This window comes from Streptomyces sp. NPDC031379 (assembly GCF_055569615.1).
Genome location: NZ_JBVIIT010000018.1, coordinates 150,482 through 206,787, shown reverse-complemented (window position 1 = coordinate 206,787; position 56,306 = coordinate 150,482). Strand labels below are relative to the sequence as shown.

The following is a 56,306-nucleotide window of genomic DNA, read 5'->3' as shown; positions in this document are numbered from 1 at the left end:
TCCCCAGGGCCGCGAGCGCGCGCGGAGAGAGGGCGTCCAGGGCGGACAGACCGTGCAGCAAGGCCGCGTTCACCGTGTCACCGGCACCGATGGTGTCCACGACGTCGACCTTCTCACCCGGCACGGAGTGCTCCCCGCCGTCCCGGGTGAACACGGTCAGTCCGTCGCCGCCCCGGGTGACCACGACGGCCGACGGACCCGCGGCCAGCCACTCGCCGGGGGTACCGCCCAGCCAAGCGGCGTCCTCGGCGGAGAGCTTCAGCAGCGTCACCGAGGGCAGCCAGCTCTTGAAACGCGCCCTGTAGGCGTCCGCGTCCGGGATCAGTCCCGCCCGGACATTGGGGTCCAGCGCGGTGAACAGCCCCTGCCCGGCCGCCGTCCGCATCAGCTCCTCGTAGGCGCTCGCCCCCGGTTCCAGGACGAGCGAGCAGGTGCCGAAGGACACCGCGCGCGTGCCGGCGGGAAGAGCGGCCGGGGCGGTGAACAGACGGTCGGCGGTGCCGTCGACGTAGAAGGAGTACGCGGCCGAGCCACCGCCATCGATCGTGGCCACCGCGAGGGTCGTGGGCTCCGGTCCGCGTGCCACTCCCGACACGTCGACTCCGGCCTCCCGCAGTCCGTCGAGCAGGGCCTCGCCGAAGGCGTCGGACGACGTCCGGGAGCAGAAGGCGGTGGGGGAGCCGAGCCGGCCGAGGGCCACCGCGGTGTTGTACGGGCCGCCGCCGAGCGCCGGCTTCAGATCCGCGAGGGCACCGGGGCCCTGCGGTACCAAGTCGATCAGTGCCTCTCCGGCGACGACGATCACGAGGTGGTTCCCTTCTCGGACGGTGAGGATGATGCGGTCGGCCCGCCCTCTTCGAACCCGGCCGGATCCTCCGGGCACCCGCACGAGGTGCGGTGCACGAACGCGCTCGGCAATCGCACCGTCCGGGCCGGGCGGCCCGGGTCGGCCAGGCGGTCCAGGAGGACCCGGACGGCCGTGGCGCCGAGTTCCGTGCTGGGCTGGGCGACGGCGGTGAGCCGGGGCGAGAACAGGTCAGCCCAGGCGAAGTCGTCGAAACAGCACAGGGCGATGTCGTCCGGCACGGACAGGCCCTGTCGGCGCAGGGCGCGCAGGGCGCCGATGGTCATCGCGTTGTTGGCGGTGACGAGTGCCGTGGGCGGATCGGGCAGGGCGAGCAGCGCGGCCGTGGCCTGCTCGGCACCGGCGGATTCGGAATGGCCGGACACGACGAGCCGTTCGTCGTACCCGAGGCCCGCGCAGGCCAGACCGGCCCGGTAACCGGTGACGCGCTCACTGGTCGTACTGAGCCCCGGCTGGCCCGCCACCAGGCCGATCCGGCGGTGCCCCAGCCCGGCCAGATGGGTCACCAGCCGGGCCGTCGGTTCGGCGCTCTCGGCACAGACCTGATCAAAGCCCGGCGTGCCCGCGGCAGGGCCGGCCTCCTCTCCGGCCCCGCCCCTCCCGCCGGCTCCGGCGGCCACTTCCCCGACGGTGTCCGTGCCACCGTCGGCGCCCGCCTCGCCGTCCGCCGCGGCCGCGTTCAGCACGCGCGCGTCGATCACCCGGTCCAGGAACACGGCCGGTACGGCGTGGCGGCGCAGATAGCCGACGAGGTCGTGCGGGTGCGCGGACGGGGCGACGATCATGCCGTCCACCCGGCGCTCGTGGAGGAGCTGTACGACCTTGCGTTCGTGCCGGGGATCGTCGTGGGGATCGGCGATGAGCAGGCTGTACCCCGCTTCCAGCGCGGCGGCCTCGACGCCCTGGAGGATCTCCGTGAAATACGGGTTGCTGATCGCCGACACCGCGAGGCCGATGGAGCGGGTGCGGGAGGTCACCAGGGAGCGGGCCAGTGTGTTGGGCGTGTAGCCGAGCGCGTCGACGGCATCCAGTACGGCTTGGCGGGTGTGCGGCAGCACCGGGCGCGTGCCGTTGAGCACATGAGAGACGGTCGCCACGGAGACTCCGGCGCACCGGGCGACGTCCGCCATGGTCGGCATGCTGTCCCCTCCCTGGGGTGTCTGGGCCGCACTGCTCGGCCGACGGGCTGACCGGGCCGCCCTCGGGTCCGCCTCACCGGCTGAGCCGTGCGCCGGTTCCCTACGCGCCTCCCGGCCGGGAAGGTATCCCATGCACCGCCCCCGCGTAAACGCTTACGCAAGCGTTTACGCGACCTCGCTCGGACTCCGCGCCGCACTCCGCCGGACCTCGGCCTCGCCCGCCCGGGCCGGCCCCGCCCTCGCCGCCCCGCGCCACGACCCGCCCACCCGCCCGGGTATCGTCGCCCCGCACGCCCCTTGACCTGTGGAGTTCCAGATGCCCGCCCGCCCGTCCACCAGCCGCCGCACCGTCCTTCGAGGGGCCGCCGTGGCCCCGGTCGCCGGGCTCGGCCTGGCAGCGTGCTCGGCTCCGGGCGGCGGCGACTCCGCTGCGGCCACGCCGACCGCGCCGGTCGACCTCGGCGCCGAGCACGAGGTCGCGAAGGGCGGCGCCAAGCTCTACCGGGACCACAACGTGGTGGTCAGCCGTGACGGAGACGGCGCCCTGAAGGCGTACAGCACCATCTGCACGCACGCGGGGTGCCCGATCAACAAGCTGCAGGGGACGACCCTGGTCTGCCCCTGCCACGGCAGCCAGTTCGACGCCGTCACGGGCGAAGTGGTCCAGGCGCCGGCCACAGTGCCCTTGACCGAACTGTCGGTGAAGGCCGCGAACGGCAGGATCGTCGCCGGTCCCGCCGCCTGACCGGCGGCATCAGGGGCCGTTCACTCCCAGTCCCAGGCGATGCCCACGATGCCCGGCCGTATCCGCGGCTCGACCACGTGGACGCAGTGGTGGGGCCAGGTGACGGACAGTTCCTGCCGGCCGCTGCGCGGGGCGGCCGGCGAGTGCTGGGTGAAGCGGTGACAGCGCGCCGGCAGCGCGGCCGCGTCGAATCGCACCTGGAGGGCGTACTGCCCGCCGGGGAAGCCGAAACGGTGGAGGTACTCGCCGCAGGCCCCGGCCGTGCCGTCGTCGATGCCGTACCGGAAGAGGAAGGTGTCGCCGGAGCGGAGGCGGGTGCCGAAGAGCAGCTCGGCCACCAGCACGCCCGTGTCCTGGTCCCAGCGGACACGCCCCGTGCGGCAGTTCTCCAGGGCCCGTACCCGCATGTCGCGCGGGCTGCTGCCGGGTTCGCCGTGGTGCACGGCGACGAAACGGTCGACGCCGTCGCGGTGGGCCCGCACGATGTGGTGGGCCTCGCGTCCCGCCAGCTCGCGTCGGGCGCCCACCCGGACGCGTTCGTGGTGGCCCAGGGTGTGCAGTCCGCCGTCGAGGGACCAGCCCAGCTCGGTCCGGAGCCGGTCCACGACGTCCGAGGCCTCGATCAGGGAGCGGTACGTGCGGCCTGCCGGGCGGCCGGCCACCGCGTGCCCGTCGGACTCGGCGAGCAGCCGGATCAGTGACTCGTCCGGCAGCTGGAGGATCTCCTCCAGCGCCCGCACGGCCCGCAGCGACTCCGGGCGCTGCGGGCGGCGTGCGCCCTGCTGCCAGTAACTCAGGCTGGTCACGCCGACCTTGACCCCGTGCCGCGACAGATGGTGCTGGACGCGCTGGAGCGGCAGCCCGCGTGCGGCGATCGCGGCGCGCAGTGCGACGTGGAAGGGGCCGCCCCGCAGGGCCGTGTCCAGTTCCGCGGTGGGGACGTCCGCGTGCTCTGTGGCATGCCGCATGCCGAGAGGCCTTTCTATGAGGTGTCACTACGGCTGGTCAGACCGTCTGTGCGGGTGTGCGGGGCCACCCCCGTGGGCGTCGTGGACGCCCGTAGCCGCGCATGCCGCGCCCGTTCACGTGCGGGCGCGGCCCCGAGTTCCCGTGCATTGAAGCGTGTTGACCAGACCCCGACAACACCTCTGACCCGGCCGCGGCACACTCCTGGCCGGACCATGCCCTCATGCGGGCGGGCGACGTGGGCGGTGCGGGCTTCCCGGGGCCGTGTCCAGGGGGTCGTACCGAGGACGGGGCGGACGGCGGCCGGGGCCCGGCATGGCTGGAAACGTGCCGGTCGGAAGCGGAGCGTGCCCGTCAGCCCGTCGAGCCGGGTCGGGGGACCGGGCGGCGGACCGGATGCCGCCCCGGACGGCGGACGGTAAGGGTCCGGGCGTGTCCACAGGCCCGTCGCGCTGTCGGTGCTCGCCAGTAGGGTGTGAGACATGGCCGATCCCTCCAGCTACCGCCCCAGGCCGGGTGAGATCCCGGATTCTCCCGGGGTGTACAGGTTCCGTGACGAGCACCGCCGGGTGATCTACGTCGGAAAGGCGAAGAGCCTGCGCCAGCGCCTGGCGAACTACTTCCAGGACCTGGCGAACCTGCACCCGCGCACCCGGACGATGGTGACCACCGCCGCGTCCGTGGAGTGGACCGTGGTGTCCACCGAGGTAGAGGCGCTGCAGCTGGAGTATTCCTGGATCAAGGAGTACGACCCCCGGTTCAACGTCAAGTACCGCGACGACAAGAGCTACCCGTACCTCGCGGTGACGATGAACGAGGAGTTCCCGCGGGTGCAGGTGATGCGCGGTCACAAGAAGAAGGGCGTCCGCTACTTCGGGCCGTACGGGCACGCGTGGGCCATCCGGGACACCGTCGACCTGCTGCTGCGCGTCTTCCCGGTGCGCACCTGCTCGGCCGGCGTCTTCAAGAACGCCGCCCGCACCGGCCGGCCCTGTCTGCTCGGCTACATCGGCAAGTGCTCCGCCCCCTGCGTCGGCCGGATCGAGCCCGAGGACCACTGGGAGCTGGCCGACGAGTTCTGCGACTTCATGGCGGGCCGCACCGGTACCTACCTCCGCCGTCTGGAGAAGCAGATGATGGAGGCGGCCGAGGAGATGGAGTACGAGCGGGCCGCCCGCCTGCGCGACGACATCGAGGCCCTGAAGAAGGCCATGGAGAAGAACGCGGTCGTGCTCGCCGACGCGACCGACGCCGACCTCATCGCCGTCGCCGAGGACGAGCTGGAGGCGGCCGTCCAGATCTTCCACGTGCGCGGCGGCCGGGTGCGCGGCCAGCGCGGCTGGGTGACCGACAAGGTGGAGGAGGTCACCACCGGCGCCCTGGTCGAGCACGCCCTGCAGCAGCTGTACGGCGAGGAGACCGGGGACGCGGTCCCCAAGGAGGTCCTGGTCCCGGCGCTGCCCGAGCCGGTCGAGCCGGTCCAGGAGTGGCTGACCGGCCGCCGCGGGTCGAACGTCTCGCTGCGCATCCCGCAGCGGGGCGACAAGAAGGCGCTCATGGAGACCGTGCAGCGCAACGCCCAGCAGGCCCTCGTCCTGCACAAGACCAAGCGTGCCTCCGACCTGACCACGCGCTCACGCGCGCTGGAGGAGATCGCCGAGGCCCTCGACCTGGACAGCGCCCCGCTCCGGATCGAGTGCTACGACATCTCGCACCTCCAGGGTGACGACGTGGTCGCCTCCATGGTCGTCTTCGAGGACGGCCTGCAGCGCAAGAGCGAGTACCGGCGCTTCCAGATCAAGGGCTTCGCCGGACAGGACGACGTCCGCTCCATGCACGAGGTGATCACCCGCCGCTTCCGGCGCTACCTCGCCGAGAAGGAGAAGACGGGGGAGTGGGCCGACGGGGCCGACCCGGGGGACGCCCCCACCGACGGCGACGGTGCTCCCACCGACGGTGCCGGCGCTCTCGCCGGTCCGGACGCGATGACCGGCGGCTTCCAGGACGACGGGGTCACCGGCACCCTCAAGGACGAGGACGGTCGCCCCAAGAAGTTCGCCTACCCGCCCCAGCTCGTCGTCGTCGACGGCGGTCAGCCGCAGGTGGCGGCGGCCCGGCGCGCCCTGGACGAGCTGGGCATCGACGACATCGCCGTCTGCGGGCTGGCCAAGCGCCTGGAGGAGGTCTGGGTGCCCGGCGAGGACGACCCGGTGGTCCTGCCGCGCACCAGCGAGGGTCTCTACCTGCTCCAGCGCGTCCGTGACGAGGCCCACCGCTTCGCGATCACCTACCAGCGCGTCAAGCGTGCCAAGCGCTTCCGGTCCAGCCCGCTGGACGACGTCCCCGGCCTCGGCGAGACCCGCAAACAGGCGCTCATCAAGCATTTCGGCTCGGTGAAGAAGCTTCGGTCCGCCACAATCGAGCAGATCCAGGAAGTGCCCGGGATAGGCCGGAAGACGGCCGAGACCATCGCCGCGGCCCTCGCCCGGGCGACTCCGGCCGCACCTGCCGTGAACACGGCGACCGGAGAGATCATTGAGGACGAGGAACCCGATACGACGGGGGGTTCCTCGGGAAAGCCCGTGACTGCGGGCGTCCCGGACGAACGACGGGGGCAGGAGACATGACCGAGCACGACGCACAGCCCACAGCGCGACGAGATCAGACGCACAGCGACACGGGCGACGATGTCGTCCGGCACGACGCCGGCCAGGACACGGGCCGGGACAGCGGCCAGGACACGGGCCAGGACAACGGAGCACAGGTGAGTACGGGCAGCGAGACAGCCGGGGTCCCCGAGGCGGCCATCCCCGAGCTGGTGATCATCTCCGGCATGTCCGGAGCGGGCCGGTCGACGGCCGCGAAGTGTCTGGAGGACCTCGGCTGGTTCGTCGTGGACAACCTCCCGCCCGCGCTCATCCCCACCATGGTGGAGCTGGGCGCCCGCTCCCAGGGCAACGTGGCGCGGATCGCCGTCGTCGTGGACGTACGGGGCCGCCGCTTCTTCGACAATCTGCGGGAGTCCCTAGCGGACCTGGAGGCGAAGAACGTCACGCGGCGGATCGTCTTCCTGGAGTCCTCCGACGAGGCCCTGGTGCGCCGCTTCGAGTCGGTGCGCCGGCCGCACCCCCTGCAGGGCGACGGCCGCATCGTGGACGGCATCGCCGCCGAGCGGGAGCTGCTGCGCGAGCTGCGCGGGGACGCCGACCTGGTGATCGACACCTCCAGCCTCAACGTGCACGAGCTGCGCGCCAAGATGGACGCCCAGTTCGCCGGCGAGGAGGAGCCCGAGCTGCGGGCCACCGTCATGTCGTTCGGCTTCAAGTACGGCCTCCCGGTCGACGCCGACCTCGTGGCGGACATGCGGTTCCTGCCCAACCCGCACTGGGTCCCGGAGCTGCGCCCGTACACCGGCCTCAACGAGGAGGTCGCGGCCTACGTCTTCAACCAGCCCGGGGCGAAGGAGTTCCTCGACCGGTACGCCGAGCTGCTGCGGCTCATCGCGGCCGGCTACCGGCGTGAGGGCAAGCGGTATGTGACCATCGCCATCGGCTGTACCGGGGGCAAGCACCGCTCGGTCGCGATGTCGGAGAAGCTCGCCGCGCGCCTCGCGGCCGAGGGCGTGGAGACGGTGGTCGTGCACCGGGACATGGGACGGGAATGACGGGACGTACACCGCGGCTGAGCAGGCTGCGCCGGGTGGTGCCGGAGGGCCGCGCGAGCCGTGCCGGGGCCGAGGCCCGGGCGGCCCGGCCCGCCGAGGCCCGAGGCGGCCGCGCCCGCCGCCGGGGCGCCCAGCCCAAGGTCGTCGCCCTCGGCGGCGGCATGGGGCTGTCCGCCTCGCTCGCCGCGCTGCGCCGGATCACCGGCGACCTCACCGCCGTCGTCACCGTGGCCGACGACGGCGGTTCCAGCGGTCGGCTGCGTGACGAGCTGGGGGTGCTGCCGCCCGGCGACCTGCGCAAGGCGCTGGCCGCGCTGTGCGGCGACGACGACTGGGGCCAGACCTGGGCCCGGGTCATCCAGCACCGCTTCCAGTCCCAGGGCGACCTGCACGACCACGCGGTCGGCAATCTGCTCATCGTCGCCCTGTGGGAGCAGCTCGGCGACCACGTCCAGGCCCTGGACCTGGTCGGCAAGCTGCTCGGCGCGCACGGGCGCGTGCTGCCCATGTCCGCCGTACCGCTGGAGCTGCAGGCCCTGGTCAAGGGGCACGACCCGGAGCGCCCGGACGACGTGGACACCGTGTGCGGACAGGCGACCGTCGCCCTCACGCCCGGTGAGGTGCAGTCGGTGCATCTCGTGCCGCACGACCCGCCCGCCGTCCCGGAGGCCGTCGCCGCCGTCCTGGACGCGGACTGGGTGGTGCTCGGCCCCGGCTCCTGGTTCTCCTCGGTCATCCCGCATCTGCTCGTCCCCGAGCTGCTGGACGCCCTCACCGAGACCAAGGCGCGCAAGGTGCTGTCCCTGAACCTCGCTCCGCAGCCGGGAGAAACCGAGGGCTTCTCCCCGCAGCGTCATTTGGAGGTTTTGGGGCGACACGCCCCTAAACTCGCCCTGGACGTGGTGCTGGCCGACGAGGCCGCCGTGCCCGACCGCGATTCGCTCACCGAGGCCGCCAAGCGGCTGGGAGCCGCGGTCGAGCTGGCGCCGGTGGCCCGGACCGACGGAAGCCCCCGGCACGACCCGGAGCTGTTGGCCGCCGCGTACGACCGTATTTTTCGGATGCATGGAAGGATCGGCCCATGGCGATGACGGCAGCGGTGAAGGACGAGATCTCTCGGCTCCCCGTCACCCGGACCTGCTGCAGGAAGGCGGAGGTCTCCGCCATTCTGCGGTTCGCCGGCGGCCTCCACCTGGTGAGCGGGCGCATCGTGATCGAGGCGGAGCTGGACACCGCGATGGCGGCCCGCCGTCTCAAGCGGGACATCCTGGAGATCTTCGGCCACAGCTCGGAGCTGATCGTGATGGCACCCGGCGGGCTGCGTCGCGGCTCGCGGTACGTCGTGCGGGTCGTCGCGGGCGGTGACCAGCTGGCCCGGCAGACGGGCCTGGTGGACGGCCGGGGCCGGCCGATCCGCGGGCTGCCCCCGCAGGTCGTCTCCGGGGCCACGTGCGACGCGGAGGCGGCCTGGCGCGGGGCCTTCCTGGCGCACGGCTCGCTGACCGAGCCGGGCCGTTCCTCCTCCCTGGAAGTGACCTGCCCGGGCCCCGAGGCAGCGCTCGCGCTGGTCGGGGCCGCCCGCCGGCTGTCGATCGCCGCGAAGGCCCGTGAGGTGCGCGGTGTGGACCGGGTGGTCGTCCGGGACGGTGACGCCATCGGCGCGCTGCTGACCCGGCTCGGCGCCCATGAGTCCGTGCTGGCCTGGGAGGAGCGCCGGATGCGCCGCGAGGTGCGGGCCACGGCCAACCGGCTCGCCAACTTCGACGACGCCAACCTGCGCCGCTCCGCCCGCGCCGCCGTGGCCGCCGGGGCCCGGGTGCAGCGCGCCCTGGAGATCCTCGGCGAGGAGGTCCCCGAGCACCTCGCGGCCGCCGGGCGTCTGCGCATGGAGCACAAGCAGGCCTCCCTGGAGGAGTTGGGCGCGCTCGCCGACCCGCCCCTGACGAAGGACGCCGTCGCGGGCCGGATCCGCCGTCTGCTGGCGATGGCCGACAAGCGCGCCTCCGACCTGGGCATCCCGAGCACGGAGGCCAACCTCAGCGAGGAGCTGGCGGACAACCTGGCCGGCTGACCGGACGGCGCGTCAACTGGCCGGTGCCGACGCCCATTCGGGTGATCGGCACCGGCTTTTGCGTGTCTGTGAGGCGCCCTTGACTCGATCATGAAGTGACATGAGCCTGGCAACCTGTTCGTCGCTGTGGCGAACCACCGGTAGGGGGGTTCATGAGACACAGAGCGAGATCGATCCTCGCTGTCGGCGCGCTTCTCCTCGGGGGAGCGAGCCTTGCACCCATCGCCCAGGCACGGAGCGGAACGTCGGCCGCGTCCGACCCCGACGAGGTCAAGGTCTTCCGCGCCGAGGTCACTCCGAAACAGATTCCCCTGCTCCTCAAGGCCGGGCAGGACGGCCACGAACTGGGCGAGCAGGCGACCGGGAAGGGGAAGACCGAGGTCGAGGTCTACCTCACCGGCAAGCAGGCCCGGAAGCTGCGGAAGCAGGGCGTCCACCTCACCGAGCACACCCTGTCGGCCAAGGCCGCGGCCCGTGTCGAGGACGCCTCCCAGGGCGTGTTCCGGCCCTACAGCGGCAGCGGCGGCCTGGAGGAGGAGATCCTCCGCACCGCGCAGGCCAACCCCGGCCTGACCAAGGTCGAGTCCATCGGCAGGACCATCGAGGGCCAGAACATCCTCGCGGTCAAAGTGACCAAGAACGCGAAGAGGTCGAAGGACGGATCCAAGCCGTCCGTGCTGTACATGTCCAATCAGCACGCACGCGAGTGGATCACGCCGGAGATGACCCGGCGGCTGCTGCACCACTACCTGGACCACTACAAGACCGACAAGCGCATCAAGAAGATCGTCGACTCGACCGAGCTGTGGTTCGTGCTCTCGGCCAACCCCGACGGCTACGACTACACGTTCCAGAACTCCGACACCCGCCTGTGGCGCAAGAACCTGCGGGACGTCAACGGCGACGGCGCCGTCAGCACGGGCGACGGGGTCGACCTCAACCGCAACTTCGCCTACAAGTGGGGCTACGACGACGAGGGGTCGTCCCCCAACCCCACCAGCCAGACCTACCGCGGCGCGAGTCCCGCGTCCGAGCCCGAGACCCGGGCGCTGGACGCCTTCGAGAAGCGCATCGGCTTCACCTACGGCATCAACTACCACTCCGCCGCCGAACTCCTCCTCTACGGCGTCGGCTGGCAGGTGGCGACCCCGACACCGGACGACGTCCTGTACGAGGCGCTCGCCGGCACCCCCGGCAACTCCGCCGTCCCGGGCTACCACCCACAGGTCTCCTCGGAGCTGTACACCACCAACGGCGAGGCGGACGGACATGCCTCGAACGTCAACGGCATGGCGATGTTCACCCCGGAGATGTCGACCTGCCAGACCGCGTCGGACATCGACCCGGACGACGCCTGGAAGCCCGCGGACTGCCGGTCGGTCTTCAACTTCCCCGACGACGAGAAGCTGATCCAGCAGGAGTTCGAGAAGAACGTCCCGTTCGCGCTGTCCGTCGCCGAGACCGCCGCGCATCCGGACAAGCCGGCCTCCTCGGTCGGCCTGAGCGCCGCGGACTTCACCCCGGCCGTGTTCTCCACGTCGTACTCCCGGGGCGCGGACCAGGAGGTCTCGGTCGTCGTCCGCAAGGCGATCCGGGACAAGGAGCTGAAGTACCGCGTCAACGGCGGCCGTACGCTCGACCAGGCGCTGAAGTCCTGGAAGGGCGGGCAGACCTACGGCGGTGAGGACGACCTCTACTTCGACGAGTACCGGGCGAAGGTGCAGGACGGCGAGCCGGGCGACAGGGTCGAGGTGTGGTTCACCGGCGAGACGAGGAGCGGCAAGAAGGTCTCCAGTGCCCACTTCACCTACACCGTCGCCGAGCGGCCGAGGGCGGACACCCTCGTCGTCGCCGAGGAGGGCGCGACCGCCGCGCAGGCGCAGAAGTACGTGGACGCCGTCGCGGCGGCCGGGCACAGGGCGATCGTGTGGGACGTCGCCGCGCGGGGCGTTCCGGACGCGCTCGGCGTGCTGAAGCACTTCCGGACGGTCGTGCACTACTCCGGCGCCGGCGGCCCGGGCAACCCCGTCCAGCTCCAGCTGCGCGCCTACCTGAACGAGGGCGGCGGGCTGATCGAGGCCGGTGAGCTGGCCGGAGGCACCGTCGATCTCGGCGACGGCACCCCGTCGGACGACTTCAGCCAGTACTACCTGGGCGCTTACAGCCGTACGTCGACCGAGGGAGCCACCGGCTTCACCGGCACCGGTGCCCTCGACGGCTTCACCGGCGCCCTCGGCGACACGCCCGGCAACCCGCTGGACCGGGCCGGTACCTACGGCGTCACCTCCGACGAGCTGCCGGTGTCCGCGTACCCGCAGTTCAAGAGCGCGGGGGCGGGCCGGTTCGCCGGGACGGTCAACCCGTACGGGCCGTACGCCGGCTCCGGCATGGCCGCCGCGGTGCACACCGACGACGCCTACAAGCGGCTGACCCGCACGATCGATCTCACCGGCGTCAGCGCCGCCGACAAGCCGGCCCTGAGCACCCGGCTGCTGTGGGACACCGAATCCGGTTACGACCACGTGGTGGTCGAGGCGCACACCGTGGGCGCCGACGACTGGACGACGCTGCCGGAGGCCTCGGGCGCCACGAAGACGGCCGTGCCGGCCGAGTGCGGGGCCGGGTTCCTGATCGGCGAGCACCCGTGGCTCAGGCACTATCTGACGCTCGCGGGCAACGCGTGCACCGCGACCGGCACCACCGGCGCGTGGAACAGCCTCACCGGCACCTCGGCCGGCTGGCAGCAGGTCGGCTTCGACCTGAGCGCCTACGCCGGGAGGTCGGTCGAGGTCTCGATCGCCTATGTCACCGACCCGGGCAGCGGCGGACACGGTGTCCTCGCCGACGACGCCTCGCTGGTCGTCGGTGGTACGGCGAAGGAGAGCGAGGGCTTCGAGTCGTCCCTGGGCGCCTGGAAGCCGGCCGGACCGCCTGCGGGCAGCCCGGCGGTCCTGAAGGACTGGACACGCACCGGAACCCTGTTCCAGACCTACGGAGCGGTCGCCACGGACGACACGGTGCTGCTCGGTTTCGGTCTCGAACAGGTGCCGTCGGCGGCCGACCGGGCCGCCCTGCTGAGGAAGGCGTACGCCTCGCTCGACAGGTGAGCGCAACCCCCTCTCAACGGTGCATGGAACGGGCACTCGACAGGTGAGCCGACCCGCTCACGAACGAGTGAAAACGGCGTCAATAACAGGCCGCATTCCGTAACGAATACGGGCGAAGCCGCTGCCGATCCCTGGTGGTCCGTACCCCTACTGGCGGGTACGGACCGCCTGCCCTCTATGCGGCATCTCGATGTCACCTCGGGGGCCTCAGAGAGGTAGGGTCGGGGGTGGTCGGGGACATCCCAAATACAGCTCGCCGGCACCGCATGGCCGGCGTACCAACGAGGAGATCGGTTCGTGACGATCCGCGTAGGCATCAACGGCTTCGGCCGTATCGGCCGTAACTACTTCCGCGCGCTGCTGGAGCAGGGTGCAGACATCGAGGTTGTGGCTGTCAACGACCTGGGTGACACCGCGACCACGGCGCACCTGCTCAAGTACGACACGATCCTGGGCCGCCTCAAGCAGGAGGTCTCCCACACCGCCGACACCATCACCGTCGACGGCCACACCATCAAGGTGCTCTCCGAGCGCAACCCGGCCGACATCCCGTGGGGCGAGCTGGGCGTCGACATCGTCATCGAGTCGACCGGCATCTTCACCAAGCGCGAGGACGCCGCCAAGCACCTCGCCGGCGGCGCCAAGAAGGTCCTCATCTCGGCTCCGGCCAAGGACGAGGACATCACCATCGTGATGGGCGTCAACCAGGACAAGTACGACGCGGCCAACCACCACGTCATCTCCAACGCCTCCTGCACCACCAACTGTGTGGCCCCGATGGCGAAGGTTCTCGACGAGAACTTCGGCATCGTCAAGGGTCTGATGACCACGGTGCACGCGTACACGAACGACCAGCGCATCCTCGACTTCCCGCACAAGGACCTGCGCCGCGCCCGCGCCGCCGCCGAGAACATCATCCCGACCACCACCGGTGCCGCCAAGGCCACTGCCCTGGTCCTGCCGCAGCTCAAGGGCAAGCTGGACGGCATCGCCATGCGCGTCCCGGTCCCGACCGGCTCGGTCACCGACCTGGTCGTCGAACTCGGCCGTGAGGTCACCAAGGAAGAGGTCAACGCCGCCTTCCAGAAGGCGGCCGAGGGCGAGCTGAAGGGCCTCCTCGACTACACCGAGGACCCGATCGTCTCCTCCGACATCGTCAACGCCCCGGCGTCCTGCACCTTCGACTCCTCCCTGACCATGGTCCAGGAGGGCAAGAACGTGAAGGTCATCGGTTGGTACGACAACGAGTGGGGCTACTCCAACCGCCTCGTCGACCTCACGGTCTTCGTCGGCAACCAGCTCTGATCGCCGAAGCAGGACCTTGAAGTGAGAGCAGGGCTCGGGCAGCGCACCGTCGCGCTGTCCGGGCCCTGTCCTACGCCCGGACCACGTCCTCTTACGATCAGGTGCACCACGAGCCCTCCTCAGGAGTCCACCCCATGAAGACGATCGACGAACTTCTCGCCGACGGCGTGAGCGGCAAGCGGGTCTTCGTCCGCGCCGACCTCAACGTGCCGCTCGCCGACGGGACGATCACCGACGACGGCCGCATCCGCGCCGTCCTGCCCACCGTCAAGGCCCTCACCGAGGCGGGCGCCAAGGTGGTCGTCGCCTCGCACCTGGGCCGCCCCAAGGGCGCCCCGGACCCCGCCTTCTCGCTGCTGCCCGCCGCCGAGCGCCTCGGTGAACTCCTCGGCGCCCCGGTCGCCTTCGCGCAGGACACCGTCGGCCCCGCCGCCCACGACGCCGTCGACGGCCTCCAGCCCGGCCAGGTCGCGGTCATCGAGAACCTGCGCTTCAACCCCGGCGAGACCTCCAAGGACGACACCGAGCGGGGCGAGTTCGCCGACCGGCTGGCCGCCCTCGCCGACGTCTACGTCGGCGACGGCTTCGGCGCGGTCCACCGCAAGCACGCCTCCGTCTACGACCTCCCGGCCCGGCTGCCGCACTACGCCGGCTACCTCATCGCCACCGAGGTCGGCGTCCTGAGGAAGCTCACCGAGGACGTCAAGCGCCCCTACGTCGTCGCGCTCGGCGGCGCCAAGGTCTCCGACAAGCTCGCCGTCATCGACCAGCTGCTGGGCAAGGCCGACCGCCTGCTCATCGGCGGCGGCATGGCGTACACCTTCCTCAAGGCCAAGGGCCACGAGGTCGGCATCTCCCTCCTGCAGGAGGACCAGATCCCGGCCGTCACCGAGTACCTGGAGCGCGCCGAGAAGCAGGGCGTGGAGCTGGTGCTCCCCGTCGACGTCCTCGTCTCGCCGGAGTTCCCGGACCTGAAGGCGAAGGCGCCGACCAACCCCACGACCGTCGACGCGGACAAGATCCCCGCCGACCAGGAGGGCCTGGACATCGGCCCGAAGACCCGAGAGCTGTACGCCTCGAAGCTCGCCGACGCCGAGACCGTCTTCTGGAACGGTCCCATGGGCGTCTTCGAGCACCCCGACTACGCCGAGGGCACCAAGGCGGTCGCCCAGGCCCTCGTCGACTCGAACGGCTTCACCGTCGTAGGCGGCGGTGACTCCGCCGCGGCCGTGCGTACGCTCGGCTTCGACGAGAACGCATTCGGCCACATCTCGACCGGTGGCGGCGCCTCCCTCGAATACCTCGAGGGCAAGACGCTCCCCGGCCTCGCCGCACTGGAGGACTGACCTCAATGAGCACGCGCACGCCGCTGATGGCGGGCAACTGGAAGATGAACCTCAACCACCTCGAGGCCATCGCACACGTCCAGAAGCTCGCCTTCGCCCTGGCCGACAAGGACTACGACGCCGTCGAGGTCGCCGTCCTGCCGCCCTTCACCGACCTGCGCTCCGTGCAGACCCTGGTCGACGGCGACAAGCTCAAGATCAAGTACGGCGCCCAGGACCTGTCGGCGCACGACTCCGGCGCCTACACGGGCGAGATCTCCGGCTCGATGCTGGCCAAGCTGAAGTGCACGTACGTGGCGATCGGCCACTCCGAGCGCCGGCAGTACCACAACGAGACCGACGAGCTGGTCAACGCGAAGGTCAAGGCCGCCTACAAGCACGGCCTCACCCCGATCCTGTGCGTCGGCGAGGAGCTGGACGTCCGCGAGGCGGGCAACCACGTCACCCACACCCTCACCCAGGTCGAGGGCGGTCTGAAGGACCTCCCGGCCGAGCAGGCCGAGACGATCGTGATCGCCTACGAGCCGGTGTGGGCCATCGGCACCGGCAAGGTCTGCGGTGCCGAGGACGCCCAGGAGGTCTGCGCCGCCATCCGCGGCAAGATCGCCGAGCTGTACTCCCAGGACGTGGCCGACAAGGTCCGCATCCAGTACGGCGGCTCCGTGAAGTCGGGCAACGTCGCCGAGATCATGGCCCAGGCCGACATCGACGGCGCCCTGATCGGCGGCGCCTCGCTGGACGCCGACGAGTTCGTCAAGATCGTGCGTTTCCGCGACCAGTGATCAGGGCTGTGAGTAGGCGGTAGCGGCGATACGTCGTACCCTTGCGGGGGCACAGCCGAGATGCTGTGCCCCCGTCGTCCATCCGTGTCCGAGGAAGTTGGTCCAGCCGTGGTTATGGGGTTCTCGATCGCCCTGATCGTCTTCAGCCTGCTGCTGATGCTGCTGGTGCTGATGCACAAGGGGAAGGGCGGCGGCCTCTCCGACATGTTCGGCGGTGGCATGCAGTCCTCCGTCGGCGGTTCCTCGGTGGCCGAGCGCAACCTCGACCGGATCACCGTCGTGATCGGCCTGCTGTGGTTCGCGTGCATCATCGTCCTCGCCATGCTGATGAAGACGAACAGCTGACACCCGAACAGCACGTACATCACGCACATTCCGCACGTAAGGCCCCATGTTCGGTACGCGCTCCGGAGCGCGGCCTATCATGGGGCTTGCGTCTAGGTGTGGGGGCTGTAACTCCAATCACTGGACGCGCGTTGGGCCTTACGTAGACTGAGGCGCTCGCAGCGAAGCGGAACGCCGACTCGCTTCGCGGCACCATTACGCAGGGAGTTACGACCGTGGCAAGTGGCAACGCGATCCGAGGAAGCCGGGTCGGGGCGGGGCCGATGGGCGAGGCCGAGCGCGGCGAGTCCGCGCCGCGTCTGCGCATCTCCTTCTGGTGCTCCAACGGGCACGAGACGCAGCCGAGCTTCGCCAGCGACGCTCAGGTCCCCGACACCTGGGACTGCCCGCGCTGCGGCTTCCCGGCCGGTCAGGACCAGGACAACCCGCCGGACCCGCCGCGCACCGAGCCGTACAAGACGCACCTCGCGTACGTACGGGAGCGGCGCAGCGACGCGGACGGCGAGGCGATCCTCGCCGAGGCGCTCGCCAAACTGCGCGGCGAGATCTAGGACTTTCACCGGCCGGGTGCCCGCGGGCGCCTGGCCGGAGCCGTTTCGCCCCGCTGCGGACGGCCCGTTGTCAGTGGTGCCCTCTACGGTTCACGCACGGGCGAATCGTGAGGGGGCGCGTAGCTGTGGTCGAGGGGGCGAGCGGGGGTGCGCCCGCGTGGGGCGGGGGATTCGGGCGACTGTGGACGGCCGCCGTCGTCTCCCGGTTCGGCGACGCGTTGCGCACGTCCGCGTTGCCGCTGCTCGCCGTGCACCTGACCGACGAGCCACTCGTCGTCGCCTCCGTCACCGCCTGCGGCTATGTGCCCTGGCTGCTGTTCGGGCTGTTCGGCGGTGCCGTGGCGGACCGCGTCGACCAGCGCCGGGCGATGTGGGTCGTGGACGCGGTACGGGGGCTGCTCGTCGCCGGGTTCGCCCTCGCAGTGGGTTCGGGACACGCCACCATCCCTGTGCTGATCGCCCTCGCCTTCTCGCTCACCGCCCTCCAGACGCTGTTCGACAACGCCGCCACGGCCCTGCTGCCGTCCCTCGTCAGGGGCGAGGCCCTGGGCGCCGCCAACGCCCGGCTGATGACCGGTCAGCAGCTGGCGGGCGGACTCCTCGCGGGCCCCTTCGTGCCGCTGCTGCTGGCGGCCGGGGCGTTCATGCCGTTCGCGGCGGACGCGGCCACGTACGCGGTGGCGGCCGCCCTGGTGGCGTCCTTGCGGATACGGCCGCCGGAGCGGGAGCCGAGCCCGGCCGGCAGCACCCTGCGCGCGGAGATCGGGGCGGGCCTGCGCGCCCTGTGGCGCGACCGGGCGCTGCGCGCGGTCTGCGGGGCGACCCTGCTGTGCAACATCGGGATGGGTGCCCTGATCGCCACGCTGGCGCTGCACGTCACCCGCTGGCTGGACGCGGGCAGCGCCGGATACGTCGCCGCCATGACGGCGTACTCGGCCGGAAGTCTGGCCGGCGGTTTCGTCGCCCAGCGGATTGCGCGCCGTACCGGGCGGGTTCGGGCCCTGCTGCTCGGCGGGGCGGTGCAGACCGGCTCGCTGCTGCTCCTCGGGTCCGTACGGCACGTGTCCGCACTGGTCGCCGGGATGCTGCTGCTCGGCGCGATGAGCATGGTCTGGAACGTCAACCAGGTCACGCTGATCCAGCAGCGCAGCCCCGCCTCGATGGTGGGCCGTGTCTCCTCCGCCTTCCGCACCGCTTCTACCTCCGGCGCCCCGCTCGGCGCGCTCCTCGGCGGGGCCGTGGCCCGGCTGTACGGCCTCAACGCACCCGCCCTGTTCGCAGCCGTCCTCTTCGCCCTGTCCGTCACCGCGCTGATACCGGCACGCAAGCCGGACGTACCTGTTGTCGTCCACGAGGACAGCGCCGCCACCGCTCGTCCCGCGAGCTGATCAATTAGGTTGGGACCGGCAGCGGGGCAAGGTACGCAGCAGGACAGGTGCAGGAAAGAAGGCTGAAGTCGGAAATGAACGCAGACGGCCGTACCAGGCTCAATCAGACGCCCGAATGGACCGCTCTCGCCAAGCACCGGGAGGAGTTGGCCGACACCCGTCTCAGGGACCTGTTCGCCGCCGATCCGCAGCGCGGCGACGCATACACGCTCCAGGTCGGTGACCTGTACATCGACTATTCGAAGCACCTGGTCACCGACGAGACGCTGCGGCTGCTGCGCGAACTGGCCGCCGCCACCGGCGTGTCAGGGTTGCGGGACGCCATGTTCCGCGGCGAGAAGATCAACGTCACCGAGGACCGGGCCGTGCTGCACACCGCGCTGCGGGCCCCGCGGGACGCCGTGATCGAGGTCGACGGCGAGAACGTCGTGCCGAAGGTCCACGCGGTCCTCGACAAGATGGCCGGCTTCGCCGACCGGGTCCGCTCGGGCGAGTGGACCGGCCACACCGGCAAGCGCATCAAGAACGTGGTCAACATCGGCATCGGCGGCTCCGACCTGGGCCCCGCCATGGCCTACGAGGTGCTGCGCAGCTTCACCGACCGCGATCTGACGGTCCGTTTCGTCTCCAACGTCGACGGTGCCGACCTGCACGAGGCCACCCGCGACCTGGACCCGGCCGAGACGCTGTTCGTCATCGCCTCCAAGACCTTCACCACGATCGAGACGATCACCAACGCGACCTCCGCCCGCTCCTGGGTGCTGGACGCGCTCGGTGACGAGTCCGCCGTGGCCAAGCACTTCGTGGCCCTGTCGACCAACGCCGAGAAGGTCGCAGGCTTCGGCATCGACACGGCCAACATGTTCGAGTTCTGGGACTGGGTCGGCGGCCGCTACTCGTACGACTCGGCGATCGGCCTCTCCCTGATGATCGCCATCGGACCCGACCGTTTCCGGGAGATGCTGGACGGCTTCCGCCTGATCGACGACCACTTCCGCACCGCGCCCGCCGAGGCCAACGCCCCGCTCCTGCTGGGCCTGTTGGGCATCTGGTACGACAACTTCCACGACGCCCAGTCGCACGCGGTGCTGCCCTACAGCCACTACCTGTCCAAGTTCACCGCGTACCTTCAGCAGCTGGACATGGAGTCCAACGGCAAGTACGTGGCCCGGGACGGCAAGCAGGTCGAGTGGCAGACCGGCCCGATCGTCTGGGGCACGCCCGGCACCAACGGGCAGCACGCCTACTACCAGCTGATCCACCAGGGCACCAAGCTGATCCCGGCGGACTTCATCGGCTTCGCTGAGCCGGTGGCCGAGCTGAGCGGTGAACTCAAGGCCCAGCACGACCTGCTGATGGCCAACTTCTTCGCCCAGACCCAGGCCCTCGCCTTCGGCAAGACCGCCGAGGAGGTCCGTGCGGAGGGCGTGCCCGACGAGCTGGTCCCGCACAAGACCTTCCAGGGCAACCGGCCGACGACGACCATCCTGGCCAGGGAACTCACCCCGTCCGTGCTCGGGCAGCTGATCGCCCTCTACGAGCACAAGGTGTTCGTGCAGGGCGCGGTGTGGAACATCGACTCCTTCGACCAGTGGGGCGTGGAACTCGGCAAGGTCCTCGCCAAGCGCGTCGAGCCCGCCCTCACCGAGGGCACCGAGGTACCCGGCCTGGACGCGTCGACCAAGGCACTGGTCGCCAAGTACCGGGAGCTGCGCGGCCGCGGCTGACCCGTGGCCGGACCCGCCCGACGGCCGCCGCGGTGACCGTACCGGCCCGTCCTCGTCGCCGCCCCCGGGGTTCCGCTGTTCCAGGGGCGGCACGCAGGATGCGCGTGCGGTGCACCGCGCCGGCCGAGGTGGGGAGGCCGGGCCGCCGGCTCAGGCCACCGCGCTCAGCGTGTCGGCGAGGCGTCTGCGGGCCGCGCGGGACGCGGGCAGCGCGGCCAGCGCCCCCGCCCCCAGCACGGCAGCCGCGCCCAGCAGGAGCAGCGGTCCCGGGGAGGGGGACTGGGCGATCCCGGCGCCGATGCCGCTCGAGCTGCCCTGGGCGTCGATCAGCCGGCGGGCCAGCGGCAGCCCCAGTGCCGTGGCGGCGACCGCCGCGGCCAGGGCCGTTCCGCTCATCGCCGTGACGGTGATCGCGGTGATCTGCCGCGGCGACATGCCGATCGCCCGCAGCGCCAGCACGTCCCGCTCCCCCTCGCGGACGCTGCCGCCGATCGCGGTGAGCAGCTCGAGGAGGCCGATGAGGGCCAGGACGGCGATCAGCCCGGCGACGACCGCGCGCAGCGGGGACAGCCCGTCGGCCGGGTTCGTCACGGGGTGCACGTCCAGGTGGCCCCGGCCGGCCTTGGTGAGCGCGGCGGCCACGCGATGAGGATCGGCGCCGGGACGCAGACGCAGCTCGTAGAAGGCCGGGGACAGCCCGGGGTCGTTCTCGCGGAGGGTGTCCAGGGAGGTCGTCACCACCCGGCCGGCGTTCTGCGGCTCGATGCCGCGGCCGACGATGTGCAGGATCTGCGGCCGGTCGCCCACCGTCATCCGCACCCAGTCGCCGACCCGCGCGTCCAGCAGGTCCAGCAGGCCCTGGCCGGCCACCGCCTCGTCCGGTCCGCGCGCGGCGCGGCCCTCGGCGAGCGTGTAGGGGTAGGGCTCGTGGCGGGTGCCGATGCCCCGCAGGGCGATGGTTCCGGTCTGGCCGGGGACCAGCGCGGCCACCTCGACACCGGGGTAGGCCGCGGCGACCCGGGCGTCACGGGTCAGCAGCGTGCGCACGCCGTCCGGGTCCGTGGCGCCGTCCGAGCGGACCGTGAGCGCGGTCGGCAGGCCCACCCGCTCGGGGCTGCTGTGGAAACGGTCGATCGTCGTCCACGCACTGAGCGCCACCACGATCAGCACCAGCGGCAGCGTCAGCCGGGCCACGGTCGCCAGGGACCGGCCGCGTCCCGCGAACGCCTGGTGACAGCCGAGGACCAGCGCGGCCGGCAGCCCCAGCCCCAGCGCCCGCCGGGCCAGGCCGGTCAGCCGGCCGCCCGCCGGAGCCGACGGACGCGGCACCGGAACCGGTGGCACCCGCCCCGCCCGCCAGGCCGCGAGACCCGTGGTCAGACCGATGAACAGCACCGCCCCCACGGGCACCGCGCACAACGCCAGGGTGTGCCCGGGCAGCCCTTGCCACACGCCCACGGCGTCCCCGAGCCGTCCGGGGACCCGGCGGCCCAGGGCCTCGGTGAGCGCCGCGGCCGCCACCGAGCCGAGCAGGGCGTACGCGAGGTGCTGGAGCAGGAAGATCCGCACCACCTGGCCGGGGGTGAAGCCGATCGCCTTGAGCACCGAGAGGTCCCGCAGATGTCCGCGGATACGGGTGGCGATCGCCCCGTGCACCGCCAACCCCGCGGCGATCAGGGCACCGACACCGAACAGCCCCAGCACCTGCCCCAGCAGCCGGTTGTCGCCCTGTGCCTCGGAGCGCGCCTGCTGCCACGTGGAGACCTCGCCGACCGCGCCCGCGCCCAGTACGGTGACGGCGCGCTGCACCGCGTAGTCCGTGTCGGCCGGATCGCCCAGCCGCAGCCCGGTCACCTGACCGGCCGGGGCGCGTACGGCGGACGGCAGGGCCCACACCAGCCCCGGCTGCTCACCCGGGCTGTAGTGGGGTTCGGCGCTCTCGGCGATGCCCTCGACGGTGAGGGTGCGGGCGGTGCCGGGCAGCGTGAGGGTGTCCCCGGGCTCGGCCAGCAGGGCCCGCGCCAGGCCGCTCTCCAGCACCACGCCGTCCGGCTCGGCCGGGTCCAGCCAGTGCCCGGCGGTGAGCAGTGGTCGGCCGACGGAGGGCTGCCGCGGGGTGCCGCGCAGCTCCACGGAGGCGCGGGTGCCGCGCGCGGAGACGGTGGCGGACTCGGTGCGGTAGGGGCCGGCGACGGACTCGACGCCGTCCAGCCGGGCGAGCTTGCGGGCGTCCGCGGACGGAACGGTGTGGATCCATACGTGCGCCCCGCGGGCCTGGGTGAAGACCCGCTGCCAGGGGTTCGTGGCATAGCCGAACAGGGCCGTGGCCAGCAGCAGCGAGGCGACGATGCCGGCGGTGGCCAGCACGAGGAACAGTGCCTCGCCGCGATGCGTCCGCAGATCGGAGTGCGCCCAGCGCAGGGTGGCCCGCACGTGCCTCAGCCCCTCGCCCCGCGAAGCACCGCCGGACGGGCCGCCGGTCGGGCCGCCGGACGCGCTGCCGGTCGAGCCGCCGGTCGGGCCGTCCGGCGAGTCGCCGTCCGTGCCGTCAGTCTCTCGGCTCGCGCCATCAGTCCCTCAGCTCCAGCACGCCGGAGGCACCGCCGCGACGCGACGGCGTGCCGTCCAGGGCGGCGTCGTCGGCTATGCGGCCGTCGAAGAAGCTGATCACCCGGTCCGCGGCGCTCGCCAGCCGGGCGTCGTGCGTGACCAGCACGATGGTCTGGCCGCGCCCGTGGAAGCGGGACAGCAGCCGCATCACCTCGCGGGTGCCCTTGCTGTCGAGACTGCCGGCGGGCTCGTCCGCGAGCAGCAGCGGCGGATGGTTGACCAGGGCGCGGGCGAGCGCGACCCGCTGCTGCTCGCCGCCGGACAGCTCGCCGGGCATGCTGCGTTCCTTGCCCTGCAGGCCCAGCTCGGCAAGGAGGTCCGCGCGCTCGGCGCGGGCCTTCCTCGGCGGGACGCCGGCCAGCAGGGCGGGCAGCTCGACGTTGTCGGCGACGGACAGGTTCGACACCAGGTTGAAGAACTGGAAGACGATCCCGATGGCCCGGCGGCGCTCCACGGCCCAGCGCGCCTCGCTGAAGGAGTCCGTGCACCGCCCGTCGAGCCAGATGCTGCCCCCGTCCGGCCGCTGCAGCCCGCCCAGCAGATGCAGCAGGGTCGACTTCCCGGCCCCGGACGGGCCGGTGATCGCCACGAACTCGCCCCGCGCCACCGCGAGGTCGACCCCGCGCACGGCGCGTGCGGGCGCGCCCTCGCCGTGGTGGGTCTTCACCAGCCCCTCGGCGCGCAGCAGGGGAGCGGCAGAGCCGTCGCTCATTCCAGCTCCTCCAGTTCCTCCTGGCACCGCTCCAGCCAGTCGAGGTCGGCCTGCAGGTGCAGCATCGCGCCCTCGATGAGCAGATGGGCGATTCGGTTGTCCCGGTTCTCGGCCGCGGCCAGTTTCGACAGGTTGCGCATGGTGTTGAGGTACTGGCGCCGCTGCCTGTTGATGAGGGCGATCTGGTCGGCGAGACCGGCCTGCGGGGCGACGGCGAGTTTCATGAAGAACTCGTCCCGCACCCGCGGCTCGTCCTCGGTCTCCTCGAACCAGGCGTGCAGCGCCTCCCGCCCGGCGTCGGTGAGGTGGTAGACCTTCTTGTTGGGCCGGCTGGACTGCTCGACGTCCTCGCCCTCGATGAGTCCCGACTTCTCGAGGCGGCCGAGGGTGACGTAGATCTGGCCGACGTTCGGCTGAGGGTACGCGGAGCCCAGCAGTTGCTCAAGGTCCTGCTTCAGCTCGTAGCCGTGGGCCGGACCGCGGGCGAGGAGTGCCAGGAGGGGCAGGCGCACTCGTGCTGTCCTCCTGTCTGCTCAATGTGCTCCAGGCCCTAGTATCGCCCATACCTAACAGGTATACATGGCCTCTGACTCCGGGCGAGGGTGCCGGGAGCCGTGTGTACGTGTTCAGGGAGGAACCTATGCGGTGGATACGCGCCGCCGGTAGGGGCCTCCTGGTTCTCGTCGTGGTCATGACCGGGTACGTCGCCTCCGGCGCGCGGGCCGGCGAGGGCGGCGCCTCCGGCCGCGGCCCCCTGACCCTGGCCACCGCCGGCGATCTCACCGGCTATCTCGGCCCGCTCCTCGAGGGCTGGAACCGCACCCACCCCGGCGAGAAGGTCACCCTCGTCGAGCTGCCGGACTCCTCCGACGAGACCCACGCGCAGATGTCCACCGACCTGCGCGGCGGCGACCGGGGCCGCTTCGACGTCCTGAACATCGACGTCAACTGGACCTCGGAGTTCGCGGCGGCCGGCTGGATCCGCCCGCTGCCCCGGGCCCGCTTCCCGCTGCGGAGCTTCCTGCCGCCGGTCGTGGACACGGCGACCTACGACGGACGCCTGTACGCCGTCCCTTACGTCACCAACGCCGGGCTTCTGCTGTACCGCAAGGACGTCCTCGCCAAGGAGGGCGTGGCCCCGCCGCGCACCTGGGCCGAGCTGGAACGCGACGCGAGGACCATCGCGCCGAAGTACGGACTCGGCGGCTACGCGGGCCAGTTCCTGCCCTACGAGGGCCTCACCGTGAACGCGGCCGAGGCCGTCTACTCGGCCGGCGGCACGATCCTCGGCGCCGAGGGCACCCGTGTCACCGTCGACTCGGCCGCCGCTCGCGAGGGCATCGGCTTCCTCGCCCGCGGCATCCGCGAGGGCTGGATCCCGAGACGGGCGCTGACGTACAAGGAGGAGGAGTCCAAGCAGGCCTTCCAGGACGGCAAGCTGCTCTTCCTGCGCAACTGGCCCTACGCCTACGCCGTCGCGTCCGCCAAGGGGTCCGCGGTCGCCGGGAAGATCGGCGCCGTACCGCTGCCGGGGCCCGACGGGCCGGGGACGAGCGTCCTCGGCGGCTCCAATCTGGCGGTCAACTCCCATGCCCGGCATCCCGACTCCGCCGCGCGGCTGATCGCCTACCTGACCAGTGAGCCCGTCCAGCGCCAGGTGCTCACCCGGGGCGCGCTGCCTCCCGTACGCGCCGCCCTGTACGAAGACCCCGCGCTCGTGGGGCGGTTCCCCTATCTGCCGACCCTGCGCACCGCCGTCCTCACCGCCGCGCCGCGCCCCAAGAGCGCGCACTACGACCAGGTCAGCCTGGCGGTGCAGGCGGTCGTCCAGGACGCGCTCACCGGGCGCCAGACGCCCGGGCAGGCCGTGCGCCGGCTGGCGCGTGAACTCGACGCCATCGCCCGTCGCTAGTTACTTGTTAAGTAACGCGGTCATCACGACTGCGTTCTTCTTGGTGTGAAATGCCCCGTTTTGAACGGCGAACCAGTCGGTAGCCTTCGTTCATCTCATTGACACCCTCGCGCGACGCCTACCTAACATGCATGCATAACAGCCCCCCTTCAGAGACAGGTCCACAGGGTTGAACAGGCATCATTGGTGGCGTGACGCGGTGATCTACCAGGTGTACGTCCGCAGCTTCCTGGACAGCACCGGCGACGGCATCGGCGATCTGGCCGGCGTCCGCGCCGGGCTTCCGTACCTCAAGAAGCTCGGCGTCGACGGCATCTGGCTGAGCCCGTTCTACCCCTCGCCGCAGCACGACCACGGCTACGACGTGGCCGACTACCGCGGCGTCGACCCGGTCTTCGGCGACCTCGCCGAGTTCGACCTGCTGATGGCGGCCGCCCGACGGCTCGGCATCAAGGTGCTGCTCGACATCGTCCCCAACCACTGCTCCAGCGAGCACCCGTGGTTCCGCGAGGCACTCGGCAGCGCACCCGGCAGCCCGGCCCGCGCCCGCTTCCACTTCGCCGACGGCCGCGGCCAGGACGGCAGCGAGCCGCCCAACAACTGGCACGCCATGTTCGGCGGCCCGGCCTGGACCCGGGTCACGGAGTCCGACGGCCGCCCGGGCCAGTGGTACCTGCACATGTTCACGCCCGAGCAGCCCGACTGGAACTGGCGCGACCCCGCGATCCCCGCCGAGTTCGACCAGGTCCTGCGCTTCTGGCTCGACCGGGGCGTGGACGGCTTCCGGATCGACGTGGCGGCCGGCCTGTACAAGCACCCCGGGCTGCCCGACTCGGACGACCCCGAGGCCGACGCCCGCACCCGCGACTCGGTCAACCCGCTGGCCTGGAACCAGCCCGAGGTGCACGACGTGTGGCGGCAGTGGCGCGCCACCTGCGAGGAGTACACCGCGCGCGACGGCCGGGAACGCCTCCTCGTCGGCGAGGTCTCCGTCCCCACCGCCCGCGAACACGCCCTGTACGTCCGCCCCGACGAGCTCCACCAGGCCTTCTTCTTCGACCTGCTCGGCGCCCCCTGGGACGCCGACTCCTTCCGCAAGGTCATCTCCGAGGCCATGCAGGACATAGCCGGCACGGGCTCGACCGTCACCTGGGTCCTCAACAACCACGACCAGGTCCGCACCGTCACCCGCTACGGCGAACCCGCCACCGAGGGCAGCGGCCTCGGCGCCGCCCGCGCCCGCGCCGCCGCGCTGCTCATGCTGGCGCTGCCCGGAGCCGCGTACATCTACCAGGGCGAGGAACTGGGCCTGCCCGAGGTCGTCGACCTGCCCGACGACGTGCTCACCGACCCCATCTTCCACCGTACCGGCAGCCGCGCCCGCATCCGCGACGGCTGCCGGGTGCCGCTGCCCTGGTCCGGGCAGGCGTCCCCGTTCGGCTTCACCTCCGGCGCCGAGGGCGCCAAGCCGTGGCTGCCGCAGCCGGAGTACTTCGCCGAGTACGCCACCGACCGCGCGCTCGCCGACACCCGCTCCTTCTGGCACCTGTACCGCGACGGACTCCAGCTGCGCCACTCCCTGCCCCAGCTGGGCGAGGGCGCGCTGCGCTGGCTGGACACCCCGCCGGGCGTCCTCGGCTTCGTCCGCGGCGACGGCCTGGTCTGCGCCGTCAACTTCGGTACGGCCCCCACCCCCGCGCCGGTCTCCGGCACCCCCCTGCTCTCCAGCGGTCCGTGCCCGCCCGGTGTCCTGCCCGGCTCCACGGCGGCCTGGTGGCTGAACGACCTGTGACCCGAACCGTCAACCCCCATCCCCTCGAAGGGACATCAACGATGATGCGACGACGTACCACCCTGCTCACCAGCTGCACCGCGCTCGCCCTGGCCCTCGGTGCCACCGCTTGTGGCGGTGGCGGGCCGGTCTCCGCTGGCGGCGGTGACAAGGCGCTCAGCGGCCAGACGGTCACCGTGGCCGGTGTCTGGTCCGGCAGCGAGCAGAAGAACTTCCAGAAGGTGCTGGACGCGTTCACCGAGAAGACCGGCGCCAAGACCCAGTTCGTGTCCACCGGCGACAACGTCTCCACGGTCGTCGGCAGCAAGATCGAGGGCGGCAACGCCCCCGACGTCGTGATGGTCCCGCAGGTCGGCGTGCTCCAGCAGTTCGCGAAGAAGGGCTGGCTCAAGCCGCTCTCGGGGACCGCTCGGCAGACCATCGACGCCGACTTCGCCCCCGTGTGGAAGAAGTACGGCAGTGTCGACGGCACCCTCTACGGCCTCTACTTCAAGGCCGCCCACAAGTCCACCGTCTGGTACAGCCCCCAGGCCCTCACCCAGGCCGGGGTCGAGCCGCCGAAGACCTACGACGAGCTGCTGAAGGCCGGGCACACCGTCTCCGACTCCGGTCTCGCCGCGTTCTCCGTGGCCGGGCAGGACGGCTGGACCCTCACCGACTGGTTCGAGAACATCTACCTCTCCCAGGCCGGCCCCGAGAAGTACGACGCCCTCGCCGCGCACCGGCTGAAGTGGACCGACGCGAGCGTGGTGAAGGCGCTCACCACCCTCGGCAAGCTGTTCAAGGACAAGCAGCTGCTCGCGGGCGGCCAGAAGGAGGCCCTGAACACCGACTTCCCCGGCTCGGTGGAGAAGGTGTTCGGACCCAAGCCCGAGGCCGGCATGGTCTACGAGGGCGACTTCGTGGCCGGCGTCGCCCACGACCAGTACGGGAAGGCCATCGGCAAGGACGCGAACTTCTTCCCCTTCCCCGCGGTCGACGGCGGTACGGCACCGGTCGTCAGCGGCGGTGACGCGGCGGTCGTCCTCAAGGACGCCAAGAACGGCAAGGCCGGCATGAAGCTCCTGGAGTACCTCGCCACCCCCGAGGCCGCGGCCGTCTGGGCGAAGGCGGGCGGCTTCCTGTCCCCGAACAAGAAGCTCGACCTCGCCCAGTACGGCGACGACGTCACCCGCGCCACCGCCAAGTCCCTCGTCGGCGCCGGGGATTCCGTCCGCTTCGACATGTCCGACCAGGCACCGGCGGCCTTCGGCGGCACCAAGGGCACCGGCGAGTGGAAGCTGCTCCAGGACTTCCTGCGCGACCCGTCCGACCCGAAGGCGACCGCGGCGAAGCTCGAAGCCGCGGCGGCCAAGGCCTACCAGGGCTGAACGGCAGCACCATGACCGCCACCACACTCGTGAAACAGCAGGCGGGCCCGCGGGCCGCCGGCGCGGCGCGCGGGCGCCGCGGCCGGCGGCGCGCCCGGCTGATCGCCCTCCTCTTCGTCTTCCCCGCGCTGCTCCTGCTCGGCGCGCTCGTCGTCTACCCGGTGCTGTTCTCCGTCGGCCGCAGCTTCTTCGACGCCTCCGGCACCCGGTTCGTCGGCGGTGACAACTACACCGAGATGTTCCGCGACCCGGCCACGCTGAAGGCCATCCGCAACACCACCATCTGGGTCGTCGTGGCCCCGGCGCTGCTCACCGGCCTCGGGCTGATCCTGGCCGTGCTGGTGGAGAAGGTCCGCTGGGCCACGGCGTTCAAACTGCTCCTCTTCATGCCGATGGCGGTGTCCTTCCTCGCCGCCGGCATCATCTTCCGGCTCGCCTACGACGAGGACCCGGACAAGGGTGTCCTCGACGCGGCCGTGGTCTCCGTCCACGACGCCTTCACGGGGACGTCGACGTATCCGACGGCCCGCGGCCGCCAGGGGCTGCTGGACCAGGGCCGCGACGGCTCCTACCTCAGCCACGCGGCCGTCTCCCCGGGCGCTTCGGTGACACTGCCCCTGGTCGGGGTGCTGCCCGAGGACCTGCCCGAGGGCGCTGAACCCGCGCAGGCGGCCGCCTCGCGCAAGGCCGCGGCCGACGAGGTCCGCGGTGCCGTCTACCTGGACTTCACCCCCGGCGGCGGAGGCAGGCAGGGCAAGGTCGACCCGAAGGAGAGCGGCCTGCCCGGCATGAAGGTCCAGGCGCTGCGCGACGGCAGGACGGTCGCGAGCACGACGACCGCCGCCGACGGCTCCTTCCACTTCTCCGGGCTGGACACGGGCTCGTACACGCTGAAGCTGCCGGAGTCGAACTTCGCCGCGCCCTATCAGGGGATTGCCTGGCTCGGCCCGACCCTCGTCACACCGGCGATCATCGGCGCGTACCTGTGGATCTGGACGGGCTTCGCGATGGTGCTGATCGGAGCGGGGCTCGCCACGCTCCCACGGGACGCGCTGGAGGCGGCCCGGATGGACGGCGCGAACGAGTGGCAGATCTTCCGCCGGATCACCGTCCCGCTGCTCGCGCCCGTACTCACCGTGGTCTTCGTGACCCTCGTGATCAACGTGATGAAGGTGTTCGACCTCGTCTACATCATCGCGCCCGGCCCGGTGCAGGAGGACGCCACCGTCCTTGCGACCCAGATGTGGCTCGTCTCCTTCGGCGGCGGCAACAACCAGGGTCTCGGCAGCGCCCTCGGCGTGCTCCTGCTGCTCCTGGTGATCCCCGCGATGGTGTTCAACGTCCGCCGTTTCCGAAGGAGTCAGCGATGAGGAGTCAGCGATGAACGCGATCAGGCGAGGCCTGGGCAACGGCCTGGTGCAGGCCTTCCTGGTGGTGATCGGCCTGGTCTGGCTGACCCCGCTGGCGGGACTGTTCCTGTCCTCTCTCCGCTCGGCCCAGGACACCGCCAAGGGCGGCTGGTGGACGGCCCTGGCCAGTCCCGGGCAGCTGTCCTTCGACAACTACTCGGCGCTGCTGAAGAACGCCGGCATCACCCAGGCCTTCTGGAACACCGTGCTGATCTCGGTGCCGGCGACCACCCTGGTCGTCGTCCTCGCGGCTCTCGCCGGATATGCCTTCGCCTGGCTGGACTTCCCGTTCCGGGAGCCGCTCTTCCTGCTGGTGGTGGCCCTGCTGGTGGTGCCGGTGCAGATCGGCCTGCTGCCGGTGGCCAAACTCTTCGGCCAGCTGGGCCTGTTCGGCACGATCCCCGGTGTCGTCCTCTTCCACGTGGCGTACGGGCTGCCGTTCGCGGTGTTCCTGCTCCGCAACTACTTCGCGGAGATGCCGAAGGAGATGCTGGAGGCGGCGCGGATGGACGGCGGCAGCGAGTGGCGCATCTTCACGCGCCTCGTCCTGCCCGTGGGCCGCCCGGCGATCGCCTCGCTCGCCATCTTCCAGTTCCTGTGGGTCTGGAACGACATGCTGGTCGCCCTGCTCTTCGCCGACAGTTCGTCCCAGCCGCTCACCGTGCAACTGCAATCCCAGATCCGGCAGTTCGGCAGCAACATCGACGTCCTGGCGCCGGGTGCCTTCCTGTCCCTGATCGTGCCGGTGGTCGTGTTCTTCGCCTTCCAGCGGCACTTCGTACAGGGCGTGATGGCCGGCTCGGTCAAGTGACCGAGCCGGACTCCGGCGGCCGTCGCTGCGTCAGCCGTGGTAGCTGATGTACCCGTTGCCGTCCCGGTCGTCGCGGGACTTGGTGTAGGCGTGGGTGTCGGCGTGGGCCCCGGACGGCTTGTACAGGTAGATGGTGTCCTTGTCGTTGTTCCAGATGAAGTTGCAGTTCTGGCGGTAGACGACGTTCTTGGAGTCCGAGTCGGTGCCGTGGCCCCCGCGCAACTGCACGTAGTCGCCGGGCTGGAGGTAGTGGTTGGCGGGGAAGGTGAACTTGTTGCTGCTGGTGGTGTCCCTGACCACGTAACCCTTGAGGTTGATGGTCGCGGTCCGCGAGTAGTTCTTGATCGTCACGTACTCGCTCTTGCTGTTGCCCGTACGGCAGTTGTTGGAGTCCCGCCCCGGGGCGTCGTACTGGACGCCCTTGATCTTCAGGGACGAGGAGTACTCGGTCGCCTGGGCCGGGGCCGCGACGACGACGGCGAGCGTTCCGGCGGTGACAGCGGTGGCCAGTGCGAAGCGTATGCGCATGAGGTCCCCCCTCGATGATGCGGATGGTGCGGCCAGGAGCTTACACAAAAGATGACCGGTACATGTACGTACGGTGCAGAAAATGTGAAGGGCCCGGCTGAGGGGGAGTCACCAAGGCGACGGGGGCGGCAAGGGAATCATCCCTTGCCGCCCCCGTTCGTCACGGTGAAGCGCCCGTCACGGCGACGCCGGCGGATACAGCGAGCGGGGCAGTTGGGATGCCGCGGCAGCGTCGAGCAGCCACAGCGTGCGCGAGCGTCCGTACGCCCCCGCCGCCGGCGCCTGGATCTCGCCCGCTCCCGACAGGGCGATGGCCACCGCCTCCGCCTTGTCCTCACCGGCCGCGAGCAACCACACCTCGCGGGCGGCGCGGATCGCCGGAAGGGTCAGGGAGATCCGGGTCGGCGGCGGCTTGGGCGCGCCGTGCACGCCGACGACCGTGCGCTCGGTCTCCCGCACGGCCGGCAACTCCGGGAAGAGTGAGGCCACATGGGTGTCCGGGCCGACGCCCAGCATCAGGACGTCGAAGGTCGGCACCGGACCGTGGTTCTCCGGCCCGGCCGCCTTCGCCAGCTCCGCCGCGTACGCCTCCGCCGCGGCCTCGACGTCCGTTCCGTACGGGCCGTCGGAGGCGGGCATGGCGTGCACGCGCTCCGGGTCCAGCGGCACGGAGTCCAGCAGAGCCTCGCGGGCCTGCGTGATGTTGCGCTCGGGGTCGCCCTCGGGGAGGTAGCGCTCGTCGCCCCACCACAGCTCGAGGCGGCCCCAGTCGATGGCATCCCGGGCCGGGGCCGCCGCCAGCGCGGCCAGCAGGCCGTTGCCGTTGCGGCCGCCGGTGAGGACCACGGACGCGCTGCCCCGGGAGGCCTGGGCGTCCACGACCTTCGTGATCAGACGGGCCGCGGCGGCCTGCGCCATCAGGTCCTTGTCGTGGTGGACGACCAGCTGCGGAGTGCTCACTTCGCCGCCGCCTTCCTCGCCGGTGCCTTCTTCGCGGTCTTGGCCGCCGCCTTCTTCGCGGGTGCCTTCGCGGCCTCCTCGACCGGCTCGGCCTCCTCGACCGGCTCGGCCTCGGCGACCGGCTCGGCCTCGGCGACCGGCTCGGCCGGCTCCTTCGACGGCTGCTCGGGAACGGTGGCGAGCCGCTCCACGCCGTAGCGCAGCGCCGACGCGTAGGTGTCGTCCGGGTCCAGCCGGCGCAGCTCCTCCGCGATCAGCTCGGCGGTGTCCCGCCGCTTGAGCGCCACCGCGCGGTTCGGCTGACCCTCGATGGACAGCGTGGCCAGCGAGCCGTCCGCGCGGTCCAGGGTGATCGGGCCACCGCTGGTGTCCATGCGGACGGCCGTGAGACCCGGGCCGGAGGAGAGGGAGCGCTTGACGGGGACGTCCAGCCGGTCCGCGAGCCACATCGCCAGCAGCTCGCAGCTCGGGTTGAACTCCTCGCCCTCCACCTCCACGGCCCGCACGTCGCAGACGACCTGGTCCAGCGCCGCCGCGAGCATGGAGCGCCACGGCGTGATCCGGGTCCAGGACAGGTCGGTGTCGCCGGGCGTGTAGGCCTCGGCGCGGGCGGACAGCTCCCGCACCGGTTGCTCGGCGGCATAGGTGTCGGTGACCCGGCGCTGGGCGAGCGCGCCCAGCGGGTCCTTCGCCGGATCCAGCGGGGCGTTCACCGGCCACCACACGACGACCGGCGCGTCCGGCAGCAGCAGCGGCAGGACGACCGAGTCGGCGTGGTCGACGACCTCGCCGTACAGCCGGAGCACGACCGTCTCGCCGGTGCCCGCGTCCGCGCCCACCCGCACCTCGGCGTCCAGACGTGAGGACGTACGGTCGCGCGGGCCGCGCGAGACCCGCTTGATGACCACCAGCGTGCGGGAAGGGTGCTCGCGCGAGGCGTCGTTGGCGGCCTTCAGCGCGTCGTAGGCGTTCTCCTCGTCGGTGACGATGACGAGGGTGAGGACCATGCCGACGGCGGGGGTGCCGATGGCACGGCGGCCCTTGACGAGCGCCTTGTTGATCTCGCCGGCGGTGGTGTCGGTCAGGTCTATCTTCATGGCCGGCGCCAGCTCCGTCCGTCTCGTGCGAGCATCTCGTCCGCCTCCACGGGGCCCCAGGTGCCCGACCGGTACTGCGCGGGCCTGCCGTGCTCGTCCCAGTGCTCCTCGATCGGGTCGAGGATCTTCCAGGACAGCTCGACCTCCTCCGTGCGCGGGAAGAGGTTGGCGTCGCCCAGCAGCACGTCCAGGATCAGGCGCTCGTACGCCTCCGGGCTCGACTCCGTGAAGGACTCGCCGTAGGCGAAGTCCATGGAGACGTCCCGGATCTCCATCGAGGTGCCCGGCACCTTCGAGCCGAAGCGGACCGTGATGCCCTCGTCCGGCTGGACGCGGATGACGATCGCGTTCTGGCCCAGTTCCTCCGTCGCCGTGTGGTCGAAGGGGGAGTGCGGGGCCCGCTGGAACACGACCGCGATCTCCGTCACCCGGCGGCCGAGGCGCTTGCCGGTGCGCAGGTAGAAGGGGACGCCCGCCCAGCGGCGGTTGTCGATCTCCAGCTTGACGGCCGCGTAGGTGTCGGTCTTCGACTTGGGGTCGATGCCCTCCTCTTCGAGGTAGCCGATGACCTTCTCGCCGCCCTGCCAGCCGGCCGCGTACTGCCCGCGCACGGTGCTGCGGCCCAGGTCCTTGGGCAGCCGTACCGCACCCAGCACCTTCTCCTTCTCCGCGGCCAGCGCGTCCGCGTCGAAGGAGGCCGGCTCCTCCATGGCCGTCAGGGCCATGAGCTGCAGGAGGTGGTTCTGGATGACGTCACGGGCGGCGCCGATGCCGTCGTAGTAGCCGGCCCGGCCGCCGATGCCGATGTCCTCGGCCATGGTGATCTGCACGTGGTCCACGAAGGACCGGTTCCAGATCGGCTCGAACATCGTGTTGGCGAAGCGCAGCGCCAGGATGTTCTGGACGGTCTCCTTGCCGAGGTAGTGGTCGATCCGGAACACCTGGTCCGGCTCGAACACCTCGTGCACGACCTTGTTCAGCTCCTCGGCCGACTCCAGGTCGTGGCCGAAGGGCTTCTCGATGACCGCGCGCCGCCAGGAGCCGCCCGACTGGTCGGCGAGACCGTGCTTCTTCAGCTGCTGGATGACGACGGGGAAGGAGCGGGGCGGCACCGACAGGTAGAAGGCGAAGTTGCCGCCCGTGCCCTGGGCCTTGTCCAGCTCCTCGATGGTCGCGCGCAGCCGCTCGAAGGCCTCGTCGTCGTCGAAGGTGCCCTGGACGAAGCGCATCCCCTGGATGAGCTGCTGCCAGACCTCCTCGCGGAACGGTGTGCGCGAGTGCTCCTTGACCGCGTCGTGCACGACCTCGGCGAAGTCCTCGTGCTCCCAGTCGCGGCGGGCGAAGCCCACCAGCGAGAAGCCCGGCGGGAGCAGACCCCGGTTGGCGAGGTCGTACACCGCGGGCATCAGCTTCTTGCGGGACAGGTCGCCCGTGACGCCGAAGATGACCAGGCCCGACGGCCCCGCGATACGCGGGAGCCGTCGGTCGGCCGGGTCACGAAGCGGGTTCGCTCCGGAACCGGAAACGGGTGACAAGTCAGCCCTCCGTGGGGGCGAGGCGCTCGAGCTCCGCCTGGGTGGACTTCAGCAGGTCGTTCCAGGACGCCTCGAACTTCTCGACGCCCTCGTCCTCCAGCACCTGGACCACGTCGTCGTACGAGATCCCGAGCTTCTCCAGCGCGTCGAGTTCGGCGCGCGCCTGCTCGTAGGTGCCGGCGACGGTGTCGCCGGTGATCTCGCCATGGTCCTCGGTGGCCTCCAGCGTGGCCTCCGGCATGGTGTTGACCGTGTTCGGCGCGACCAGCTCGGTGACGTACAGGGTGTCCTGGTACGCCGGGTCCTTCACGCCGGTCGACGCCCACAGCGGACGCTGCTTGTTGGCGCCCGTCTTCTCCAGGGCGTTCCAGCGGTCGGAGGAGAAGACCTCCTCGTACGCCTGGTAGGCGAGACGCGCGTTGGCGACGGCGGCCTTGCCGCGCAGCGCCTGGGCCTCGTCGGTGCCGATCTCGCTCAGGCGCTTGTCGATCTCGGTGTCCACACGGGACACGAAGAAGGACGCCACGGAGTGGATGAGCGAGAGGTCCAGGCCGCGCTCCTTGGCCTTCTCCAGACCCGTGAGGTACGCGTCCATGACGGCGCGGTAGCGCTCCAGGGAGAAGATCAGCGTGACGTTGACGCTGATGCCGTGGCCGATCGTCGAGGCGATGGCCGGCAGACCCGCCTGGGTGGCCGGGATCTTGATCAGGGTGTTGGGGCGGTCGACCAGCCAGGCCAGCTGCTTGGCCTCGGCGACCGTCGCCTTCTCGTTGTGCGCGAGGCGCGGGTCGACCTCGATGGAGACCCGGCCGTCCTTGCCGCCGGTGGCGTCGAAGACGGGGCGCAGGATGTCGGCGGCGTCGCGGACGTCCGCCGTGGTGATCATGCGGATGGCCTCTTCCACGGTGACCTTGCGGGCGGCGAGGTCCGACAGCTGCTGGTCGTAGCCGTCGCCCTGCGAGATCGCCTTCTGGAAGATCGTCGGGTTGGTGGTGACGCCCACGACGTGCTGCTGGTCGATCAGCTCGGCGAGGTTGCCGGACGTGATCCGCTTGCGCGACAGGTCGTCCAGCCAGATCGCGACGCCTTCCTCGGAGAGGCGCTTGAGTGCGTCTGTCATGGAATTACATCTCCTACGTGTCGTATATGAGCGTCAGCGCTGGGCGGCGGTGAGGGATTCCCGGGCCTTGGCGGCCACGTTCTCGGCAGTGAAGCCGAACTCGCGGAAGAGCACCTTGCCGTCCGCGGAAGCACCGAAGTGCTCCAGGGAAACGATGCGACCGGCGTCCCCCACGTACTTGTGCCAGGTCAGGCCGATGCCCGCCTCCACGGCGACACGGGCCTTGACGGACGGCGGCAGCACGGAGTCCCGGTACCCCTGGTCCTGCTGCTCGAACCACTCCACGGACGGCATCGACACCACGCGCGTGGGAACGCCGTCGGCCTGGAGCTGCTCACGCGCCTCGACGGCCACGTGCACCTCGGAACCGGTGGCGATCAGGATCACCTGCGCCTCGCCGCCGTCGGCCTCGAACAGCACGTAGCCGCCCTTGGCCGCGTCCTCGTTCGGCTCGTAGGCCGGCACGCCCTGGCGGGTGAGGGCGAGGCCGTGCGGCTGGCCCTTGCCGAACTCCTTGGTGTAGCGCTTGAGGATCTCGCGCCAGGCGATCGCGGTCTCGTTGGCGTCCGCCGGGCGGACGACGTTCAGGCCCGGGATGGCGCGCAGCGAGGCCAGGTGCTCGACCGGCTGGTGGGTGGGGCCGTCCTCGCCGAGGCCGATGGAGTCGTGCGTCCACACGTACGTCACCGGCAGGTGCATCAGGGCCGACAGGCGCACCGCGTTGCGCATGTAGTCGGAGAAGACGAGGAAGGTGCCGCCGTAGACGCGGGTGTTGCCGTGCAGCGTGATGCCGTTCAGCTCCGCGCCCATGGAGTGCTCGCGGATGCCGAAGTGGATCGTGCGGCCGTACGGGGTGGCCTCGGGCAGCGGGTTGCCCTCGGGGAGGAACGAGCTGTCCTTGTCGATCGTGGTGTTGTTCGACCCGGCGAGGTCGGCGGAGCCGCCCCACAGCTCGGGGATGACCGCGCCCAGCGCCTGCAGCACCTTGCCGGAGGCGGCACGCGTGGCGACGGCCTTGCCCGGCTCGAAGACCGGGAGCTTCTCCTCCCAGCCGGTGGGCAGCTCGCCCTTGGCGATGCGGTCGAAGTCGGCGGCGCGCTCGGCGTTGTTGTTCCGCCACTCCTGGAAGGACTTCTCCCACTCCGCCTTGAAGCGGCGGCCCCGGTCGAGCGCCTGGCGGGTGTGGGCGATGACCTCGTCGGCGACCTCGAAGGACTGCTCGGGGTCGAAGCCGAGGACGCGCTTGGTGGCCGCGACCTCCTCGTCACCCAGCGCGGAGCCGTGCGCGGCCTCGGTGTTCTGCGCGTTCGGGGCGGGCCAGGCGATGATCGAGCGCATCGCGATGAAGGACGGCCGGTCGGTGACCCGCTTGGCCTCCTGGACCGCGGCGAAGATCGCCTCCGGGTCCAGGTCGCCGTTGGCCTGGGCCTCGACGCGCTGGACGTGCCAGCCGTAGGCCTCGTACCGCTTGACGGTGTCCTCGGAGACGGCCGTCTCGGTGTCGCCCTCGATCGAGATGTGGTTGTCGTCCCACAGCAGGACCAGGTTGCCGAGCTTCTGGTGGCCGGCCAGCGAGGACGCCTCGGCGGAGATGCCCTCCTGCAGACAGCCGTCACCGGCGATGCAGTAGACGAAGTGGTCGAAGGGGGACTCGCCCTGCGCGGTGTCCGGGTCGAACAGGCCGCGCTCGTAGCGGGCGGCCATCGCCATGCCCACCGCGTTGGCCACACCCTGGCCCAGCGGGCCGGTGGTGGTCTCGACGCCCTTGGTGTGCCCGTACTCCGGGTGACCCGGGGTCTTCGAACCCCACGTCCGGAAGGCCTTCAGATCGTCCAGCTCCAGGCCGAAACCGGCCAGGTAGAGCTGCGTGTAGAGGGTCAGGGACGAGTGGCCGGCGGACAGCACGAAGCGGTCGCGCCCGACCCACTCCGGGTCGGCCGGGTCGTGCCGCATCACCTTCTGGAAGAGGGTGTAGGCGGCCGGGGCCAGGCTCATCGCCGTACCGGGATGGCCGTTGCCGACCTTCTGTACGGCGTCGGCGGCCAGGACGCGGGCGGTGTCCACGGCCCGCTGGTCCAGGTCGGTCCACTCAAGGTCTGTGGTGGTCGGCTTGGTGCTCACCCTGGGTCAGGGCTCCTCTCCACATGTCGGTCGCCGGTCTTCGGGGCATGCCCCCACCCGGCCGCCGGCGTGCTTCTGCCCGCCGGCCGCTGACGAGCCTACCCCCGTAAGGACGTGCATTTTTTCGAGTGTTTCCAGACTGCCGGGACTCCGTGCGATCCGCCTCCCGACTGGCCGACAAGGCATTTGGCACATGAATACGGAGGCGCTCATCTGACTGCTCAATCGAGTGCCAGTACCCCTCGAATGGGGCCGGCGCCAACACGACCCCACCCCCGCGAAGGCCGGGGTATGGGCAACGTCTAAAGTGGCGTGGTACGCGCGAGCCTTTACCGGAACCTCACACGGGGAGGCTTGCTGGGATGTCTCTGTCAGGGGTGTGCGTGACGGCCGTCGAATCCCGTCCAGCGGGTGCGCTCGGTGCGAGCCAAAGCCCGGTTCACCGGCCGTTCGGGGCCCGTGTCAAGGCGTTCGTGGCGCTGACCAAGCCGCGGATCATCGAGCTGCTGCTCATCACCACCGTTCCGGTGATGTTCCTGGCGCAGCAGGGTGTGCCCGACCTGAAGCTGGTCCTGCTCACCTGCGTCGGCGGCTACCTCTCCGCGGGCGGCGCCAACGCGCTGAACATGTACATCGACCGGGACATCGACGCGCTGATGGACCGCACCTCGCAGCGGCCGCTGGTGACCGGCATGGTCGGCCCGCGCGAGTGCCTGGCGTTCGGCATCACCCTCGCGGTCGTCTCGACGCTGCTGTTCGGGCTCACCGTCAACTGGCTGAGCGCCTGGCTGTCACTCGGAGCGCTCCTCTTCTACGTCGTCGTCTACACGATGATCCTCAAGCGGCGCACGTCGCAGAACATCGTGTGGGGCGGCATCGCGGGCTGCCTGCCCGTCCTGATCGGCTGGTCCTCGGTCACGAACTCGATGTCCTGGGCGCCGATCATCCTCTTCCTCGTCATGTTCTTCTGGACCCCGCCGCACTACTGGCCGCTGTCCATGAAGGTCAAGGAGGACTACGCGCGCGTGGGCGTGCCGATGCTGCCGGTCATCGCCTCCAACAAGGTCGTCGCCCGGCAGATCGTCATCTACAGCTGGGTGATGGTCGCCGTCTCCCTGCTGCTGACCCCGCTCGGCTACACCGGCTGGTTCTACTCGGTGGTCGCCCTGGCGGCCGGCGGCTTCTGGCTCTGGGAGGCGCACGGCCTGCAGAACCGGGCGAAGGCCGAGGTGACCGGGGCCAAGCTGAAGGAGATGCGGCTCTTCCACTGGTCGATCACCTACGTGTCGATCCTCTTCGTCGCGGTCGCGGTGGACCCCTTCCTCCGCTGAACCCTCTGCTCTCCGACGGGAGGGGTGCGTGGTCAAGGCCACGCACCCCTCCCGTCGCCGTTTGATCTACCCGTCGGTAGCATCCTGGCCATGGCAGACACGCAGCAGGTTGACCCGAAGGCCGACGCCAAGGCCGAGCGCAAGGTGGCGAAGCTCGCCCGGCAGATCAGCGCCTTCTCCAAGGCCCACGGCGGTGCCGAGGGCCAGGTGGCCCACATCGGCGAACGCGGGGCCCGCATCGTGCTCGTCGGCGAGGACGGCGGCTGGGGCGACCTCGTGGCGCCCAGCACCGCGATCGCCCAGCAGGCGGTGGAGAAATCCGGCATCACCGTCCACGAGTCCTTCGACGGCGAGTTCGCGGCGAAGGTGACGACGGGCTCGTACGAGTGGAAGCGGATGGCCGGCATGCAGATCGGCGGCTAGAGGGCTTCGTTCGGATCAGCCCGGGTCCGCGACGCCCGGAAACGAAACCTCCTGGCCCGGGCGGTTCCCGTGGTTCGCCGAGGGCCGGCTCGGCGTGGCTTTCCGCGCCCGCGCGACGCGGCCGCACATCGATACGGCCCGCGCCCCTTTGGGGCGCCTGCCGCCACCTGAGCCCGGTTCACCCGTTAGGACGTGTAAGGCAGCTGCGTCCCACGGGGAGCCGGAATGATCGAAACGCCGTCCCTCGTGGACCAGTACTGCCACGGAGTGCTGCGCACCGAGCTGGGCCTCGGCACCTTCGAGGCCCAACTCTCCCGCACCGAGGGACCCCCCGCCCCCGGAACCACCCTCTTCGACACCCAGACCGGTTTCGCCGTGCGGCGCTGGTGCCCGCCCCTGCTCGGCCTGGAACCGCACTGCCCGCCCGCCCGCTATCTCGCCCGACGCCGGGAACTGGGCGTCCTGGAAGCGAGCCGCAGGCTGCTGCGGGGGAGCGGCATCACCACCTACCTCGTCGACACGGGCCTGCCCGGCGACCTCACCGGCCCCGCCGAGATGGCCTGCGACGGCGACGCCGACGCCCGCGAGATCGTCCGGCTCGAACTGCTCGCGGAGCAGGTCGCCGACACCTCCGGCACCGTCGAGTCCTTCCTGGCCAACCTCGCCGAGTCCGTGCACGGCGCCGCCGCGAACGCGGTCGCCTTCACCTCCGTCGCCGGTCTCCGGCACGGCCTGGCCCTCGCGCCCGAGCCACCCGGGCCGGGAGAGGTGCGCGGCGCGGCCGGCCGCTGGCTGGCCGGGCGACGGGTCGGCGGGCCGCTGACCGACCCCGTGCTGCTCAGACACCTGCTGTGGATCGCGGTCTCCTCCGGACTGCCGCTGCAGCTGCACGCCGGACTCGGCGAGCCCGGCTCCCGCATCGACCGCACCGACCCGGTGCTGCTGACCGACTTCGTCCGGGCCACGGCCGGCCTCGGCACCGACCTGATCCTGCTGCACGGCTACCCGTACCACCGCCACGCCGCCCACCTCGCCGGTGTCTTCTCGCACGTGTACGCCGACTCGGGTGCCGCGCTCGTGCGCACCGGCGCCCGCGCGGCCACGGTCCTCGCGGAGATCCTGGAGCTGGCCCCCTTCGGCAAGATCCTCTTCTCCACCGGCGCCCACGGCCTGCCCGAGCTGCACGTCGTCGGCGCCCGCCTCTTCCGCGAGGCCCTGGGCCGCGTCCTGGGCACCTGGGTGGCCGAGGACGCGTGGTCCCTGGAGGACGCCCAGCGGGTGGCCCGGCTGATCGCCGCGGACAACGCGCGACGGGTCTACGGCCTGCGCTGAGGTCTGTACGGCGGGGGCCGACGCTGGCCAGACTGATGGGATGCCGACCGACGCGCTCGTCGCCCGCTTCCTGCACGCACTTGCGGAACTGAACCCGCTCGCCGTCTGGGCGCACGGCTCCCTGGCCGGAGGGGACTACCAGGAGGGCCGCAGCGATCTGGACCTGATCGCGGTGCTGCCCGGCCCGCCGACCCTCGGGACCGTACGGCGCGTGGTGACGCTGCACCGGCGGCTGCGTACCGCGCCGCTGGCCGCGAAGCTCCACTGCAGCTATCTCGCCCCGGCCACCCTGGACGCCCCGGAACGGCCGCATCTCACCTGGGCGCACGCACGGGTGATGCGCCGCCCGGTCACCCCCGTGACCCGGCGCGAGCTGCACGAGTTCGGCCGGGTGCTGCACGGCGAGGCGCCCGCCCGGCTGCTCCCACCGGTACCGGACCGGCAGCTCCATGACTTCGTGGTCCGGGATCAGCGCGACTTCTGGCGGCCCGCGGTGCGCAAGGCCCGGCTGTGGCGGCAGGACGGCTGGGTCGACCTGGGGCTGCTGACCTTCGCCCGGGCCACCGTGACCCTGCGCGAGGGACGGCTGATCTCCAAGCGGCAGGCGCTCGACGAGCTGCCCGCGCTGGGTGCCCCCGCCGAGGTCGTCGCGGACATCGCACGCCGGCGCTACGCGGATCCCGCGGGCCCCGCTCCGGCCGGCGACGGCCGGCTCGCCCGCCGTGCCGAGCTGACCCGCGCCTACCTCGGCCCGGCGATCGACGCGCTGGTCACCAGGTACGGCTGAGTCACGCGCGCGTGCCGACCGCCACCTCGGCCGCCGGACCGGGCAGGTCCGGGGCGGCCTCCGGGCGCTCGCGCAGCGACAGCAGGACACGCAGGGCACCGATCCAGATCAGGCACGAGCCGAGCATGTGAAGGCCGACCAGGACCTCGGGCAGGTGCGTGAAGTACTGCACGTACCCGATCACACCCTGGGCGAGCAGGACCAGGAACAGCTCCCGCGTCCGCGCCAGCGGCCCCCGCGGGGCGTCCACCGCCTTCAGGACGAACCACAGCGCGAACGTCAGCGTGACGACGATCCAGGCGAGCACCGCGTGCAGCTTGGACACGGTCTCCCAGTCGAGGGGGATCCGGTCCACCTCGCTGGAGTCGCCCGCGTGCGGTCCGGCGCCCGTCACCACCGTGCCGACGGCGATCAGCAGCACGGACGCGGTCACCAGGACCCACACCAGCTGCTGCACCGCCTTGCCGACCAGTGGACGCGGCGCGGCGTCGCCCTCCCGGGTGCGCTGCCACATCACCGTCGCGATCGCGATCAGCGCCGTGGAGAGCAGGAAGTGCGCGGCGACCGTGTACGGGTTCAGGCCCACCAGCACCACGATGCCGCCGAGCACCGCGTTGCCCATGACGACCCAGAACTGCGCCCAGCCCAGCCGGGTCAGGCCGCGCCGCCACGGCTTCTCGGAGCGGGCCGCGATGATCGCCCAGCCGACGGCCGCGCACAGCACGTACGTCAGCATCCGGTTGCCGAACTCGACGACCCCGTGGAAGCCCATGGCCCGGGTGGTGGTCAGCGAGTCGTCGGTGCAGCTCGGCCAGGTCGGGCAGCCGAGGCCCGAGCCGGTCAGCCGGACGGCGCCGCCGGTGACGACGATGACCACCGCCATGACGAGCGCGGCGAGGGCCGCCCGCTGCACGGTCCGGGGATCCGGGGTCCAGCGGTCGGCGATGAGGGCGAGCGGGTTGCGCAGGGCCGCCTGGGCGTCGGCGCGGTTCAGCTTTGGCACGCGCACCATCGTAGGCCGCCGCTTGTGCATGCGTTCACGAGGGTCGCTCCCAGCGCGTCACAGGGGTCGCCGCCTGCGCGTTCACGGGACTCACTCCCAGCGGAAGAACCGTCCCGCGGCCGCCAGGCCGAGCACGGCCCACACGGCGAGGATCCCCAGGTCGGCCCAGGGCGTCCCGGCGCCGTGCTGGAGCACGTCCCGCAGACCGTCCGACAGCGCCGAGATCGGCAGCAGGCCGAGGACGTGCTGCCCGGCCGAGCCGAACTTCTCCAGCGGCACGATCACCCCGCCGCCGACGAGCAGCAGCAGGAAGACCAGGTTGGCGGCTGCCAGCGTCGCCTCGGCCTTCAGGGTGCCGGCCATCAGCAGGCCGAGCCCCGAGAACGCGGCCGTGCCCAGGACCAGCAGGAGCAGTACGGCGACGGGGTTGCCGTGCGGGGACCAGCCCAGCGCGAAGGCGATCACCGTCAGCAGGATCACCTGGAGGATCTCGGTGACCAGTACGGACGCCGTCTTCGCGGTCATCAGGGCCCAGCGGGGGAGCGGGGAGGAGGCGAGCCGCTTGAGGACGCCGTAGCGGCGCTCGAAGCCGGTCGCGATGGCCTGCCCGGTGAACGCCGTCGACATCACGGCGAGCGCGAGGATGCCCGGCGTGAGGAAGTCGACCGCCTCGCCCTTGCCGGTGTCGACGATGTCCACGGAACTGAAGAGCGCCAGCAGCAGGGTCGGGATGACGACCGTCAGCAGCAGCTGTTCGCCGTTGCGCAGCAGCATCTTGGTCTCCAGCGCCGCCTGCGCCGCGATCATGCGGGACAGGGGGGCCGCACCCGGCCGCGGGGTGTAGGGGCCCGATGCGGTGGTCATGAGCGCAGCTCCTTGCCGGTCAGCTCCAGGAAGACGTCCTCGAGGGTGTGCCGCTCCACCGAGATCCGGTCCGGCATCACCCCGTTCTGGGCACACCACGAGGTCACCGTGGCGAGCAGTTGCGGGTCGACGTCGCCCACGACCCGGTAGGCGCCCGGGGTCAGCTCGGCGGCCGTGCAGTTCGCCGGGAGCGCCTTGAGCAGGGAGCCCACGTCGAGTCCGGGGCGCCCGGTGAAGCGCAGGGTGTTCTCGGCGCCGCCCTTGCACAGCTGCTCGGGGGAGCCCTGGGCGATGACCCGGCCGCCGTCGATGATCGCGACGTCGTCGGCGAGCTGCTCGGCCTCCTCCATGTAGTGCGTGGTGAGGATGACCGCGACACCGTCGGCGCGCAGGTCCCGCACCAGGTCCCAGGTGGCCCGGCGGGCCTGCGGGTCCAGGCCGGCCGTCGGCTCGTCCAGGAACACCAGCTCCGGGCGGCCCACGACGGCCATGGCGAGCGCGAGCCGCTGCTGCTGGCCGCCGGACAGCCGGCGATAGGAGGTCCGGCCGCAGGAGCCGAGCCCGAGGCGTTCCATCAGCGCGTCCACGTCCAGCGGGTGCGCGTGCAGTCTGGCGACGTGGCGCAGCATCTCGTCCGCTCTGGCGCCCGAGTACACCCCGCCGGACTGCAGCATCACGCCGATACGGGGCCGCAGCTCGGCGGACTGCCGGACGGGGTCGAGGCCCAGGACGCGCACCGTGCCGGAATCCGGCTTCCGGTACCCCTCGCAGGTCTCGACCGTGGTCGTCTTCCCCGCCCCGTTGGGGCCGAGGACGGCGGTCACTCCCGCCTGGGCCACCAGGTCGAGGCCGTCCACCGCGGTCTTCGTGCCGTACCGCTTCACCAGGGCCTGGACCTGGACCACGGGCTCACTTCGCATGGCTCAAGAGTCTAGGGAGACCGCTTGCCGTTCAGGCGGCCGGGTGCGGGAACTCCTCCTCACGGGGACGGTGCAGCGGCAGCCACCGCTCGGCGTAGGCCACCGCGTCCGCCACCGGGAACAGCCGTACGTCCGCCGCGCCGACCTTCCCGCGGACGACGGGCCGGTCCCGTTCGAAGTCGTGGCCCAGCTCGTCGAAGCGGTCGGAGGTGATGGAGACCTCGACGACCGTCTCCCAGCCGCCGCCGGGCGCCGGTCGTCCGACTTCGACGCGGGGCGCCGGTATCCGGTACTCGGCCAGGTGGAAGCTGGTGCAGGCGTCGTAGCCCGCGCCGAGCAGCAGCACCCGGGCGCCCAGCTGCTCCAGCCGGGCCAGCGGGCTGCGCTCGCCGAGCCGGCAGTCGGGCGCGTGGCCGTCGGTGATCTCCTTCGCGTGCGGGCCGACGGCCGCGAAGGAGGTCTGCGGATGCGCGCTGCGCAGGGCGCCGGGCCAGGTCCGCACGGTCTCGGGGATCACGCCCACCGCGCGCGTGGGCGTGATCAGCGGGTCGTACGGGGGCATGGTGGCCCGGATCCGGTCCCACCACTCCTCGGGCACCGGCGGGTTTCCCCACAGGGCGGGGTCGGACTGGTCACTGGTCTGGGTGGGGACGACGAGCGTGCCGGAGGGGCCGAGCGCGTCGAGGATGCCCTGGACGACGGCGACGGCTCCTCCGTTGACCCAGCCGAGGGAACGGAGCGAAGAATGCACGAAGAGGATCTCGCCGGTCTCGGCACCGAGCAGGCGCAGCTGCGCGGCCACGGTGTCCCGAGTGACAAGAGGGCCGGTCGGAGGGGGTGTGGGCATGGTTGGGGAGTCTTCCCGAAGGGGGGGCGCGGCGCCATCCGTTTGACCTCGCGAGCGCCGGCGATGATCGATCAGAAGATCGTTTCCGCAGGTCAGATTAGGTATGCCTAAGTGACGCAGGGCACCGTCCAGTGATCCGGACGGCGCTTGTCAGTCTCTGAGGAATTACGCAACAATGGCGTTGTGAAAAACGTCGGCGAGGCTCGGGAGACCCCGGTGGGGGCCCCTCAGGAGGAACTCGCGACCGGGGAGCGCTCGACGCGCAACCGGGTCGCGCGGTCGATCCTGGACCACGGCCCGTCGACCGTCGCCGAACTCGCCGGCAGGCTGGGCCTGACCCAGGCCGCCGTCCGGCGCCACCTGGACGCGCTGGTCGCCGACGACGTCGTGGAGGCCCGCGAGCAGCGGGTGTACGGCACGCGCACGCGCGGCCGTCCCGCGAAGGTCTTCGCGCTCACCGACTGCGGCCGGGACGCCTTCGACCAGTCGTACGACAAGCTGGCCGCGGACGCCCTGCGCTGGATCGCCGAGCGCGAGGGCGGGCCGGAGGCGGTCGCCGCCTTCGCCCGTGCCCGGATCGCCTCCCAGGCGAGCGCGTACCGCGAGGCGATCGAGAGCGTGAGCCCCGACAGGCGCGCCGAAGCACTGGCCAAGGCCCTGAGTGCCGACGGGTACGCTGCTACGGCGCGCAGCGCACCGGTCGGCGAGCAGCTGTGCCAGCACCACTGCCCGGTCGCCCATGTCGCGGAACAGTTCCCGCAGCTGTGCGAGGCGGAGACGGAGATCTTCGCCGAGCTGCTCGGAACCCACGTCCAGCGCCTGGCGACCATCGCGCACGGCGACGGCGTCTGCACGACGTTCATCCCCAAGATTTCCACTGACGCACCTGCAAGCACGGCCGGGAGGAACCCCGCATGACTCTCCCCATCGAGGAGACTGCCCACCCTGAGCTCGAGGGTCTGGGTAAGTACGAATACGGCTGGGCCGACTCCGACGAAGCCGGCGCCTCTGCGAAGCGCGGTCTGAGCGAGGATGTCGTCAAGGACATCTCCGCGAAGAAGTCCGAGCCGGAGTGGATGACCAAGCTTCGTCTCAAGGGCCTGCGTCTGTTCGACAAGAAGCCCATGCCGAACTGGGGCTCGGACCTTTCCGGTATCGACTTCGACAACATCAAGTACTTCGTACGCTCCACGGAGAAGCAGGCGGAGTCCTGGGAGGACCTGCCCGAGGACATCAAGAACACGTACGACAAGCTCGGCATCCCGGAGGCGGAGAAGCAGCGCCTCGTCGCCGGTGTCGCGGCCCAGTACGAGTCCGAGGTCGTCTACCACCAGATCCGCGAGGACCTGGAGGAGCAGGGCGTCATCTTCCTCGACACCGACACCGCGCTGAAGGAGCACCCGGAGCTCTTCAAGGAGTACTTCGGCACCGTCATCCCCGTCGGTGACAACAAGTTCGCCTCCCTGAACACCGCCGTGTGGTCGGGCGGCTCCTTCATCTACGTCCCGCCGGGCGTCCACGTGGAGATCCCGCTCCAGGCCTACTTCCGTATCAACACGGAGAACATGGGCCAGTTCGAGCGGACGCTGATCATCGTCGACGAGGGTGCCTACGTGCACTACGTCGAGGGTTGCACGGCCCCGATCTACAAGTCGGACTCCCTGCACAGCGCGGTCGTCGAGATCATCGTCAAGAAGAACGCCCGCTGCCGCTACACGACCATCCAGAACTGGTCGAACAACGTCTACAACCTGGTCACCAAGCGCGCCGTCGCCTACGAGGGCGCGACCATGGAGTGGATCGACGGCAACATCGGCTCCAAGGTGACGATGAAGTACCCGGCCGTCTACCTGATGGGCGAGCACGCCAAGGGCGAGACCCTGTCCATCGCCTTCGCGGGCGAGGGGCAGCACCAGGACGCCGGCTCCAAGATGGTCCACATGGCGCCGAACACCTCCTCCAACATCGTCTCGAAGTCCGTGGCGCGCGGTGGCGGTCGTACCTCCTACCGCGGTCTCGTCGAGATCGGCGAGGGCGCCGCCGGTTCCAAGTCGAACGTGCTGTGCGACGCGCTGCTCGTCGACACCATCTCCCGCTCCGACACGTACCCCTACGTGGACGTCCGCGAGGACGACGTGTCCATGGGTCACGAGGCCACCGTCTCCAAGGTCTCCGAGGACCAGCTCTTCTACCTGATGAGCCGCGGTCTGAGCGAGTTCGAGGCGATGGCGATGATCGTGCGCGGCTTCGTCGAGCCCATCGCGAAGGAGCTGCCCATGGAGTACGCCCTCGAGCTGAACCGGCTGATCGAGCTGCAGATGGAAGGCGCGGTCGGCTAAGGCCCGCCCCGGACAGCAGCCCGCAATTTCTGACGTAGGAAGAGAGCAGACCGACAGCCATGGCTGAGGCTCAGAACATCCCCGTGGGGTCCACCACCGCGGGCCAGATCGCGGTGGCCGCCGAGTCGACCGTCGCCACGCGCATGAGCGCGCCCCCGTCCTTCGACGTGGCGGACTTCCCGGTCCCGCACGGCCGCGAGGAGGAGTGGCGGTTCACCCCCCTGGAGCGCCTGCGCGGGCTGCACGACGGCACCGCCGTCGCCACCGGCGAGGGCGTGAAGGTCGTGGTCGAGGCCCCCGAGGGCGTCACCGTCGAGACCGTCGAGCGTGGCGACGCCCGGATCGGCAAGGCGGGCACCCCGGTGGACCGCGTCGCCGCCCAGGCGTACTCGGCGTTCGAGAAGGCCGGCGTGGTCACCGTCCCCAAGGAGACGGTGCTCACCGAGCCCATCCGCATCGCCGTGCACGGCGAGGGCGGTGTCGCCTTCGGCCACCAGGTCATCGAGCTGGGCGCCTTCGCCGAGGCCGTCGTCGTCATCGACCACACCGGTGACGCGGTGCTCGCCGCCAACGTCGACTACATCCTGGGCGACGGCGCCAAGCTGACCGTCGTCTCGGTCCAGGACTGGGACGACAAGGCCGTGCACGTGGCCCAGCACAACGCCCTCATCGGGCGGGACGCCGGCTTCAAGTCGGTCGTGGTGACCTTCGGCGGCGACGTCGTACGGCTGCACCCGCGCGTCACCTACGCCGGCACCGGCGGCGAGGCCGAGCTGTTCGGGCTGTACTTCACGGACGCCGGTCAGCACCAGGAGCACCGCCTCCTGGTCGACCACAACGTCCCCCACTGCAAGTCCAACGTCGTCTACAAGGGCGCGCTGCAGGGCGAGTCGGCCCACGCCGTGTGGATCGGTGACGTGCTCATCGAGGCCAAGGCCGAGGGCACCGACACCTACGAGATGAACCGCAACCTGGTCCTCACGGACGGCGCGCGCGTCGACTCGGTACCGAACCTGGAGATCGAGACCGGCGAGATCGTCGGCGCCGGCCACGCCTCCGCCACCGGCCGCTTCGACGACGAGCAGCTCTTCTACCTCATGGCCCGCGGCATCCCGGAGCACGAGGCCCGCCGCCTGGTGGTCCGCGGCTTCTTCGCCGAGCTGGTCCAGCAGATCGGCGTCGCCGACATCGAGGAGCGCCTGCTCGCCAAGATCGAGGAGGAGCTGGAGGCTTCGGTCGCATGACCTTCGTACGCGCCTGTGGGCTGAGCGAGCTGGCGGAGGACACCCCGAAACGGGTGGAACTCGACGGCACACCGCTCTCGGTCGTCAAGACCGCGGGCGAGGTGTTCGCCATCTACGACATCTGCTCCCACGCGAACGTCTCCCTCTCCGAGGGCGAGGTGGAGGACTGTCAGATCGAGTGCTGGCTGCACGGCTCCTCCTTCGACCTCCGCACCGGCAAGCCGTCCGGCCTCCCCGCGACGCGCCCCGTCCCCGTATACCCCGTAAAGATCGAAGGGGACGACGTTCTCGTCTCCCTCACCCAGGAGTCCTGAGGCACCCATGGCAACGCTTGAAATCCGAGACCTGCACGTCACCGTCGAGGCCGACAACGCCACGAAGGAGATCCTCAAGGGCGTCGACCTCACCGTGAAGCAGGGCGAGACGCACGCCATCATGGGCCCCAACGGCTCCGGCAAGTCGACGCTCGCCTACTCGCTCGCGGGTCACCCGAAGTACACGATCACCGGCGGCACCGTGCTGCTCGACGGCGAGGACGTCCTGGAGATGTCCGTCGACGAGCGCGCCCGCGCGGGCCTGTTCCTGGCGATGCAGTACCCGGTCGAGGTCCCCGGCGTCTCGGTCTCCAACTTCCTGCGCACCTCCGCCACCGCCATCCGCGGCGAGGCCCCCAAGCTGCGCACCTGGGTGAAGGAGGTCAAGGAGGCCATGGAGCGCCTCAACATGGACCCGTCCTTCGCCGAGCGCAACGTCAACGAGGGCTTCTCCGGCGGTGAGAAGAAGCGCCACGAGATCCTCCAGCTCGAGCTGCTCAAGCCGAAGGTCGCGATCCTGGACGAGACCGACTCCGGCCTGGACGTCGACGCGCTCCGCATCGTCTCCGAGGGCGTCAACCGCGTCCGCGAGACCGGCGAGGTCGGCACCCTGCTGATCACGCACTACACGCGCATCCTGCGCTACATCAAGCCCGACTTCGTCCACGTCTTCTCCGCCGGCCGGATCGTGGAGTCCGGCGGCGCCGAACTCGCCGACAAGCTGGAGGACGAGGGCTACGAGGCATACACGAAGGGTGGCGCATCCGCGTGACACAGCTGCCGGGCCTCCTCGACACCGAGGCGATCCGCAAGGACTTCCCCGTCCTGGACCGACTGGTCCACGACGGCAAGAAGCTCGTGTACCTGGACAACGCGGCGACCTCCCAGAAGCCGCGCCAGGTGCTGGACGCCCTGAGCGAGTACTACGAGCGCTACAACGCCAACGTCCACCGCGGTGTGCATGTGCTCGCCGAGGAGGCCACGGCGCTGTACGAGGGCGCGCGCGACAAGGTCGCCGCGTTCATCAACGCGCCCAGCCGCGACGAGGTGATCTTCACCAAGAACGCCTCCGAGTCGCTGAACCTCGTGGCGAACATGCTGGGCTGGGCCGACGAGCCCTACCGGGTGGACCATGAGACCGAGATCGTCATCACGGAGATGGAGCACCACTCCAACATCGTGCCGTGGCAGCTGCTGGCGCAGCGCACGGGCGCGAAGCTGAAGTGGTTCGGCCTGGACGACGACGGCCGCCTGGACCTCTCCAACATCGACGAGATCATCACGGAGAAGACGAAGATCGTCTCCTTCGTGCTGGTGTCGAACATCCTGGGCACGGTCAACCCGGTCGAGGCGATAGTGCGCCGCGCGCAGGAAGTCGGCGCGCTGGTCTGCATCGACGCCTCCCAGGCCGCACCGCACATGCCGCTGGACGTACAGGCCCTCCAGGCCGATTTCGTGGCCTTCACCGGCCACAAGATGTGCGGCCCGACCGGCATCGGCGTCCTGTGGGGCCGCCAGGAGCTGCTGGAGGACCTGCCCCCGTTCCTGGGCGGCGGCGAGATGATCGAGACCGTCTCGATGCACTCCTCCACCTACGCCCCGGCGCCGCACAAGTTCGAGGCGGGCACGCCCCCGATCGCCCAGGCGGTCGGCCTGGGCGCGGCCATCGACTACCTCGAGTCGATCGGTATGGACAAGATCCTCGCCCACGAGCACGCGCTCACCGAGTACGCGGTGCGGAGGCTGAGCGAGGTCCCGGACCTGCGGATCATCGGCCCGTCCACGGCCGAGGACCGCGGCGCCGCGATCTCCTTCACGCTGGGCGACATCCACCCGCACGACGTGGGCCAGGTCCTCGACGAGCAGGGCATCGCGGTCCGCGTCGGTCACCACTGCGCGCGGCCCGTCTGCCTCCGCTACGGAATTCCTGCGACCACGCGAGCGTCGTTCTATCTGTACTCCACGCCCTCCGAGATCGACGCACTGGTCGAGGGGCTGGAGCACGTACGGAACTTCTTCGGCTGAGGGGCGTGCTGAAAAGGTGAAGCTGGACTCCATGTACCAGGAAGTCATCCTGGACCACTACAAGCACCCGCACGGGCGTGGTCTGAGGGATGGCGACGCCGAGGTGCACCATGTGAACCCGACGTGCGGCGACGAGATCACCCTTCGCGTGAAGTACGACGGCACGAAGATCGCGGATGTCTCGTACGACGGCCAGGGCTGCTCCATCAGCCAGGCCTCCGCATCCGTGCTGAACGAGCTGCTGGTCGGCAAGGACGTGACCGAGGCGCAGAAGATCCAGGAGACCTTCCTGGAGCTGATGCAGTCCAAGGGGCGGATCGAGCCGGACGACGCGATGGAGGAGATCCTGGAGGACGCGGTCGCGTTCGCCGGGGTCTCCAAGTACCCCGCCCGGGTCAAGTGCGCCCTCCTGAGCTGGATGGCGTGGAAGGACGCGACGGCCCAGGCGCTGGGTGGCGCCGACGCCGAAAGGAAGACGGCATGAGCGAGACCGCTGAGATGAAGCCGGCGTCGGAGGAAGAACTCCGCGAGGCGCTGTACGACGTCGTCGACCCCGAGCTGGGCATCGACGTCGTCAACCTCGGCCTGATCTACGGCATCCACATCGACGACGCGAACATCGCGACGATCGACATGACCCTGACGTCGGCGGCCTGCCCGCTGACGGACGTCATCGAGGACCAGGCCAAGTCCGCCACGGACGGCCTCGTCAACGAGCTGCGCATCAACTGGGTCTGGATGCCGCCGTGGGGACCCGACAAGATCACCGACGACGGCCGGGAGCAGCTTCGGGCGCTCGGGTTCAACGTCTGAGCCTGCGGCGGCCCAGCCGTCGGCAGTCCGGGAAACGGCCATACCCTCCGGGGTATGGCCGTTTCGCGTTGCGGTGAACGAATACGTCCCGCGGCTCAGCCCACTCCGTCCACCAGCAGGAACGCCGAGTCGGCCCGGTACAGGTCCGTGTCCTGGTAGGGGTCGAGTCTCAGCTGGAAGTTCTGGTGGCGCAGGAAGCGGCCGGGGTAGTTGACCGACTCCAGCATGGTCGCTCCGGTGAAGGAGGACGCGCGCGGGCAGAAGGTGGCGTCCTGCTCGAACAGGCGGGACCCGTCGTCGTGGTCGGCGCGCAGCAGGAAGTTCCGGTGGCGCAGATAGCCGCCGTCGGCCGTGGCGAACGAGAGGCACCGGGCGTCGGCAAGGCCCTTGACCAGGGTGAAGGTGGCGGCCCGGCGGGCGTCGGGGGAAGTGACCGGGTCGAGCCGCACGGAGGCGTCGCCGAGGTGCCAGTAGCGGTCGGGGTGGTTGAGGGAGCGGACGGAGCGTCGCTTCTCCGCGGGTTTCGGAGGCTTCGCGGCGTCCGGCGTCGATCGGCGCGGCGTGGGCTCGGGCCGGCCGGCGTGCGCGGCGGACGAGCCGGCGCCGGTGTGCGGCACCGGGGAGGACGGGACGGTGCCGCCCTTCGGGGGAGCGGTCCTGCCCGCCGACGGTGAGGCGAAGGAGAGCAGGCCGGGGCCGTCGTCCGCCGGCGTTCCGCTCGGGGCGGGGGCGGCCTCCCGCTCCGCGGCCGGGTCGTTCACGGCCGTTACGGCGACTCCGGCGGCGACGGCCGCGAGGGCCAGGACGCCGAACGGCCAGAGTCTTCGAGCACGGGTGGCCCGGGAGGGACGCCAGTCGTTCTCCCAGGGCTGCCGCGGGGGGTGGGGGGTGTTCTCAGGCATGCGTGGTCTCCGCCGCCGCCCGGGGGTCAGCCGGGGGCGTGAGGGTGAGGTGGGTGAATCGTGAAGGTCATGTGGTGCCGAGGGCCGCACATTAGTGGAGGCGGCGACCGCGCGGAGGCGTTTCGGTGAGCGCTTTCCACGAAAGGGAGACTTTCCCGTTGTGTACGGCTGTACACAGCCGTTGTGTACGCTCGTACACATGGGATACCTGTTGCTCGCCGGCGCCATCGGCGCCGAGGTCGCCGCCACGACGGCGATGAAGTACAGCGAGGGGTTCAGCAGGCTCTGGCCCTCCCTGGTGACGGCTCTGGGCTACCTCGTCTCCTTCGCGCTGCTGGCCCGGACGCTGAAGACCGTGCAGATCGGCACGGCGTACGCGATCTGGTCCGGCGTGGGCACCGCGGCCATCGCCGTCCTCGGCCTGCTGCTGTTCGGCGAGGGGCTCAACACGACCAAGGTGGCCGGGATCCTGCTGATCGTCGGCGGAGTGGTCGTCCTCAACCTGGGCGGAGCGACGCACTGATGCCCCGCCGGTACGACCCCGACCGGCGGCAGCGGATCATCGACGCGGCGATCCGCGTGGCCGGCCGGGACGGCATCGCCGGGCTCAGTCACCGCTCGGTCGCCGCCGAGGCCGACGTACCGCTCGGCTCCACGACGTACCACTTCGCCACCCTGGACGACCTGCTGGTGGCCGCCCTCCGCCAGGCCGACGAGGGGTTCGCCGGAGTCCTGGCCGCCAGCGGGGTGCTGGAGGACACCGACGGCGACCTCGCCACCGGTCTCGCCCGGGTCCTCGGGCAGTGGCTGGGCGGCGACCGGCCGGGCGTCGAGCTGGAGTACGAGCTGTATCTCGCGGCCCTGCGTCGCCCCGCCCTGCGGCCGGTGGCCGCCGCGTGGACCGAGGGGACGGCCGAGCGGCTGGCCGCCCGGGTCGATCCGGTGACCGCGCGGGCGCTGCCGGCGCTGATGGACGGGATCTGCCTCCAGGTGCTGCTCACGGGCGGTTCGTACGACGAGGAGTACGCCCGGGAGGTGCTGGCTCGGGTGATCCCCTGAAGCCGCGCCCGGCACGTGAGACACGGTTCGCTCCCGCACCCCGCCTCACGTTAGGTTTTCCCCATGACCGACTCTGCTTCCCGTACCACCGGCGCCGTGGCCGCCGGCCTCGCCACGATCGCCTCCGACGGCACCGTTCTCGACACCTGGTTCCCGGCCCCCGAGCTGGTCGCCGAGCCGGGCCCCGCCGGCACCGAGCGGCTGACCGCCGAGCGGGCGGCGGAGCTGCTGGGCGGCGGCGCGACCGCGGCGGTCGGCCCGGACAACCGCCGGGGTGTCGAGGTGGTCGCGGTCCGCACGGTCATCGCCTCGCTGGACGAGAAGCCGATCGACGCGCACGACGTCTACCTGCGCCTGCACCTGCTCTCGCACCGCCTGGTCAAGCCGCACGGCCAGAGCCTGGACGGCATCTTCGGCCACCTCGCCAACGTCGCCTGGACCTCGCTCGGCCCGGTCGCCGTCGACGACGTCGAGAAGGTGCGGCTGAACGCCCGCGCCGAGGGGCTGCACCTCCAGGTCACCTCGATCGACAAGTTCCCGCGCATGACGGACTACGTCGCCCCGAAGGGCGTCCGCATCGCCGACGCCGACCGGGTCCGGCTGGGCGCGCACCTCGCCGAGGGCACCACGGTCATGCACGAGGGCTTCGTCAACTTCAACGCGGGCACCCTCGGCACCTCCATGGTCGAGGGCCGGATCTCCGCCGGTGTCGTGGTCGGCAACGGCTCCGACATCGGCGGCGGTGCCTCCACCATGGGCACCCTGTCCGGCGGCGGCAACGTGATCATCTCCATCGGTGAGCGCTGCCTGATCGGCGCCGAGGCGGGCGTGGGCATCGCGCTCGGCGACGAGTGCGTGGTCGAGGCCGGCCTGTACGTCACCGCGGGCACCCAGGTCACCATGCCCGACGGCCAGATCGTCAAGGCCCGCGAGCTGAACGGCGCCTCCAACATCCTCTTCCGCCGCAACTCGGTCACCGGCAGGGTCGAGGCCCGCCCGAACAACGCGGTCTGGGGCGGCCTGAACGACATCCTGCACAGCCACAACTGACCGACGGCGGCCGCGAATCCGCGGCCGCCTCACCCCTCGGGGTGTTCGTCCGGCAGCGGAGCGCGTACGAACCGGGTACGTCGCTCGCTGCTGGCCCCCAGGGTGCGGAAGTTCCTTCTGGCTCCCGTGAGGCTCAGTGCGCCGTTGGGACCGCCTCGGATCCGGTCGGCGTCTTCGTCGTCCTGCCCGTCGTCCTCCCAGAAGCACACGGGGCAGATCTCGAAGCCGCCCCGCTCGTCGAGCGTCAGGAAGCCGCAGCACGGGCAGGGAAGGGGACCGTTCTCGGCGTGCCCGCGGGCGGTGGCGAACGAAGTGACCATCACGGCATCCTGCCCTGCGGCGCCGTCGGTCGCGAGCCGGTGGCCCGCTCCGTCATGCGGGCAGGCCGGGGGTGCCGGTCGCGAACTGCCTCAGCGCCGTGAAGTCGGCCGTGCGCAGTCCGCGCCGTGGGTCGACGTGGTGCAGCAGGGCCGGGCCGGGGTGACGGGCGGTCACGTAGACGGTGTCCGCCGGGCTCTGTTCGTCGTCCACCCAGGCGAACGGGCGGCCCTCGGCGTAGGCCACGATCGCCTCCGTCTTCCAGTGGACCCCGTCCGGGCGCTCGGCGAACAGGCCGGTGCCGAAGTCGATGTACGGCAGCTCGGGCAGGCCGACGAACGGGGCGATCCAGCGGTTGGCCTCGGCCATCCAGGAGGTCGCCCAGCACAGGTCGTAACCGAGGCCGAGCAGCGCCGGGCCGTGGGACGGGTTCAGCCAGACCCGCAGCGGGCGGCGGTGGTGCAGCGGCACCCGGATCGTCGTATAGCCCTCGGGCCGGCGCTCCGGCTGGGCCGCGTACGGATTGAGCGGGCCGTCGACGTCCAGGAACAGCAGGGGGCGGCTCACGGGGACACCGTACGGCAGGGGAGGTGTCGGGTCCCGGGGGACGGGGGCGTACCGGCCCCGCCCGCGCTGCTCGTGACCGGCCGCGTGCGGCCGTCCCGCTCATCGCCGGCAGGCCGGCGACCGGTGCCCGCCGCGCGTGATCAGACCGCGAGCGGGGCGTCCGCCACGAGCCGTTCGTACCCGGCCAGCA

Annotated in this window: 53 protein-coding genes (2 of these 53 running past the window's edge); 33 read left to right on the top strand and 20 right to left on the bottom strand. The window is 71.0% G+C overall.

The features are described 5' to 3' along the window. Together ACZ5CW_RS25705 and ACZ5CW_RS25700 are read right to left on the bottom strand one after the other, a co-directional pair. A protein-coding gene (locus ACZ5CW_RS25705) for a carbohydrate kinase family protein (protein ID WP_468605205.1) crosses the window boundary here: on the bottom strand, positions 1–805 show its 5' portion. Its footprint begins 107 nt before the window's first position; only the first 805 of its 912 coding nucleotides appear in the window; it begins with the start codon at positions 803–805; its stop codon lies beyond the left edge, outside the window. Next, positions 802–2,004 carry a LacI family DNA-binding transcriptional regulator gene (locus ACZ5CW_RS25700; RefSeq protein WP_468605203.1) on the bottom strand — a complete coding sequence of 401 codons (1,203 nt, stop codon included), beginning with the start codon at positions 2,002–2,004 and terminating at the stop codon, positions 802–804. The genes ACZ5CW_RS25705 and ACZ5CW_RS25700 overlap by 4 nt, the downstream gene beginning before the upstream one ends. A gap of 316 nt (positions 2,005–2,320) precedes the next feature. Between ACZ5CW_RS25700 and ACZ5CW_RS25695 the strand changes: the two genes are divergently transcribed. Continuing rightward, positions 2,321–2,749, top strand: coding sequence for a Rieske (2Fe-2S) protein (locus ACZ5CW_RS25695; RefSeq protein ID WP_468605201.1), 429 nt, complete (start codon positions 2,321–2,323; stop codon positions 2,747–2,749). 20 nt (positions 2,750–2,769) lie between these two features. On the opposite strand, the gene ACZ5CW_RS25690 is transcribed toward ACZ5CW_RS25695, so the two are convergent. Next, positions 2,770–3,717 (bottom strand): hypothetical protein, encoded by a 948-nt coding sequence (locus tag ACZ5CW_RS25690; protein ID WP_468605199.1) that lies wholly within the window; start codon positions 3,715–3,717, stop codon positions 2,770–2,772. A gap of 480 nt (positions 3,718–4,197) precedes the next feature. Here ACZ5CW_RS25690 and uvrC point away from each other — a divergent pair, with 480 nt between their 5' ends. The 12 genes from uvrC (at position 4,198) to pgi (ending at position 20,001) form a co-directional block, all read left to right on the top strand. Next, positions 4,198–6,342: an excinuclease ABC subunit UvrC gene (gene uvrC / locus ACZ5CW_RS25685; RefSeq protein WP_468605197.1), complete on the top strand. Its 2,145-nt coding sequence runs from the start codon at positions 4,198–4,200 to the stop codon at positions 6,340–6,342. Next, positions 6,339–7,379, top strand: a complete 1,041-nt coding sequence (gene rapZ / locus ACZ5CW_RS25680; RefSeq protein WP_468605195.1) for an RNase adapter RapZ — start codon at positions 6,339–6,341, stop codon at positions 7,377–7,379. The genes uvrC and rapZ overlap by 4 nt, the downstream gene beginning before the upstream one ends. Then, positions 7,376–8,470 (top strand): gluconeogenesis factor YvcK family protein, encoded by a 1,095-nt coding sequence (locus tag ACZ5CW_RS25675; protein ID WP_468605193.1) that lies wholly within the window; start codon positions 7,376–7,378, stop codon positions 8,468–8,470. The genes rapZ and ACZ5CW_RS25675 overlap by 4 nt, the downstream gene beginning before the upstream one ends. Continuing rightward, positions 8,461–9,450 carry a DNA-binding protein WhiA gene (gene whiA / locus ACZ5CW_RS25670; RefSeq protein WP_030809753.1) on the top strand — a complete coding sequence of 330 codons (990 nt, stop codon included), beginning with the start codon at positions 8,461–8,463 and terminating at the stop codon, positions 9,448–9,450. Before ACZ5CW_RS25675 ends, whiA begins: the two co-directional genes overlap by 10 nt. Before the next feature lie 152 nt (positions 9,451–9,602). Next, positions 9,603–12,557 carry a M14 family metallopeptidase gene (locus ACZ5CW_RS25665; RefSeq protein WP_468605191.1) on the top strand — a complete coding sequence of 985 codons (2,955 nt, stop codon included), beginning with the start codon at positions 9,603–9,605 and terminating at the stop codon, positions 12,555–12,557. 297 nt (positions 12,558–12,854) lie between these two features. Continuing rightward, on the top strand, positions 12,855–13,862 hold the full coding sequence (gene gap / locus ACZ5CW_RS25660; RefSeq protein WP_023551595.1) for a type I glyceraldehyde-3-phosphate dehydrogenase: 1,008 nt from the start codon (positions 12,855–12,857) through the stop codon (positions 13,860–13,862). A gap of 134 nt (positions 13,863–13,996) precedes the next feature. Continuing rightward, positions 13,997–15,208: a phosphoglycerate kinase gene (locus tag ACZ5CW_RS25655; protein WP_468605189.1), complete on the top strand. Its 1,212-nt coding sequence runs from the start codon at positions 13,997–13,999 to the stop codon at positions 15,206–15,208. Between the two features lie 5 nt (positions 15,209–15,213). Continuing rightward, entirely contained in the window at positions 15,214–15,990 is a 777-nt protein-coding gene (tpiA, locus tag ACZ5CW_RS25650) for a triose-phosphate isomerase (protein ID WP_468605187.1), read from the top strand. 114 nt (positions 15,991–16,104) lie between these two features. Then, a complete protein-coding gene (gene secG / locus ACZ5CW_RS25645) occupies positions 16,105–16,335 on the top strand; it encodes a preprotein translocase subunit SecG (protein ID WP_468605185.1) in 231 nt (76 codons plus the stop codon). Positions 16,336–16,550: 215 nt separating this feature from the next. Then, the gene (locus ACZ5CW_RS25640; protein ID WP_006349936.1) at positions 16,551–16,886 is read left to right on the top strand and encodes an RNA polymerase-binding protein RbpA; all 336 of its coding nucleotides are present in this window, start codon (positions 16,551–16,553) and stop codon (positions 16,884–16,886) included. 179 nt (positions 16,887–17,065) lie between these two features. Then, on the top strand, positions 17,066–18,274 hold the full coding sequence (locus ACZ5CW_RS25635) for an MFS transporter (RefSeq protein ID WP_468605230.1): 1,209 nt from the start codon (positions 17,066–17,068) through the stop codon (positions 18,272–18,274). A 74-nt stretch (positions 18,275–18,348) separates the two neighbouring features. Then, complete coding sequence (gene pgi / locus ACZ5CW_RS25630) at positions 18,349–20,001, top strand: glucose-6-phosphate isomerase (protein WP_468605183.1); 1,653 nt, start codon at positions 18,349–18,351, stop codon at positions 19,999–20,001. 150 nt (positions 20,002–20,151) lie between these two features. On the opposite strand, the gene ACZ5CW_RS25625 is transcribed toward pgi, so the two are convergent. The 3 genes from ACZ5CW_RS25625 to ACZ5CW_RS25615 all read right to left on the bottom strand — a co-directional run bounded on the left by ACZ5CW_RS25625 (position 20,152) and on the right by ACZ5CW_RS25615 (position 23,835). Further along, positions 20,152–22,434 (bottom strand): ABC transporter permease, encoded by a 2,283-nt coding sequence (locus ACZ5CW_RS25625; RefSeq protein ID WP_468605181.1) that lies wholly within the window; start codon positions 22,432–22,434, stop codon positions 20,152–20,154. 136 nt (positions 22,435–22,570) lie between these two features. Next, complete coding sequence (locus ACZ5CW_RS25620; protein WP_468605179.1) at positions 22,571–23,323, bottom strand: ABC transporter ATP-binding protein; 753 nt, start codon at positions 23,321–23,323, stop codon at positions 22,571–22,573. Next, complete coding sequence (locus ACZ5CW_RS25615) at positions 23,320–23,835, bottom strand: PadR family transcriptional regulator (RefSeq protein WP_468605177.1); 516 nt, start codon at positions 23,833–23,835, stop codon at positions 23,320–23,322. The genes ACZ5CW_RS25620 and ACZ5CW_RS25615 overlap by 4 nt, the downstream gene beginning before the upstream one ends. A 128-nt stretch (positions 23,836–23,963) precedes the next feature. Here ACZ5CW_RS25615 and ACZ5CW_RS25610 point away from each other — a divergent pair, with 128 nt between their 5' ends. From ACZ5CW_RS25610 to ACZ5CW_RS25590, 5 genes are all read left to right on the top strand, one after another. After that, entirely contained in the window at positions 23,964–25,235 is a 1,272-nt protein-coding gene (locus ACZ5CW_RS25610) for an ABC transporter substrate-binding protein (RefSeq protein ID WP_468605175.1), read from the top strand. Between the two features lie 169 nt (positions 25,236–25,404). Next, complete coding sequence (locus ACZ5CW_RS25605) at positions 25,405–27,027, top strand: glycoside hydrolase family 13 protein (RefSeq protein WP_468605173.1); 1,623 nt, start codon at positions 25,405–25,407, stop codon at positions 27,025–27,027. A gap of 41 nt (positions 27,028–27,068) precedes the next feature. After that, the gene (locus ACZ5CW_RS25600; RefSeq protein ID WP_468605171.1) at positions 27,069–28,397 is read left to right on the top strand and encodes an ABC transporter substrate-binding protein; all 1,329 of its coding nucleotides are present in this window, start codon (positions 27,069–27,071) and stop codon (positions 28,395–28,397) included. Positions 28,398–28,408: 11 nt separating this feature from the next. Continuing rightward, positions 28,409–29,767, top strand: a complete 1,359-nt coding sequence (locus ACZ5CW_RS25595) for an ABC transporter permease (protein ID WP_468605169.1) — start codon at positions 28,409–28,411, stop codon at positions 29,765–29,767. 10 nt (positions 29,768–29,777) lie between these two features. After that, positions 29,778–30,617, top strand: a complete 840-nt coding sequence (locus ACZ5CW_RS25590; protein ID WP_468605167.1) for a carbohydrate ABC transporter permease — start codon at positions 29,778–29,780, stop codon at positions 30,615–30,617. 30 nt (positions 30,618–30,647) lie between these two features. Here the strand turns inward: ACZ5CW_RS25590 and ACZ5CW_RS25585 are convergent, their stop codons facing one another. From ACZ5CW_RS25585 to tkt, 6 genes are all read right to left on the bottom strand, one after another. Continuing rightward, positions 30,648–31,145, bottom strand: coding sequence for a lamin tail domain-containing protein (locus tag ACZ5CW_RS25585; protein ID WP_468605165.1), 498 nt, complete (start codon positions 31,143–31,145; stop codon positions 30,648–30,650). 177 nt (positions 31,146–31,322) lie between these two features. Then, positions 31,323–32,105, bottom strand: coding sequence for a 6-phosphogluconolactonase (pgl, locus tag ACZ5CW_RS25580; RefSeq protein ID WP_468605163.1), 783 nt, complete (start codon positions 32,103–32,105; stop codon positions 31,323–31,325). Then, the gene (gene opcA / locus ACZ5CW_RS25575) at positions 32,102–33,202 is read right to left on the bottom strand and encodes a glucose-6-phosphate dehydrogenase assembly protein OpcA (RefSeq protein ID WP_468605161.1); all 1,101 of its coding nucleotides are present in this window, start codon (positions 33,200–33,202) and stop codon (positions 32,102–32,104) included. The genes pgl and opcA overlap by 4 nt, the downstream gene beginning before the upstream one ends. Beyond that, complete coding sequence (gene zwf, locus ACZ5CW_RS25570) at positions 33,199–34,737, bottom strand: glucose-6-phosphate dehydrogenase (RefSeq protein WP_468605159.1); 1,539 nt, start codon at positions 34,735–34,737, stop codon at positions 33,199–33,201. The genes opcA and zwf overlap by 4 nt, the downstream gene beginning before the upstream one ends. Position 34,738: 1 nt before the next feature. Next, positions 34,739–35,857: a transaldolase gene (gene tal / locus ACZ5CW_RS25565; RefSeq protein ID WP_468605157.1), complete on the bottom strand. Its 1,119-nt coding sequence runs from the start codon at positions 35,855–35,857 to the stop codon at positions 34,739–34,741. Positions 35,858–35,890: 33 nt separating this feature from the next. After that, a complete protein-coding gene (gene tkt / locus ACZ5CW_RS25560) occupies positions 35,891–37,978 on the bottom strand; it encodes a transketolase (protein ID WP_468605155.1) in 2,088 nt (695 codons plus the stop codon). Positions 37,979–38,355: 377 nt separating this feature from the next. On the opposite strand from tkt, the gene ACZ5CW_RS25555 reads away from it, so the two are divergent. From ACZ5CW_RS25555 to ACZ5CW_RS25540, 4 genes are all read left to right on the top strand, one after another. Beyond that, positions 38,356–39,309, top strand: coding sequence for a heme o synthase (locus ACZ5CW_RS25555; RefSeq protein WP_468605228.1), 954 nt, complete (start codon positions 38,356–38,358; stop codon positions 39,307–39,309). Between the two features lie 90 nt (positions 39,310–39,399). Next, positions 39,400–39,732: a hypothetical protein gene (locus tag ACZ5CW_RS25550; RefSeq protein WP_468605153.1), complete on the top strand. Its 333-nt coding sequence runs from the start codon at positions 39,400–39,402 to the stop codon at positions 39,730–39,732. A gap of 225 nt (positions 39,733–39,957) precedes the next feature. Next, complete coding sequence (locus ACZ5CW_RS25545) at positions 39,958–41,064, top strand: amidohydrolase family protein (RefSeq protein ID WP_468605151.1); 1,107 nt, start codon at positions 39,958–39,960, stop codon at positions 41,062–41,064. 40 nt (positions 41,065–41,104) lie between these two features. Then, positions 41,105–41,851, top strand: a complete 747-nt coding sequence (locus ACZ5CW_RS25540; protein WP_468605149.1) for a nucleotidyltransferase domain-containing protein — start codon at positions 41,105–41,107, stop codon at positions 41,849–41,851. Position 41,852: 1 nt separating this feature from the next. On the opposite strand, the gene ACZ5CW_RS25535 is transcribed toward ACZ5CW_RS25540, so the two are convergent. From ACZ5CW_RS25535 to ACZ5CW_RS25520, 4 genes are all read right to left on the bottom strand, one after another. Beyond that, positions 41,853–42,863, bottom strand: coding sequence for a COX15/CtaA family protein (locus ACZ5CW_RS25535; protein ID WP_468605147.1), 1,011 nt, complete (start codon positions 42,861–42,863; stop codon positions 41,853–41,855). Positions 42,864–42,944: 81 nt separating this feature from the next. Continuing rightward, on the bottom strand, positions 42,945–43,718 hold the full coding sequence (locus ACZ5CW_RS25530) for an ABC transporter permease (protein WP_468605145.1): 774 nt from the start codon (positions 43,716–43,718) through the stop codon (positions 42,945–42,947). Beyond that, positions 43,715–44,638 (bottom strand): ABC transporter ATP-binding protein, encoded by a 924-nt coding sequence (locus ACZ5CW_RS25525; RefSeq protein WP_468605143.1) that lies wholly within the window; start codon positions 44,636–44,638, stop codon positions 43,715–43,717. The genes ACZ5CW_RS25530 and ACZ5CW_RS25525 overlap by 4 nt, the downstream gene beginning before the upstream one ends. A gap of 31 nt (positions 44,639–44,669) precedes the next feature. After that, a complete protein-coding gene (locus ACZ5CW_RS25520; protein WP_468605141.1) occupies positions 44,670–45,485 on the bottom strand; it encodes an AAC(3) family N-acetyltransferase in 816 nt (271 codons plus the stop codon). Between the two features lie 183 nt (positions 45,486–45,668). On the opposite strand from ACZ5CW_RS25520, the gene ACZ5CW_RS25515 reads away from it, so the two are divergent. The 8 genes from ACZ5CW_RS25515 to ACZ5CW_RS25480 are packed head-to-tail and all read left to right on the top strand — an operon-like array spanning position 45,669 to position 52,220. Continuing rightward, on the top strand, positions 45,669–46,403 hold the full coding sequence (locus tag ACZ5CW_RS25515) for a helix-turn-helix transcriptional regulator (protein WP_468605139.1): 735 nt from the start codon (positions 45,669–45,671) through the stop codon (positions 46,401–46,403). Then, positions 46,400–47,824: a Fe-S cluster assembly protein SufB gene (gene sufB, locus ACZ5CW_RS25510; RefSeq protein WP_030049080.1), complete on the top strand. Its 1,425-nt coding sequence runs from the start codon at positions 46,400–46,402 to the stop codon at positions 47,822–47,824. Before ACZ5CW_RS25515 ends, sufB begins: the two co-directional genes overlap by 4 nt. A 59-nt stretch (positions 47,825–47,883) precedes the next feature. Further along, positions 47,884–49,068 (top strand): Fe-S cluster assembly protein SufD, encoded by a 1,185-nt coding sequence (gene sufD, locus ACZ5CW_RS25505; protein WP_468605136.1) that lies wholly within the window; start codon positions 47,884–47,886, stop codon positions 49,066–49,068. Next, positions 49,065–49,382, top strand: coding sequence for a non-heme iron oxygenase ferredoxin subunit (locus ACZ5CW_RS25500; RefSeq protein WP_468605134.1), 318 nt, complete (start codon positions 49,065–49,067; stop codon positions 49,380–49,382). Before sufD ends, ACZ5CW_RS25500 begins: the two co-directional genes overlap by 4 nt. Before the next feature lie 7 nt (positions 49,383–49,389). Next, the gene (sufC, locus tag ACZ5CW_RS25495) at positions 49,390–50,154 is read left to right on the top strand and encodes a Fe-S cluster assembly ATPase SufC (protein WP_208031586.1); all 765 of its coding nucleotides are present in this window, start codon (positions 49,390–49,392) and stop codon (positions 50,152–50,154) included. Continuing rightward, positions 50,151–51,407: a cysteine desulfurase gene (locus tag ACZ5CW_RS25490; protein ID WP_468605132.1), complete on the top strand. Its 1,257-nt coding sequence runs from the start codon at positions 50,151–50,153 to the stop codon at positions 51,405–51,407. The genes sufC and ACZ5CW_RS25490 overlap by 4 nt, the downstream gene beginning before the upstream one ends. Positions 51,408–51,423: 16 nt before the next feature. Further along, a complete protein-coding gene (sufU, locus tag ACZ5CW_RS25485; RefSeq protein ID WP_468605130.1) occupies positions 51,424–51,891 on the top strand; it encodes a Fe-S cluster assembly sulfur transfer protein SufU in 468 nt (155 codons plus the stop codon). Further along, positions 51,888–52,220 carry a metal-sulfur cluster assembly factor gene (locus ACZ5CW_RS25480; protein ID WP_031166063.1) on the top strand — a complete coding sequence of 111 codons (333 nt, stop codon included), beginning with the start codon at positions 51,888–51,890 and terminating at the stop codon, positions 52,218–52,220. The genes sufU and ACZ5CW_RS25480 overlap by 4 nt, the downstream gene beginning before the upstream one ends. 95 nt (positions 52,221–52,315) lie before the next feature. Here ACZ5CW_RS25480 and ACZ5CW_RS25475 read toward each other — a convergent pair whose 3' ends face one another. Continuing rightward, positions 52,316–53,122 carry an AbfB domain-containing protein gene (locus ACZ5CW_RS25475; RefSeq protein WP_468605127.1) on the bottom strand — a complete coding sequence of 269 codons (807 nt, stop codon included), beginning with the start codon at positions 53,120–53,122 and terminating at the stop codon, positions 52,316–52,318. A gap of 199 nt (positions 53,123–53,321) precedes the next feature. On the opposite strand from ACZ5CW_RS25475, the gene ACZ5CW_RS25470 reads away from it, so the two are divergent. The 3 genes from ACZ5CW_RS25470 to dapD all read left to right on the top strand — a co-directional run bounded on the left by ACZ5CW_RS25470 (position 53,322) and on the right by dapD (position 55,231). Continuing rightward, positions 53,322–53,645, top strand: coding sequence for a DMT family transporter (locus ACZ5CW_RS25470; protein ID WP_468605125.1), 324 nt, complete (start codon positions 53,322–53,324; stop codon positions 53,643–53,645). Next, positions 53,645–54,181: a TetR/AcrR family transcriptional regulator gene (locus ACZ5CW_RS25465; RefSeq protein ID WP_468605123.1), complete on the top strand. Its 537-nt coding sequence runs from the start codon at positions 53,645–53,647 to the stop codon at positions 54,179–54,181. The genes ACZ5CW_RS25470 and ACZ5CW_RS25465 overlap by 1 nt, the downstream gene beginning before the upstream one ends. Positions 54,182–54,244: 63 nt before the next feature. Beyond that, the gene (gene dapD, locus ACZ5CW_RS25460; RefSeq protein WP_468605121.1) at positions 54,245–55,231 is read left to right on the top strand and encodes a 2,3,4,5-tetrahydropyridine-2,6-dicarboxylate N-succinyltransferase; all 987 of its coding nucleotides are present in this window, start codon (positions 54,245–54,247) and stop codon (positions 55,229–55,231) included. 29 nt (positions 55,232–55,260) lie between these two features. Here dapD and ACZ5CW_RS25455 read toward each other — a convergent pair whose 3' ends face one another. The 3 genes from ACZ5CW_RS25455 to dapA form a co-directional block, all read right to left on the bottom strand. Beyond that, positions 55,261–55,551 (bottom strand): CPCC family cysteine-rich protein, encoded by a 291-nt coding sequence (locus ACZ5CW_RS25455; RefSeq protein ID WP_468605119.1) that lies wholly within the window; start codon positions 55,549–55,551, stop codon positions 55,261–55,263. Between the two features lie 52 nt (positions 55,552–55,603). Continuing rightward, entirely contained in the window at positions 55,604–56,116 is a 513-nt protein-coding gene (locus tag ACZ5CW_RS25450) for an HAD domain-containing protein (protein ID WP_468605117.1), read from the bottom strand. A gap of 140 nt (positions 56,117–56,256) precedes the next feature. Beyond that, positions 56,257–56,306, bottom strand: partial view of a 4-hydroxy-tetrahydrodipicolinate synthase gene (gene dapA, locus ACZ5CW_RS25445; protein WP_468605115.1) — the end only. Its footprint extends 868 nt past the window's final position; the window shows 50 of its 918 coding nt (coding positions 869–918); its start codon lies beyond the right edge, outside the window; its stop codon occupies positions 56,257–56,259.

What these genes read in the sequence shown, in the direction of transcription:
- ACZ5CW_RS25700 (WP_468605203.1), bottom strand. Translation starts at nt 2,004, where the DNA reads ATGCCGACCATGGCGGACGTCGCCCGGTGCGCCGGAGTCTCCGTGGCG.
- ACZ5CW_RS25695 (WP_468605201.1), top strand. Translation starts at nt 2,321, where the DNA reads ATGCCCGCCCGCCCGTCCACCAGCCGCCGCACCGTCCTTCGAGGGGCC.
- ACZ5CW_RS25690 (WP_468605199.1), bottom strand. Translation starts at nt 3,717, where the DNA reads ATGCGGCATGCCACAGAGCACGCGGACGTCCCCACCGCGGAACTGGAC.
- uvrC (WP_468605197.1), top strand. Translation starts at nt 4,198, where the DNA reads ATGGCCGATCCCTCCAGCTACCGCCCCAGGCCGGGTGAGATCCCGGAT.
- rapZ (WP_468605195.1), top strand. Translation starts at nt 6,339, where the DNA reads ATGACCGAGCACGACGCACAGCCCACAGCGCGACGAGATCAGACGCAC.
- ACZ5CW_RS25675 (WP_468605193.1), top strand. Translation starts at nt 7,376, where the DNA reads ATGACGGGACGTACACCGCGGCTGAGCAGGCTGCGCCGGGTGGTGCCG.
- whiA (WP_030809753.1), top strand. Translation starts at nt 8,461, where the DNA reads ATGGCGATGACGGCAGCGGTGAAGGACGAGATCTCTCGGCTCCCCGTC.
- ACZ5CW_RS25665 (WP_468605191.1), top strand. Translation starts at nt 9,603, where the DNA reads ATGAGACACAGAGCGAGATCGATCCTCGCTGTCGGCGCGCTTCTCCTC.
- ACZ5CW_RS25655 (WP_468605189.1), top strand. Translation starts at nt 13,997, where the DNA reads ATGAAGACGATCGACGAACTTCTCGCCGACGGCGTGAGCGGCAAGCGG.
- tpiA (WP_468605187.1), top strand. Translation starts at nt 15,214, where the DNA reads ATGAGCACGCGCACGCCGCTGATGGCGGGCAACTGGAAGATGAACCTC.
- secG (WP_468605185.1), top strand. Translation starts at nt 16,105, where the DNA reads ATGGGGTTCTCGATCGCCCTGATCGTCTTCAGCCTGCTGCTGATGCTG.
- pgi (WP_468605183.1), top strand. Translation starts at nt 18,349, where the DNA reads ATGAACGCAGACGGCCGTACCAGGCTCAATCAGACGCCCGAATGGACC.
- ACZ5CW_RS25620 (WP_468605179.1), bottom strand. Translation starts at nt 23,323, where the DNA reads ATGAGCGACGGCTCTGCCGCTCCCCTGCTGCGCGCCGAGGGGCTGGTG.
- ACZ5CW_RS25610 (WP_468605175.1), top strand. Translation starts at nt 23,964, where the DNA reads ATGCGGTGGATACGCGCCGCCGGTAGGGGCCTCCTGGTTCTCGTCGTG.
- ACZ5CW_RS25600 (WP_468605171.1), top strand. Translation starts at nt 27,069, where the DNA reads ATGATGCGACGACGTACCACCCTGCTCACCAGCTGCACCGCGCTCGCC.
- ACZ5CW_RS25595 (WP_468605169.1), top strand. Translation starts at nt 28,409, where the DNA reads ATGACCGCCACCACACTCGTGAAACAGCAGGCGGGCCCGCGGGCCGCC.
- ACZ5CW_RS25590 (WP_468605167.1), top strand. Translation starts at nt 29,778, where the DNA reads ATGAACGCGATCAGGCGAGGCCTGGGCAACGGCCTGGTGCAGGCCTTC.
- ACZ5CW_RS25585 (WP_468605165.1), bottom strand. Translation starts at nt 31,145, where the DNA reads ATGCGCATACGCTTCGCACTGGCCACCGCTGTCACCGCCGGAACGCTC.
- opcA (WP_468605161.1), bottom strand. Translation starts at nt 33,202, where the DNA reads ATGAAGATAGACCTGACCGACACCACCGCCGGCGAGATCAACAAGGCG.
- tal (WP_468605157.1), bottom strand. Translation starts at nt 35,857, where the DNA reads ATGACAGACGCACTCAAGCGCCTCTCCGAGGAAGGCGTCGCGATCTGG.
- ACZ5CW_RS25550 (WP_468605153.1), top strand. Translation starts at nt 39,400, where the DNA reads ATGGCAGACACGCAGCAGGTTGACCCGAAGGCCGACGCCAAGGCCGAG.
- ACZ5CW_RS25545 (WP_468605151.1), top strand. Translation starts at nt 39,958, where the DNA reads ATGATCGAAACGCCGTCCCTCGTGGACCAGTACTGCCACGGAGTGCTG.
- ACZ5CW_RS25540 (WP_468605149.1), top strand. Translation starts at nt 41,105, where the DNA reads ATGCCGACCGACGCGCTCGTCGCCCGCTTCCTGCACGCACTTGCGGAA.
- ACZ5CW_RS25535 (WP_468605147.1), bottom strand. Translation starts at nt 42,863, where the DNA reads ATGGTGCGCGTGCCAAAGCTGAACCGCGCCGACGCCCAGGCGGCCCTG.
- ACZ5CW_RS25530 (WP_468605145.1), bottom strand. Translation starts at nt 43,718, where the DNA reads ATGACCACCGCATCGGGCCCCTACACCCCGCGGCCGGGTGCGGCCCCC.
- ACZ5CW_RS25525 (WP_468605143.1), bottom strand. Translation starts at nt 44,638, where the DNA reads ATGCGAAGTGAGCCCGTGGTCCAGGTCCAGGCCCTGGTGAAGCGGTAC.
- ACZ5CW_RS25520 (WP_468605141.1), bottom strand. Translation starts at nt 45,485, where the DNA reads ATGCCCACACCCCCTCCGACCGGCCCTCTTGTCACTCGGGACACCGTG.
- sufB (WP_030049080.1), top strand. Translation starts at nt 46,400, where the DNA reads ATGACTCTCCCCATCGAGGAGACTGCCCACCCTGAGCTCGAGGGTCTG.
- sufD (WP_468605136.1), top strand. Translation starts at nt 47,884, where the DNA reads ATGGCTGAGGCTCAGAACATCCCCGTGGGGTCCACCACCGCGGGCCAG.
- ACZ5CW_RS25500 (WP_468605134.1), top strand. Translation starts at nt 49,065, where the DNA reads ATGACCTTCGTACGCGCCTGTGGGCTGAGCGAGCTGGCGGAGGACACC.
- sufC (WP_208031586.1), top strand. Translation starts at nt 49,390, where the DNA reads ATGGCAACGCTTGAAATCCGAGACCTGCACGTCACCGTCGAGGCCGAC.
- ACZ5CW_RS25480 (WP_031166063.1), top strand. Translation starts at nt 51,888, where the DNA reads ATGAGCGAGACCGCTGAGATGAAGCCGGCGTCGGAGGAAGAACTCCGC.
- ACZ5CW_RS25475 (WP_468605127.1), bottom strand. Translation starts at nt 53,122, where the DNA reads ATGCCTGAGAACACCCCCCACCCCCCGCGGCAGCCCTGGGAGAACGAC.
- ACZ5CW_RS25470 (WP_468605125.1), top strand. Translation starts at nt 53,322, where the DNA reads ATGGGATACCTGTTGCTCGCCGGCGCCATCGGCGCCGAGGTCGCCGCC.
- ACZ5CW_RS25465 (WP_468605123.1), top strand. Translation starts at nt 53,645, where the DNA reads ATGCCCCGCCGGTACGACCCCGACCGGCGGCAGCGGATCATCGACGCG.
- dapD (WP_468605121.1), top strand. Translation starts at nt 54,245, where the DNA reads ATGACCGACTCTGCTTCCCGTACCACCGGCGCCGTGGCCGCCGGCCTC.
- ACZ5CW_RS25455 (WP_468605119.1), bottom strand. Translation starts at nt 55,551, where the DNA reads ATGGTCACTTCGTTCGCCACCGCCCGCGGGCACGCCGAGAACGGTCCC.